The organism is Psychrosphaera aquimarina (assembly GCF_032461525.1).
In the GTDB taxonomy this organism is placed as follows: Bacteria; Pseudomonadota; Gammaproteobacteria; order Enterobacterales; family Alteromonadaceae; genus Psychrosphaera; species Psychrosphaera aquimarina.
Genome location: NZ_JAWCUA010000001.1, coordinates 519043 through 576713 on the forward strand (window position 1 = coordinate 519043; position 57671 = coordinate 576713).

General features: G+C 37.2%; 48 protein-coding genes, 2 other RNA genes and 1 pseudogene (2 of these 51 only partly in view). 15 read left to right on the top strand and 36 right to left on the bottom strand.

What is annotated here, in order from left to right; translation table 11 throughout:
• From RT723_RS02375 to RT723_RS02400, 6 genes are all read right to left on the bottom strand, one after another.
• A protein-coding gene (locus tag RT723_RS02375; protein ID WP_487379614.1) for a cryptochrome/photolyase family protein crosses the window boundary here: on the bottom strand, positions 1-559 show its 5' portion. 653 nt of this gene lie to the left of the window's left edge; only the first 559 of its 1212 coding nucleotides appear in the window; it begins with the start codon at positions 557-559; its stop codon lies off the left edge, out of view.
• 32 nt (positions 560-591) lie between these two features.
• Positions 592-783 carry a deoxyribodipyrimidine photo-lyase gene (locus RT723_RS02380; protein ID WP_315945749.1) on the bottom strand — a complete coding sequence of 64 codons (192 nt, stop codon included), beginning with the start codon at positions 781-783 and terminating at the stop codon, positions 592-594.
• Positions 784-870: 87 nt separating this feature from the next.
• A complete protein-coding gene (locus RT723_RS02385; RefSeq protein WP_216055887.1) occupies positions 871-1833 on the bottom strand; it encodes a YbgA family protein in 963 nt (320 codons plus the stop codon).
• Between the two features lie 8 nt (positions 1834-1841).
• Complete coding sequence (locus RT723_RS02390) at positions 1842-2501, bottom strand: ChrR family anti-sigma-E factor (RefSeq protein ID WP_315945750.1); 660 nt, start codon at positions 2499-2501, stop codon at positions 1842-1844.
• Entirely contained in the window at positions 2498-3181 is a 684-nt protein-coding gene (locus RT723_RS02395) for a sigma-70 family RNA polymerase sigma factor (protein WP_315945751.1), read from the bottom strand. The genes RT723_RS02390 and RT723_RS02395 overlap by 4 nt, the downstream gene beginning before the upstream one ends.
• Before the next feature lie 146 nt (positions 3182-3327).
• Entirely contained in the window at positions 3328-3600 is a 273-nt protein-coding gene (locus RT723_RS02400) for an HU family DNA-binding protein (RefSeq protein ID WP_216055889.1), read from the bottom strand.
• Between the two features lie 356 nt (positions 3601-3956).
• Here RT723_RS02400 and ssrA point away from each other — a divergent pair.
• Positions 3957-4324, top strand: a transfer-messenger RNA (tmRNA) gene (ssrA, locus tag RT723_RS02405).
• 108 nt (positions 4325-4432) lie between these two features.
• Here ssrA and RT723_RS02410 read toward each other — a convergent pair.
• The 4 genes from RT723_RS02410 to RT723_RS02425 are packed head-to-tail and all read right to left on the bottom strand — an operon-like array spanning position 4433 to position 7516.
• Positions 4433-5677 carry a sensor histidine kinase gene (locus tag RT723_RS02410; RefSeq protein ID WP_315945752.1) on the bottom strand — a complete coding sequence of 415 codons (1245 nt, stop codon included), beginning with the start codon at positions 5675-5677 and terminating at the stop codon, positions 4433-4435.
• Entirely contained in the window at positions 5674-6372 is a 699-nt protein-coding gene (locus RT723_RS02415; RefSeq protein WP_315945753.1) for a response regulator transcription factor, read from the bottom strand. The genes RT723_RS02410 and RT723_RS02415 overlap by 4 nt, the downstream gene beginning before the upstream one ends.
• The gene (locus tag RT723_RS02420; RefSeq protein WP_315945754.1) at positions 6372-6746 is read right to left on the bottom strand and encodes a DUF3019 domain-containing protein; all 375 of its coding nucleotides are present in this window, start codon (positions 6744-6746) and stop codon (positions 6372-6374) included. Before RT723_RS02420 ends, RT723_RS02415 begins: the two co-directional genes overlap by 1 nt.
• Positions 6740-7516 carry a MipA/OmpV family protein gene (locus RT723_RS02425; protein WP_315945755.1) on the bottom strand — a complete coding sequence of 259 codons (777 nt, stop codon included), beginning with the start codon at positions 7514-7516 and terminating at the stop codon, positions 6740-6742. The genes RT723_RS02420 and RT723_RS02425 overlap by 7 nt, the downstream gene beginning before the upstream one ends.
• A gap of 238 nt (positions 7517-7754) precedes the next feature.
• Between RT723_RS02425 and RT723_RS02430 the strand changes: the two genes are divergently transcribed.
• Complete coding sequence (locus tag RT723_RS02430; protein WP_315945756.1) at positions 7755-12977, top strand: S8 family serine peptidase; 5223 nt, start codon at positions 7755-7757, stop codon at positions 12975-12977.
• A 196-nt stretch (positions 12978-13173) separates the two neighbouring features.
• Here the strand turns inward: RT723_RS02430 and RT723_RS02435 are convergent, their stop codons facing one another.
• From RT723_RS02435 to RT723_RS02450, 4 genes are all read right to left on the bottom strand, one after another.
• Complete coding sequence (locus RT723_RS02435) at positions 13174-16386, bottom strand: chondroitinase-B domain-containing protein (protein ID WP_315945757.1); 3213 nt, start codon at positions 16384-16386, stop codon at positions 13174-13176.
• 372 nt (positions 16387-16758) lie between these two features.
• Complete coding sequence (locus RT723_RS02440) at positions 16759-17838, bottom strand: NADP-dependent oxidoreductase (protein ID WP_315945758.1); 1080 nt, start codon at positions 17836-17838, stop codon at positions 16759-16761.
• A 13-nt stretch (positions 17839-17851) separates the two neighbouring features.
• On the bottom strand, positions 17852-19009 hold the full coding sequence (locus RT723_RS02445) for an iron-containing alcohol dehydrogenase (RefSeq protein ID WP_315945759.1): 1158 nt from the start codon (positions 19007-19009) through the stop codon (positions 17852-17854).
• An 83-nt stretch (positions 19010-19092) separates the two neighbouring features.
• Positions 19093-19779, bottom strand: coding sequence for a type 1 glutamine amidotransferase domain-containing protein (locus RT723_RS02450; protein ID WP_315945836.1), 687 nt, complete (start codon positions 19777-19779; stop codon positions 19093-19095).
• A gap of 173 nt (positions 19780-19952) precedes the next feature.
• On the opposite strand from RT723_RS02450, the gene RT723_RS02455 reads away from it, so the two are divergent.
• Together RT723_RS02455 and RT723_RS02460 are read left to right on the top strand one after the other, a co-directional pair.
• Complete coding sequence (locus tag RT723_RS02455) at positions 19953-20858, top strand: LysR family transcriptional regulator (protein ID WP_315945760.1); 906 nt, start codon at positions 19953-19955, stop codon at positions 20856-20858.
• 141 nt (positions 20859-20999) lie between these two features.
• Positions 21000-21947 carry a tRNA-dihydrouridine synthase gene (locus RT723_RS02460; RefSeq protein WP_315945761.1) on the top strand — a complete coding sequence of 316 codons (948 nt, stop codon included), beginning with the start codon at positions 21000-21002 and terminating at the stop codon, positions 21945-21947.
• A 14-nt stretch (positions 21948-21961) separates the two neighbouring features.
• Here RT723_RS02460 and RT723_RS02465 read toward each other — a convergent pair whose 3' ends face one another.
• A complete protein-coding gene (locus RT723_RS02465) occupies positions 21962-23008 on the bottom strand; it encodes a rhodanese-like domain-containing protein (RefSeq protein WP_315945762.1) in 1047 nt (348 codons plus the stop codon).
• A gap of 294 nt (positions 23009-23302) precedes the next feature.
• On the opposite strand from RT723_RS02465, the gene RT723_RS02470 reads away from it, so the two are divergent.
• From RT723_RS02470 to RT723_RS02480, 3 genes are read left to right on the top strand one after another with little or no spacing between them, the layout of a single operon-like run.
• Positions 23303-24943: an ATP-binding protein gene (locus tag RT723_RS02470; protein ID WP_315945763.1), complete on the top strand. Its 1641-nt coding sequence runs from the start codon at positions 23303-23305 to the stop codon at positions 24941-24943.
• Positions 24927-25331 carry a response regulator gene (locus tag RT723_RS02475; RefSeq protein WP_315945764.1) on the top strand — a complete coding sequence of 135 codons (405 nt, stop codon included), beginning with the start codon at positions 24927-24929 and terminating at the stop codon, positions 25329-25331. Before RT723_RS02470 ends, RT723_RS02475 begins: the two co-directional genes overlap by 17 nt.
• Positions 25328-25870, top strand: a complete 543-nt coding sequence (locus RT723_RS02480; protein ID WP_315945765.1) for a heme NO-binding domain-containing protein — start codon at positions 25328-25330, stop codon at positions 25868-25870. The genes RT723_RS02475 and RT723_RS02480 overlap by 4 nt, the downstream gene beginning before the upstream one ends.
• A 129-nt stretch (positions 25871-25999) precedes the next feature.
• Here RT723_RS02480 and RT723_RS02485 read toward each other — a convergent pair whose 3' ends face one another.
• Both RT723_RS02485 and RT723_RS02490 read right to left on the bottom strand, forming a co-directional pair.
• Entirely contained in the window at positions 26000-29086 is a 3087-nt protein-coding gene (locus tag RT723_RS02485; RefSeq protein WP_315945837.1) for an efflux RND transporter permease subunit, read from the bottom strand.
• Between the two features lie 13 nt (positions 29087-29099).
• Positions 29100-30218 carry an efflux RND transporter periplasmic adaptor subunit gene (locus RT723_RS02490; protein WP_216055900.1) on the bottom strand — a complete coding sequence of 373 codons (1119 nt, stop codon included), beginning with the start codon at positions 30216-30218 and terminating at the stop codon, positions 29100-29102.
• Positions 30219-30344: 126 nt separating this feature from the next.
• Between RT723_RS02490 and RT723_RS02495 the strand changes: the two genes are divergently transcribed.
• Entirely contained in the window at positions 30345-31226 is an 882-nt protein-coding gene (locus RT723_RS02495; RefSeq protein ID WP_216055901.1) for a LysR family transcriptional regulator, read from the top strand.
• Between the two features lie 71 nt (positions 31227-31297).
• Here the strand turns inward: RT723_RS02495 and prpF are convergent, their stop codons facing one another.
• From prpF to RT723_RS02530, 7 genes and pseudogenes are all read right to left on the bottom strand, one after another.
• Entirely contained in the window at positions 31298-32491 is a 1194-nt protein-coding gene (gene prpF / locus RT723_RS02500) for a 2-methylaconitate cis-trans isomerase PrpF (protein ID WP_315945766.1), read from the bottom strand.
• A 105-nt stretch (positions 32492-32596) separates the two neighbouring features.
• A complete protein-coding gene (gene acnD / locus RT723_RS02505) occupies positions 32597-35218 on the bottom strand; it encodes a Fe/S-dependent 2-methylisocitrate dehydratase AcnD (protein ID WP_315945767.1) in 2622 nt (873 codons plus the stop codon).
• A 101-nt stretch (positions 35219-35319) separates the two neighbouring features.
• Positions 35320-36444 (bottom strand): bifunctional 2-methylcitrate synthase/citrate synthase, encoded by a 1125-nt coding sequence (gene prpC, locus RT723_RS02510; RefSeq protein ID WP_315945768.1) that lies wholly within the window; start codon positions 36442-36444, stop codon positions 35320-35322.
• A gap of 114 nt (positions 36445-36558) precedes the next feature.
• Positions 36559-37435, bottom strand: a pseudogene (gene prpB / locus RT723_RS02515) (methylisocitrate lyase).
• Between the two features lie 30 nt (positions 37436-37465).
• Positions 37466-38125 (bottom strand): GntR family transcriptional regulator, encoded by a 660-nt coding sequence (locus RT723_RS02520; protein ID WP_216055906.1) that lies wholly within the window; start codon positions 38123-38125, stop codon positions 37466-37468.
• A 524-nt stretch (positions 38126-38649) separates the two neighbouring features.
• Entirely contained in the window at positions 38650-40902 is a 2253-nt protein-coding gene (locus RT723_RS02525) for a TonB-dependent receptor (protein WP_315945769.1), read from the bottom strand.
• Between the two features lie 233 nt (positions 40903-41135).
• Entirely contained in the window at positions 41136-41882 is a 747-nt protein-coding gene (locus RT723_RS02530) for a hypothetical protein (RefSeq protein ID WP_315945770.1), read from the bottom strand.
• A gap of 178 nt (positions 41883-42060) precedes the next feature.
• Here RT723_RS02530 and trxB point away from each other — a divergent pair, with 178 nt between their 5' ends.
• From trxB to infA, 4 genes are all read left to right on the top strand, one after another.
• Complete coding sequence (gene trxB, locus RT723_RS02535; protein ID WP_315945771.1) at positions 42061-43011, top strand: thioredoxin-disulfide reductase; 951 nt, start codon at positions 42061-42063, stop codon at positions 43009-43011.
• A gap of 47 nt (positions 43012-43058) precedes the next feature.
• Complete coding sequence (aat, locus tag RT723_RS02540) at positions 43059-43808, top strand: leucyl/phenylalanyl-tRNA--protein transferase (protein ID WP_315945772.1); 750 nt, start codon at positions 43059-43061, stop codon at positions 43806-43808.
• Positions 43795-44493 carry an arginyltransferase gene (locus RT723_RS02545; protein WP_315945773.1) on the top strand — a complete coding sequence of 233 codons (699 nt, stop codon included), beginning with the start codon at positions 43795-43797 and terminating at the stop codon, positions 44491-44493. Before aat ends, RT723_RS02545 begins: the two co-directional genes overlap by 14 nt.
• 198 nt (positions 44494-44691) lie before the next feature.
• A complete protein-coding gene (gene infA / locus RT723_RS02550; protein WP_105053115.1) occupies positions 44692-44910 on the top strand; it encodes a translation initiation factor IF-1 in 219 nt (72 codons plus the stop codon).
• A gap of 125 nt (positions 44911-45035) precedes the next feature.
• Here the strand turns inward: infA and clpA are convergent, their stop codons facing one another.
• Entirely contained in the window at positions 45036-47291 is a 2256-nt protein-coding gene (gene clpA / locus RT723_RS02555) for an ATP-dependent Clp protease ATP-binding subunit ClpA (RefSeq protein ID WP_315945774.1), read from the bottom strand.
• Positions 47292-47336: 45 nt separating this feature from the next.
• Positions 47337-47657 carry an ATP-dependent Clp protease adapter ClpS gene (clpS, locus tag RT723_RS02560; protein WP_216055913.1) on the bottom strand — a complete coding sequence of 107 codons (321 nt, stop codon included), beginning with the start codon at positions 47655-47657 and terminating at the stop codon, positions 47337-47339.
• Positions 47658-47850: 193 nt separating this feature from the next.
• On the opposite strand from clpS, the gene cspD reads away from it, so the two are divergent.
• Positions 47851-48060: a cold shock domain-containing protein CspD gene (gene cspD / locus RT723_RS02565; RefSeq protein WP_216055914.1), complete on the top strand. Its 210-nt coding sequence runs from the start codon at positions 47851-47853 to the stop codon at positions 48058-48060.
• A gap of 59 nt (positions 48061-48119) precedes the next feature.
• Here cspD and RT723_RS02570 read toward each other — a convergent pair whose 3' ends face one another.
• On the bottom strand, positions 48120-48422 hold the full coding sequence (locus RT723_RS02570; RefSeq protein ID WP_216055915.1) for a PilZ domain-containing protein: 303 nt from the start codon (positions 48420-48422) through the stop codon (positions 48120-48122).
• Positions 48423-48438: 16 nt separating this feature from the next.
• Positions 48439-48813 (bottom strand): response regulator, encoded by a 375-nt coding sequence (locus RT723_RS02575; protein WP_315945838.1) that lies wholly within the window; start codon positions 48811-48813, stop codon positions 48439-48441.
• Positions 48814-49042: 229 nt separating this feature from the next.
• On the opposite strand from RT723_RS02575, the gene RT723_RS02580 reads away from it, so the two are divergent.
• On the top strand, positions 49043-49813 hold the full coding sequence (locus RT723_RS02580; protein ID WP_216055916.1) for a TIGR04219 family outer membrane beta-barrel protein: 771 nt from the start codon (positions 49043-49045) through the stop codon (positions 49811-49813).
• 110 nt (positions 49814-49923) lie between these two features.
• Here the strand turns inward: RT723_RS02580 and pepP are convergent, their stop codons facing one another.
• Together pepP and RT723_RS02590 are read right to left on the bottom strand one after the other, a co-directional pair.
• Positions 49924-51252, bottom strand: coding sequence for a Xaa-Pro aminopeptidase (gene pepP / locus RT723_RS02585; protein ID WP_315945775.1), 1329 nt, complete (start codon positions 51250-51252; stop codon positions 49924-49926).
• A 17-nt stretch (positions 51253-51269) separates the two neighbouring features.
• The gene (locus RT723_RS02590) at positions 51270-51824 is read right to left on the bottom strand and encodes a UPF0149 family protein (protein ID WP_216055918.1); all 555 of its coding nucleotides are present in this window, start codon (positions 51822-51824) and stop codon (positions 51270-51272) included.
• A gap of 323 nt (positions 51825-52147) precedes the next feature.
• Between RT723_RS02590 and ssrS the strand changes: the two genes are divergently transcribed.
• Positions 52148-52342: non-coding RNA, 6S RNA (ssrS, locus tag RT723_RS02595), on the top strand.
• A 141-nt stretch (positions 52343-52483) separates the two neighbouring features.
• Here the strand turns inward: ssrS and RT723_RS02600 are convergent.
• The 6 genes from RT723_RS02600 to RT723_RS02625 all read right to left on the bottom strand — a co-directional run.
• Entirely contained in the window at positions 52484-54364 is a 1881-nt protein-coding gene (locus RT723_RS02600) for a methyl-accepting chemotaxis protein (protein WP_315945776.1), read from the bottom strand.
• A 105-nt stretch (positions 54365-54469) separates the two neighbouring features.
• The gene (locus RT723_RS02605) at positions 54470-54763 is read right to left on the bottom strand and encodes a DUF3301 domain-containing protein (RefSeq protein ID WP_315945777.1); all 294 of its coding nucleotides are present in this window, start codon (positions 54761-54763) and stop codon (positions 54470-54472) included.
• Positions 54756-55016 (bottom strand): hypothetical protein, encoded by a 261-nt coding sequence (locus RT723_RS02610; protein WP_315945778.1) that lies wholly within the window; start codon positions 55014-55016, stop codon positions 54756-54758. Before RT723_RS02610 ends, RT723_RS02605 begins: the two co-directional genes overlap by 8 nt.
• A gap of 13 nt (positions 55017-55029) precedes the next feature.
• The gene (gene serS / locus RT723_RS02615) at positions 55030-56343 is read right to left on the bottom strand and encodes a serine--tRNA ligase (protein ID WP_315945779.1); all 1314 of its coding nucleotides are present in this window, start codon (positions 56341-56343) and stop codon (positions 55030-55032) included.
• 56 nt (positions 56344-56399) lie between these two features.
• Positions 56400-56780: a fluoride efflux transporter CrcB gene (crcB, locus tag RT723_RS02620; RefSeq protein WP_315945780.1), complete on the bottom strand. Its 381-nt coding sequence runs from the start codon at positions 56778-56780 to the stop codon at positions 56400-56402.
• A 26-nt stretch (positions 56781-56806) separates the two neighbouring features.
• Positions 56807-57671 carry the 3' portion of a replication-associated recombination protein A gene (locus RT723_RS02625; protein ID WP_315945839.1) on the bottom strand. Its footprint extends 395 nt past the window's final position, so only the last 865 of its 1260 coding nucleotides appear in the window; the start codon falls outside the window, past its right edge; its stop codon occupies positions 56807-56809.

Sequence of the window (57671 nt, forward strand, 5' to 3'; positions counted from 1 at the left end):
ACCTTGGGCTGATAGCACCAATCGCTAAATATGGAGATAAACCGGATGTTGCTTTGATAGCAGGAAAATCACGTTCTTCGCCATAACAAGATAATTTGTCATGAATAAAATCAGGCACAACTTGCTGTTCCACTATATTTACCAAGGGCCAAGCCGCTGATTCGGACTTAATATTAGACTCTAAGTTAGCTTCTATAGCGGGGGATTGTTTTTCCACATCTGAGGTGATTAATTTATGAAAATAATCAAAACCATAATCTCGGATATATTTTAGCCAAGCCCGTTTAAAAGGCGTGAATACCTTAAACATCTCTCCATTTTGAGTAAAAATTTTACCTTTAGGAACTATAACGTCAGACTCGAACAAGGTTAAATTGATCCCCAACTCAACACATTGTTGATCTCTAGCCTGCTCATTAACCTCTAGCTCTTGGTTAGCAACAACTTCATTAATACCATTTTCTGTGACTAAATTAGTTAAATAAGCTATTTGCTGCTCAAAATCATCAACTTCAACCACCTGTAAATCGATATTGAGCTGTCTAAGTTGGTGAGACAACAAATTAACATGTCGTTTTATTAAATCTATTTTTATGGCGGACCAATCATGTTTTTGCCATTGTTTCTCGGAGATAAAAAAATAGCTTTTGCCATTTCGCCATCGACTTTTGCGTAATTCGGCACTATTGGCGCTGGAGTCGCTTGATTAGCTGGACTATTAATAAAATACTGTAACGCTGGATTGTCATGCGTTCTTAAATCATTTCTAAACCACAAAATCACAAAAACACCTCTTGCAGCTAGATTAATAGCTGCTTAGTTAAATATTAGAAGGTTAAATATAAAATATCAGACAGGTAGTCGATAAAACTAATAGCCGTATCTCAGCTTTAAATCAGCAGGATAAGGGTCTAAATAGGTTTGTTCAGCGAGGTACTCATTAGGATGTTCTAATAAGTAATGTTTGATTAACGCCAATGGAACCATTAATGGCATCACTCCTTGACGATATTCGTCAATCACATTAGTAAGTTCTTTACGTTGATCGTCATTTATATGTTTAGAAAAATACCCTTGTATGTGTTGCAGGGTATTTGTGTGAGACTTACGAGTGGCTTTAATTTTTAACGCGTCCATTAAACCACTAATATATTCAGCTGCGATGACTTCAACATCTAGCTCAGACTCAGCCAACAAGCGCCCTAATTTTTTATATTCCACTATGTTATGACTCATCAAAGCGTATTTGTGTTGGCTATGAAATGTCATTAATTTGTGTTTGGTTACACCACTGGCTACTAAGTTTTGCCAGCGTTTGTAGGTATAAATACGCGCCACAAAGTTTTCACGAATAATTGGATCGTTTAATCGACCATTTTCTTCACAAGGTAATAATGGATTGGCTTTCATTATCTCGTTAGAGAAGATGCCTATTCCATCCGATTTTAACGAATTACCTTCTGGTGAGTATATTTTTACTCTTTCCATGCCACAGGTTGGGCTGTTTGCACAAAATACATATCCCACCATGTCGTCGGTTAATTTAGCTACTTTTTTACCGTACTCTTTAAGTGGTTCAGTCACATCACCAGTGCCATCAGGACGGGAAACGATGATCATATCATCTTGTTTAATTTGCCTAATAGTTGGACGTGGGATTGGCATACCAATCGCTACTTCAGGACAAAACATCTTATATGTAACGTACTTGCCAAGTTCGTGATTACAAAAGTTAGATGGTTTATTGCTGGCGTCATATCTCACTTTCTCACCGGTTAAACATGCACTGATGCCTACATTTAACTCATCTTTACTAAATACTGATTTATTCATACCAACTCCTAATAAATGAATGAGCCAATTGGGTTTAATAATTTATTAATGCCTTGAGTGAAATGTAACGAGTCACTCACCACGGTGTAACATAAACAGCCTAGTTCAGACAGAGGTTGATGTTGATGATTGCCATCTAAAACGATAAAGTCACCAGGAACATATTCGCCCATATCATCTTTAAAGTTACCTTCTAATAATAAGGTAATTTCATATCCGTTGTGGGTGTGTTCAGGAATACCACCGCCCGCTTCAATACGTAATAAGCTTGAATGTATATGACCTTCATCAAGTAAAATCCGAGAGCGACTCAACTTACCTATTTGTGCAGGTTTACCAAGCTCCATGTGTTTCATCACATTGGGTAATGTATAGGTAACGCCCCTGAACGTAACCGCTACTGGTTTATTATCTGGGATCACCTCAGGCTCAGGTTGTGTTTGAGTAATATCATTAATCAAAACGTCAACATCAAAACCAAACTCCGCATCATCAACGTTGGTTTGAGAAAAACTTAACTTAGCTTCATGTTTGGTTAATTCAGCTATTTGTTCACTGCATTGTTTGCACATATCAGAATGTATTTTTATACCTGCAGAAATAGAAGCCGGTAACTCACCATTTACGTGTTGTATTAATAAATTTAGTTTAGGGTGGTGGTTAATCATTCTTTTTCTCCCAAATGTTCTTTCAGCTTACTTAACGCCAACCTCAACCTGGACTTTACCGTTCCTAGAGGTAAATCAAGGTGTTGTGCCAACTGCTCTTGAGACATTTCCATAAAATAATAAGCTTGAATTACTTCTTGCTGGTTTTTAGGTAATTTATCAATTACCGCTAGAATATTTTTCTGTTCTATATGGTCTGAGAAAGGTTCGTCTTCTATGGCTTGATCTTCTATCATAGGCCATATGTCTTCACTCAAATTATCTTCTTTATTGGATTGCAACTTACGCAGAATATCAAAGGTGACATTACGCATAATGGTAAACACCCAAGTAGTAGGTGCACCTTTTGTTGAATTAAATAAATGTGCTTTTTTCCACACATTGGTCATGGTTTCTTGCACAACTTCATTTGCCAAAGACTTGTCAAAAAGCTTCGACTGAGAGATATGCAATATTTTAGGCGCAAAGAAGTGAAATAACTGGGTAAATGCTGCTTTATCCCGAGAGGTTGCTACTGCGTCTAACCACAAGCAAATGTCCGTATGCTGAGTATCACTAGCCATAGAATTTATAACACTACCTGTAAATTTATTGGTTACATTTGATTGTACAACTTGCATATGACCTGTCCATTCTTTAACACATACAAATACATACGTTAATGAAAAAAATAAGATCACATTTATTTTAAAATAGTTTAAACAATGCTGAAATGTTGATGAGGGGTATATTTAAGCTTAGTTGAAGAAAGTTAAGAAGTAATTATTAAGCCCAAATAAAAAACGCACCTAAAAAGGTGCGTTTATAATTCTTAAAGATAATCGGCTTAGTTACAAGCTTCTTTTAATCCTTTGCCTGCTTTAAATGCAGGAACTTTTGCCGCGGCGATTTGAATTGCAGCACCAGTCTGAGGGTTACGACCAGTACGAGCAGCTCGGTCATTCACTTTGAATGTACCAAAACCTACTAAAGAAACGTCACTACCGTCAGCTAATTCAGCTGTGATTGCTGCTGTTGTTGCGTTTAACGCTTTTTCAGCATCAGCTTTTGAAATGTCGGCACCTAACGAGATAGCTGCAATTAATTCACTTTTATTCATTTTTATTATTCCATTTATTTGAATTTGGAAAACGAAATGTAAACGCTTACCAAACAATAAGCAATACCCAAACGCCCATATATCCTAACTATTATCGATTTTTAGCCGAATTTATTGAATTTGGGTAAAATTCACCTGAAATTAAGATATCCAAACAAAACCTTAATCTCAAACAACCAAACAGATTCTAAACATATTTTGACAACAATCTAAACTTAAATTTTATTATACGCATGTTTTTTCAGCAGTCAGCCCGCTATATACTTCCCATCAGCGTTAAATGAGTTTATTATCTAACTGTTACATCTACGGACAATGTTCCGTTGAATAAAGGATTCTGCTAGAAAATATTTTCTGGGGCTGATCTAGGATTCGACAGGATTGATGATACCGGATGGAGCACGTCGAGGGACGGTTTGCCTCGTAAAAAGCCGTAAAAAAATAGTCGCAAACGACGAAAACTACGCACTAGCAGCTTAATACCCTGCCAAGAGCTCTCTTGCCCTAGCTTCTGCTCGTAAGACGGGGAACAACAAGAGATCAAAACCCAAACGAACTAGTGGCGCGGCTCCCGCCTGAGAGGCAACCCACGAAATTTAATTCAGGATAGTCGATAAGTGGCGTGTCTGTTCGCAGCTTATTGGTGAATGTAAAAACTGACTAAACGTGTAGCGCCAAAGGATAAGCTTTTCTGGACGGGGGTTCGACTCCCCCAGCTCCACCACATTAGGCTTTTATTGCTAGATAAAACAAGTCAGCACCCTTATCTATGAGTAGATAAATTAAGGGTTTTGGCTTTTTTTATGCCTGTGATAATTAATTTTTGTTTATATTATTGAAGGTTTTTGACACAGTTAAGCACGGTTAAGGGGAATTTAAGTTTAATTAACGCGCCACCAAGTTCAGATGGTAATAATATAACTTGTCCTTGGTGTTGATCTACAACTCGCTGAACAATTGTTAAGCCTATACTGTGATGTACTATATTCTTCTGTATTGTATTTTCAATTTGAGCATTGAGATTTTCACTTTCTATCCAGCCTGCACCATCATCTTCAATGCATAAATAACCTGCGTCTTTATTGACGGTTACACTAATTAATATTGTCGATTTCGCAAAGCGATATGCATTGGCGATTAAATTGTTTATCGCTTTGGCTAATAAACTCTTGTCACCATTAAATATGACACCGCTTAAATTTAGGATTTTGACTCTAATATTGGTGTCTATTAGATAAGGGATTAAAATACACCTTATTAACTCATCTAAATTATTAGACGTCACCCTTGGTTGCTCTATCGCATAATCATTTTGAGCTAATCTCAAATAGTCATATACGTTTTCTTCAATTTCAGCAATATTCGTTTCCATTTGCTGTTGTGTTTCAGTCGTACTTTGTTGGTCTAGTAATTGACTTATAAATTTTAATCTTGAGAGTGGCGTTTTTATATCGTGACAAACTGTTTCTGCCATTTCAGCTTGAAAGTGATTTAATTGTTTTATTTTAGTAGTGAGTTTTTCCAAACTTGATGCTAAAGGTTGTAAATATGAACGTTTACTTAATGTAAATTCAGGAAAGTGGTCAAATTTAATATCCGCCAGTGCGGTATTGCGTAATACCTCAACATCATTAAATAGACGTTTCGTTAAGAAAAATAGAGATAAAAATACTAAACTATAAAATATGTAAACTAAGTTTAATGATAATTCAGACTTATTCGTTTTTTGTTGATTTATACAAAGTAGTTCGTGGTCAACATTAAGTTTACAAATTAAGACCTTACCTGATTCATTTGTAAAACTGAATAACTCTGAGGTCTGATTGTTTAAAAAGCCGGACCAATAATGATCTGGATATTTAATAAATACAGCATTTTCACAATTTTCACCCATCGCTATTTGGCAAATTACCGATTGTGTCTCACTCAAGGACTGCAATGAATTAATTAAAGATAACGCATCTATTTCAGGGTTATGTCGTTCATTTAATAATTGGGGTAAACGACTCACAGAAAACATAAGAACAAATATAGTTAGTACAACAATGAAGTAGAACCGTATAAGAGGAGAGATCAAGGACAACTATCCTCTTCAAAAGATAGGAAATACCCCTCCCCCCATGATGTTACGACATTCCAACGAGGATCAACGGCTTGTAACTTTTTTCTTAATCGAGATGCTCTGCCATCCATAGTTCTATCAATACCATCGTATTCACGGCCTAAATGTTGCTGAAATAACCACTCACGACTCACAACTTGACCAAATTGTTGCAACAACGCAACTAATAATAAATATTCCGCTTTTGTTAAATTGACGACAGTAGAAGCTAAAGTGACTACTTTAGATTTAACTTCTATTGATAAATTATGTTCCGAAATGATTGACGATGTTTTTGAAGCTTGACTAACATAACCATCAAAAACTTTTATTTTTGCTAACAATAAACTGGGATCAATCGGTTTTAACAAATAGTCTTGCGCACCTAATTCAAATCCGTGTAATTGATATTTCATTTCTGTTTTAGCGGTTAAAAATAAAATGGGGCCTACAAATTTGTTACGTATTTCAGCAACTAAATCAAACCCACTTTTCCCTGGTAAATTAATATCGCATAACAACAAGTCAACACTTTGTTGTAATAAGGTTTGATTCGCTCTTTGAACGTGATTACATACAGTCACTGTTATTTCATGTTGAGCTAAATACGATTTGATAAGACGGGCTAATTCAACATCATCTTCCACTAACAGAACATGCTTAATATTCATTAAAACAAACTCCAACTTAACCGACGACGACTTAATTCTTCGTTGGCGTTAAATAATATATTAATAGTCTGCTCAGCTAATACTTGTTTGCTACTTTGGTCGATAAGTTGGAATGTAACTGCGTGTGAGAAATGGAGTGGAAATTGATAATTAATGACATCTTGTTGGCAAATTATCGGCTGTTCAGTTTCTGCTTTACGGATTAAACACAAAACTTTATTTGAAACCCAGTTTACTGAAACCTTTGTTTCGCAAGATTTGTTTTGTTCAACCAAACAAATCCGTGGCGACAAATCAAATTTACTTATATCTGTTGTAGCCTCTACAGGTGCTGATAGAAGGCACATAAAAGTTAACGGCCAGATCTTTACCATGAATATAAAATTCCTGTAAACGTTATATCCTGCTGTGTTTGGCCAATTTGCAACGACTGAATAAAATCACTTGGAAACCATTCTCTTTTGAATGAACTCACTAAGCGCAATGATTCGTTTATCCTATAACTCAACTCAATTTTTAAACTTGTTAATAAACTTTGTCCGGGCAAATATTCATACGTATTCGATGTTTCTAGATTATTAACACCGTAATAATAATTTGCGTAGGACTCACTTAACCAACGTGTACTGCCGTTTATTGAGTAGCTAAAGTCTTGTAATTGTGAGGCATACCTAACTTGATTTGTAATTTGAAAACCATCATGCACATTGGTGACATCTTGATGAATTTCCTGTACTAACTGCCAATTACCAAGTCTTACAAAGACGCTGAACCCAGCTAAATAACTCAACCGTCTTTCTTTTGGTTTAAAGTAATCATTTATTTCAGCTCCCCATGGGATATTGACAGGTAAACCGGCTGAGAGCCCCAACATAAATGAATCATTTAGTGAATGTTGTTTAAATAACAAGGCATCAAAACTTTGTTTTGTGCTTAAATCTATAGAAACAGCCTCATATTCCACCAAATTAAAGCCTAAATCTAGATTTTCAATGTAAAACTGTTTGTTGTAATAAGACCATCTAGGCAATAAATAGAAATTTGTTTCGTCATTTTGTCTTAAAATTGAACTGTAGCTGCCTTTACCTAAGGCAAGGCTATATTTAGCCTCACCCGCCGATAAGTCCATAGTGTTCAAAAACATGAACATGCATATTGTAAGTGGCAACCCAAACTTATTTATTACTCGTACAAAAAACATTCACTACTCACTATGTGTATCTTATGCCACTGAGTCTACTGTAAATACTGACGGTTTGTCATTCCGCCACACTTAAAAAACACCATTTTTGTACATTTTTGTACTCTTTTTAAATTGAATATGGTTATAAATCCGCTAGACGCTACAAAAATCAAAAATGCGTCACTACCGGAGGAACAAAGTGAATTTCAAACCAATATCAATAGCGACATTTGCAGCTATATATAGTATCGGCATGACCGCATCTGTAGAGGCCGCAAGCCATTCGTCAATTGTCAAGTCTGGGCTAAAGCAAATAAGCCCGACCAATACAGTTAAAACAAACCAAACCAAGAAAAATGCAGCTTCAAAAGTAATGCGAGCAGGTCCGGGTGGATTAAACCAAATGATCCAACCTGTCACCGAAGGAGCTAAGTTTAGAGGTAACGACGTAAACAAAGAGCAAGTTTACATCGTTAGATTAAACCAAAAACCAATCGCTACTTATGATGGCTCTATTTCAGGGTATCCAGCGACGTCAAAAAGCAAAATTAGTGCTGAGTTTAATAAGCGTAACCCATTAAGTAAATCATCTACCCTTTCACAAAAAGTAAATGACACACAAAAACAAAGGGCAAGTAGTTATAAACAGTTACTGATTGCAGAACAAAACAAAGTATTAAGCCAAGCTCAAAAATACGGCATTAATACAAAAACTAGAACCAATTATACTAACGTCATTAATGGTTTTAGTATCACAATGTCAAAAGCTGAAGCTGAAAAAATGTCAACATTACCAGGGGTCGCTTTTGTTGAAGCATCTACTATGTTGCAATTACACACTGATAGAGGCCCTACTTTTATTGGTGCAGACAAAATTTGGCAAGGTACGGCTATCACAGGCGAACAAGCTAATGTACCTTACAAAGGTGAAGGTCAAATAGTAGGTATTATCGATACAGGTATCAATTCTGACCATATTGCTTTCGCAGAAAAAGGCGTTGATGGATATCAACATATTAACCCTAACGGCGACGGTGTTTTTCTAGGTGATTGTGCCGATGGGACGGTTACGTGTAATGCCAAATTAATTGGTGTTTATAGTTGGCCTGTCATTACCGACACTTATGAAGGTAATGCACCTGCTACTGGTGAGGATATTCAAGGACATGGGAGTCACACAGCCGGTACAGCCGCTGGTAACTATGTTGAAAACGTACCTTTGTTAGCACCTTCAATCGGAGATGGTGACGGTGTGGAGTTAGGGTTTAATTTTGCCTCTACTTCAGGTGTCGCCCCACACGCTAATATTATTTCCTATCAAGTTTGTATTCCTGATGCAGGTTGTCCTACAGAAGCTGTACTTAAAGCTTATGAACAAGCGGTTGTTGATAATGTTGATGTAATCAACTTTTCAATTGGTGGTTGGGAGCAGTTCCCGTGGGAAGATGCTACTGAATTAGCCATTTTATCAGCCCGTGAAGCTGGAATTTCAGTTGCAGTATCTGCAGGTAATGCCGGTGGCGATGAAAATAATACGTATTTTTCTAGTTTAAGCCACAGTGCACCTTGGTCTATGGTTGTAGCAGCCTCAACCACTGACCGTGTAGTTGATATTACCAATAATATGCTTACCTTATCTGGTGGTGTTTCACAACCATATTTATATATTGATCCAGGCCAAAGCTGGCCTGACGATATAGCTGGATATTCACAACAAAGTATCGTAGATGGAAAACCGGTATTAGCTGTTAATTATGGTGATGAACTTTGTGCCAATGAGTTTGCTGCTGATACCTTTACCTCTGATCAAATCGTTATTTGTAAACGAGGTGAAAATGCACGAGTTGCTAAAGCTCACAATGTTAAAAATGGTGGGGCTGGTGGATTCATTTTATATAATGAGCCTTGGTCATCCGAACAAACCGAAGCTGAGTCAATGGTTTTTGATGATGCCTACCCTTTACCTGGATTACACGTATCAAACAATGCAGGTAATAATATTATAAATTGGTTAAATGACGGTAATAGCGATCATAAAATTACCATTACTGGTGGCTCAATAGCCTATGAAATTGATGCAGATAAAGGCGATATTCTTGCCGACTTCTCATCATTAGGTCCTTCAAGTACTTATAGTCACCACTTAGCCCCTCATGTATCGGCTCCAGGTGTTAATATTCTTGCACCTTATGCAGATCAACACCCATTAACTCCTGAAGCTGCGTTATCTCAGGATTGGAGCATGATCAGCGGTACATCAATGGCGAGTCCTCATGTAGCAGGTGCAATGGCATTAGTACGCCAAGCTCATCCAGATTGGACTGCAACTGAGGTTCAATCGGCCTTAGAAATGACAGCATCCCAAACAGTAAAACGTGATGTTGATGAAAATTATCAACCAGATGGGCACCCAGCGACTCAACATAGGGCTGGTGCTGGACGCATTGATGTCGCTAAAGCGGTGAATACTGGTTTAGTAATGAATGAAACGGTTGAAAATTTCACGCTTGCAAACCCAGAGCTTGGTGGTGATGTACGTCAATTAAACGTTCCTCAATTAGTTGATAGTAACTGTCGTGCCGGTGTTTGTACTTGGTTACGTACCGTGACAGCAACCAAAGATGGTAGTTGGAAACTTGAAAGCGATGACTGGGCTTACGATCGCTGGATTAGTACCATTGATGGTGAAATTGATGTTCATACTGCATCATTAGAGTTTTTCCCAGCGAGTTTCGCTTTAACTGCTGGTGAAAGCCAAAGTATTGTCATTAAAGCGAATGTGCAAGATGTTCAATATCAATACAACTCTCGTCTTGGAGGCTCGGTTGATATCCAAAGTATGGAATTATGGAGCAATGTAAAATTAGTACCTCAAGAACAAGATGTTCCTGCACTACATTGGCCAATTTCAGTCAACTTTGACCGTAAAGGTTTACCTGACTTAGTTGCCATTAACGCACACCGTAATGATGGAAATTATCAATTAAACGATATTCCTTTATCGGCTAACAGCGATCTTGCTTATCAAGGTTTAGCGTTAACCAAAGCTCAAATCGAAAGTGTTACTTTGCCTCAAGATAATAACCATCAGCCAGTTTACACGCCGGATCAAGGACCTGCTACTGAGCATAACAAAGTTACTCTGGTAGACATACCACAAGATACAGCCCGTTTTGTCGTTGAAGTGTTAGCGCATACTGATGGCCCTGGCTTTCTTGAGAATTATGGTTCATTGGATGGCACTTTAGCCGTTCATATAGGACGTGACTATGATGATAATGGTGAACCCGATTTTGATAAAGAATGGGTGTGTTCATCAACGACTCAATTAGAAATGAATTACTGTAGTTTAACTAATCCTGAACCAGGCAAGTACTGGGTCGTATTATCAAATACAAGCTTAAATATGTACGATTGGATGTACGATCCTAGCCTTGAAAATGATGGTGCTCCTGTAGAAGGATTAGTAGATACCTATGATGTAGCTACGGCAGTTGTTCCTAAATCTGGCAACACCTTAGAAGTCACTGGGCCACAAACTCACGATGGTGGTCTTACTTCCATTTCGTTAGATTGGAACATAGGCGAACTTGTAGAAGGTGATATTGTTTATACAGGATTTACACTAGGTACTTCTATTGCACCAGATGCATTAGGTATGATCCCGGTTAAAATCATACGAAACGTTGACGAGTTATCAACCAACATCAATGAACGTGCTAAAGGTGGCGATATCTTAGATGTTAACCTGCATTTAGTACAAAATAACTCAGGTGTTGATCGTGAAATAAACCTTCAAGCTATGTTACCTGAAGGGTTATCACTAGTTGAAGATTCAGTAAAAATATCCGATCCTGTTTTACAATCTGGCTTAACGGTTGAAGGCAATGTTATTTCTATCGTTGGCACTCAACTTAATACTGGAAAACTAAAACCTAGTTATAATATTACTACCAACCTAGACGATCTTCTTTGTAAAGTACCTAATTATGGTAGCAATTCAGAAGGTTTTGTTGGTTTATATAAAAACTATGGTTTTGCACCAGAAATCGGTGGCAGTGCGGTTGATTGGGTAGGCTCTTGGAATAGTGATTGGACTGAGTTTACTAATCCTTTTGAGCTTGATTTAAGCACGTATTGGGGTGAAGACGCTCATATCAATTTATTCCACAATGAATCTTATATGAAATACCCTAGTCTTTATTTATCCCCTCAAGGTTTTGTTAGCTTTGACTTTGCATGGTATGCCGGTCAGCACATAACGCATCAAAAATTCCCATATATAATGTCACCATTTGCACCATTTTTAGGGGTATTTTGGAAAGGTGAAATTGCACCTGAACAACTTGGTTGGAATACCGTAGTTAATGCGCTAGGTACACCATTAAATATAGATTATGGAAATATTGATAATACATCTGGCATGTCAATTGGTTACGCTAATGACCCGGCCACTGATACTAATGATATTATTATCGAATGGATTAACAGCCGTACACAACAAGTTGAAATTAGTTATTTTGGTGATGGATTCGCTAATGGAATAGAGTTTGATGATCGTTACTCGTTCGAACTAATTTTGAGTCAAGGTTATCGTTATGCGCCTGGACAGTTTGAAATCATAATGGCGTATGATGATATTGACTTTGCCGATCAAAATACCAATGGTTCAATCGGTATTCATGGTAATACAGGCCCACTTGATATCTATGGTTACCCATATGGCGATGAAATTGGCTTACAATTCGCGCTTAATGAGCTTGATGAAAAAGTTAAAGATAACATGGTAGTGTGTTATGACTATGTTGGTCCTGAATCTTCACAATTCGACGTAACCTTCCAAGTTAAAGTAGCTGAAACTGCAGCTGGTCAAACGTTGGATGTTGAATTTACACATGATAGCTCGGGATTATCTCAAACTCATATTACTAAATCTGTAGAGATAGCTGGTAACATCAACTTAGGTGACTTTAAAGACCAAACTATTGACGAGAATGAATCATTTGATATTAGCGTTATCTATAATGATAAAAATGTTAATGGCAATATCATTTCCGTTACCGGTGACAACATTACCGCTGATGTTAAAGGTCATACTCTTGGTTCAATAGTAACTATTTCTCCAGTTGCCAACTGGTATGGTGAAACTGAAGTAACGGTTACCGTTACTGACAGCCAAGTTGCCACTGATTCAGCGAGTAAAACGTTCATGCTAACTGTGTTATCTGATGGTGAAGAGCCAGTCATTAGTGGTTGTACTGATTCTAGTGCAACTAATTACAACGCAAATGCAACATCTAATGATGGAAGTTGTAAATTCCCAGAAGCGGAAGAAGATAAATCTTCTGGTGGTTCTATGGCTTGGTTAACTTTATTATTAGTTCCATTTGTTATTCGACGTAGACAGTCTAAAGTTAAATAATAGTTATATGTTATTAACAACAAAGGCCAAACTTATGTTTGGCCTTTTTTTGTCTAATAACTATCTAATCTTATCGAATTGTCAATTTTACAAAATCATCTTCAAACTTCTCACTTAACGAAATTTAGTTCCGAATTAACAAAGAATACCGCTCAATCCTTGGCGGTATTTATATTTTATTATGGGTTATTAACCTTTAATCATCTTCTGCAGCTAAAGACTCGACCTCAGATAATGGGTGAGAAACTAATCGTATGCTGTCAAAGAAAGCTTTAGTTCCTTCGTTAGGTGCACTTTCATGACTCAAATCAAATTCATCAACTCGAATTTCTGAACCATCCGTTGATTTAAATTGAGCAAATACCGTCAAACTTGTATTTGCACCAGAATTAAAGGTTAACGTATCTTGATAGAAACTATCGTCTCCTTTAGTGTTTCCTGTTGATTTAAGCGTTGAATAAACTGAATTTTTACTAGCAAGTACGTTTGTTTCCACGGTTACATCGGTATCGGTTGCAACTCCGAATAGAACTGAGGAAGCATTACCATCACTCTTGTATAAATTATATATTGATAACTTGTATTCCGAATTAGGCTGTACGGAAACCGTCTGTGCGATATAAGGGTTATGAGGTGTTCCAGAGTCGTCACTATTATATTTAAACTTAATAGAGCCATCATTTCCGCCTGAGGAATTACTTGAATCTTGAACTTGTCCGATACCAGTGCCTTCAACCACTATCCAGTTTTCTTGCCCATCATCAAAGTCTGGGTTTAAGATAGTTGCGTTATTCGTCACTAAATCATCGACCGTTGCACGGAGCACAGCCGATGTGCCCTCTCCTGAATTAAAACTAACCGTGCTTAAGCCATAATTATTGGACGTTCTTTCTGCTGCATAATGTTCACCATTAACCGTAATGGTCAGTTTAGCGGCGCCTTTCATAAATGCGGATAAGGTATAGTTGGTGTGTGCATTGAGCGTGATCACTTGCGTTACCATAGCCTCGTTACTATCTAACATTAAACTATGCCCCCGTGAAAATACATCATCACCAGTTATGATGCTCGCTCCGGTGCTCCCTTCATTAGTCCATTCGGCTAAATCACCACTATCAAAGTCATGATTAGCGATAGATACTTTTTCAACATAAATCTTGCCAGGTGTTGGACGATAGTTTATGGGACCTACATCATCAGATGTTAGTGGAGCAAGCGTTACAGTATCACTTGAGACTTCATCTGCACCAGAGGTGGTTGCTGCTGAACGTATTTGTCCATCCATATCTATGGTTGGCAAAGTAAAAGCGCCTACATCGGTTGTCGAGTTTGCCGTTAAGTCTGGGCTGTTGGTACTAGGACGATTTAAACCATCCGTGCCTATCCCTAACATTACATCAACAAATGTGAATCCAGTTGTGTTTCCTTCCGTTACATCATCGTTGTCTGAAAACGCCTGACCAAATATGTAATTACCAGCAAAGGTGGAGTTGGAGGGCATATCTTCACCATTAGTGCGGATAACGGGGCCAATGGCATCTGCAATAATGTTATTTAAAAAGTAAATATTCTTTGGCGCTTCATCATTTTTACCGCCATATACATTTAAACTATTTACACTGTCGACTATGGTGTTATTAGCGACAAATACATTACTTACATTTTGATAACCATTTTCAGTATCGCCTGCATTATTACCTGAAGTTAAAACGATTCCTCCGTTCCAATTAGAGCTTGAATAACGTGCCCCTTGAACATAATTGTTTGTCACTATGTGTCCATCATCAACTAGACGAATACCACCAGAAAAAGGATTATCGTCGCCAAAAACAAAGTTATTGCTGATGATAGCGTTAGCACCATGACGTGTAACTATCGAACCATTACTATTACGTACTGTGTTATGACGAATAATATTATTAGCCGACTTATTAGAAATTACTTCTGCCTCACCTTGGATACGCTCAAAGTAGTTATTTTCCAAGGTAGAATAGGATGGCGCGGAATGAGTTGTACTTAATCCCAAACGAACCCCTTCATATTCATTATCACTACTCCCTGCGTAAGCACGACCAAAAGCCGGTGGGCGATTCCCAAAATAATTATGATCTATTTGTGCCCTATCTTCGGCAAAACCTGAAGATTTGAATGTATCTTCATCTATCCAACGCGGTAATACCAACAGTGCCCCGGATGATTCTTTTCCTGAGAACCAATTATGATCAATACGGTTGTATTGACCATAATATTCAATCCATTTTGAACTGTCATATTCTCCGCCGTCCATATCAATAATTGATACTTCCGTTACGCGACAATAACGACACTCAGTTTCTTTTTCCAACTTGATAATAGAACTACCCGATTCACCGTCTCTAAATACAAAACCTTGCAAGACAATGTGTTCTCCGCCCATACGAACGGATATTTCACCACCTTTAATAATCGCTTCACCTGAATGAGCTGCAGCAACTGTAACGGGTTTATCCGCCGTGCCTATAGCTTCTATACGTAACTCTAAATCACCGGTGTAAGTCCCATCTGACAAACATAAAGTATCCCCTGCGACTAATTCTTCAGCGGCATCTTCCAAGCTTGAAATAGAACTTACTGTGCTAGTGCAATTAATGACTGGTACCGCATTGGTATAACCATCTATATGATTCCCACCTTCTACTGCACTAAAGCCATTTGAGCTACTGGTTGTTGTACCGGTAATGATGATCACCAACTCTGTAGTTGTTCCATCTTGTGAAATGATTGTGATGGTATCTGTTAAATTAGAACCTATGTCTAAACTCAAGACAGCGTCATTACTACTGTCTACTGTGTATGTCCACTCTCCGCGATTGGTGATATCGAACTTACCGTAGCTCGTTGACACATTTTCTTGTGACTGAATTGTGCTTTCACCTTCGTCAAGATCCGTAACCGTAATCTTGCCCATTAATTTATTTGTTGAGTCGTTGTATACATTGGCTTTGAGGTCGCCAGAGAATGTTGCGGGTTGATTAACTTGGGGATCAGAACCTGTGATAGTAATGACAATGTTACTTTGAGTGCCATCGATTGAGGTTATCGTTATTGTGTCGGTTAATTGTTCCCCTGAATTTAAAGCAACTACGGCACTATTAGATGCATCTAATTCATAGGTCCATGCACCATCTTCCGTGATTGAGAATGTACCATAAGTCGTGATTGTATTTGTTTGACTGACAATTCCATTTTCTCCTTCATCGGCATCACTAACCACTAAATGGTGATTGTTGGTCACCGTTTCAAGATTGTTTACAGCGGTATTCACTCCTGAAAAAACGGCAGGTGAATTTTCCTTTGCTGTTTTTATATCGTCACTACTGCAAGCACTAATTGCCAGAGTTAAGGCTAGTGTCATTAAATTTTTGTTCATTCTGCTGTGTCCTGTCGAATTGAGTTTTACTTTAAGTACCACCTAAGTCTCTGAGCGTTATATTTATTATTTACAGAATAGGGTTTCAGGCACTCAAGTTACCTGCATAACTTATATACAAAACTACGCAATTGGTAATCTACTTGTTATTACCAATATTTTCAATGAAGATGAAATTTAATACCAATAAGCCGGTTGTGGTATTACAAAGTGGGCAACCGATGTTAAAAGTGTGATTTAGAAAGAATAAATTGGGCTTTATAAAAACCGACAATAATTGCCGACAGTCAACCTTCTTTTTTAATAAAAAAGGCACTCAAGGTGCCTTTTGTGATGATTTATCATCTAGTTGAAACTTATATATATATTAACCTAGTCAGCTAAATTGGCTTCACCAACCTGAACCACTAATTTACCAAAGTTTTCACCTTTTAATAAACCAATGAAAGCTTCAGGTGAATTACCAAGTCCTTGAACTAAATGTTCTTTGTATTTAATTTGACCTGTTTGTAACCAGTTTGACATCGCGTCACTGAATTCACTGTAACGATGGCCATAATCATCAAAAACAATAAAGCCCTGCATTTTAATTCGTTTTACTAACAAACGTCCCATTAACGCGCCCATTCTATCTGGACCATCAGGCAATGATGTTGCATTATATTGTGAGATCAACCCACACAATGGCACTCTTGCTTTAGTGTTTAATAGTGGTAAAACCGCATCAAATACCGCACCACCAACGTTTTCGAAGTACACGTCAATGCCATTTGGGCAAGCTTGTTTTAATGCTTCGTTTAAGTCGGCTGATTTATGGTCAATACATGAATCAAACCCCAGCTCTTTAACAGCGTAATCACATTTCTCAGCACCACCAGCAATGCCAACGACATGACAACCGTTTAATTTAGCAATCTGCCCAACTAAACTTCCCACCGCACCAGTTGCAGCCGCAACGACCACCGTTTCGCCTTTTTGGGGCTGGCCAATGTCCATTAGACCCATGTAAGCCGTTAAACCTGGCATACCTAAAATGCCTAACGCGTAAGATTTTTGTGCGAGCTGCGCCGGAAGTTTTAATAAATCAACTCCGTCAGACACACAATAATCTTGCCAACCGCCAAATGCGACAACCCAATCACCTTGTTTGAAGTTATCGTTTAAAGTTTGCTCTACTCGACAAACCGATCCACCCACCATTACTCCATTAATTGCTACTGGGTCTGCATAAGACTCAGCATCGCTCATACGACCACGCATATATGGGTCTAATGACAAATAAACGGTTCTTAATAAAACTTGTCCTTCACTAATAGTAGGAATAACACTTTCTACTAATTTAAAATCAGATGGTTTTGGCTCACCATTAGGACGTGCTGCCAAAGTGATCTGTCTATTGATTAAACGGCTTTGTGTGTTTGTTTCTGATTTATTCATAACTAAAGTACTCATAAACTATCAAGTCCTACAACGCTAGGTGATAAATTTCACGGCTAACATCTAATGTCACTTTTTGGTGTTCACCAAGCTGTGTCATTCCATGTGCTTCTAAACGATTAACTAAAGTATCAACTTTTGAAGCATCTACATCAACGTCAGATAAACGAGTTGGCACTTTCATCGCAACAAAAAATGCTTCTGTTTTAGCAATCGCTTGTTCAATTTTTTGTTCGTCTGATCCTGTCGTAATATTCCATACACGTTCAGCGTATTGAACTAACTTAGCGTGTTTGTCAGCTTTACATACTTTCATCACAGCTGGTAGTACGATAGATAAGGTACGAGCGTGATCGATATTAAACTCTGCTGTCAATTCATGACCTAACATATGTGTCGTCCAATCTTGTGGTACACCCGTGCCAATAAGACCATTTAACGCCATAGTTGCGGCCCACATTATGTTAGCTCGAACTTCCAAATCTTTATTGAACTCAGGTTGTAATACTTTCTCACCTTCTTCAATCAAAGTAAGTAATAAACCTTCTGCAAAACGGTCTTGTACTTTGCCATTTACTGGATACGTTAAGTATTGTTCAATCGTATGTACAAACGCATCTACCACACCGTTACTTACTTGGCGTTCAGATAAGGATAAAGTCACTTTAGGGTCAAGTACCGCAAACTTAGGTCGAACAAATGGGTGCATAAACGCTAGTTTATTTCCGTCTTTAGTCACAACCGAACCAATATTAGATTCCGACCCCGTTGCTGGTAATGTTAGAACAACACCGATTGGTAGCGCTTTGTTAATTGGTGCTTGTTTCGACAGTATGTCCCAAGGTTCATCACCTTCAAAGAACGCTGCTGCGGCGATAAACTTCACACCGTCTACGACAGAACCACCACCTACCGCTAAAATGTAATCAATGTCATTTCCTTTAATGACAGGTAATGCTTTTATTAACGTATTGTAATTGGGGTTAGGTTCTATGCCTGAAAATTCAACAAAGGTATGATCTTTTAACGCTTCAACCACTTGATCATAAACACCATTACTTTTAATTGAACCACCACCATAAACTAATAAGACTTTAGCGTTCGCTGGTATTTCTTTACTGATGGCTGCAATTTTGTCTTCGCCAAAATGAATCTTGGTTGTATTTTCAAAACTAAAATTAAACATGTCTTTCCTTCCATTAAGGTGTGAATACACACCTTAGTTTTATTAAACTTGATTATTTAAAACGTTGGAGCTTTATAACTTACTTATTCTGCTAACAATGCAAGTAGCTTTTGCGCTACAAGTTCAGAGCTGGCAGGGTTTTGACCCGTAATTGCTAACCCATCTTGGATAACAAATGGGTGCCAGTCTGCTCCGCTTTGGTATAGAGCGTTACGTTTGACAATTTCATCTTCTAACATAAATGGTACAACTTCACGTAATTGCACTGCGTCTTCTTCACTATTACTGAAACCGGTAATCTCTTTGTTTTTAATGAACAATTCGCCGTTAGTATCTTTTACATTTAGTAATGCAGCCGTTGCATGACACACCGCCGAAACGGGTTTAAGTTGCGCGATAAAGTTTTGCAATAAGTTAATTGAATCTGCATTGTCGGTTAAGTCCCATAAAGGGCCGTGACCACCTGGGTAAAATACAGCATCAAAATCGTCTGCGTTTACTGCCGATAAAGTTTCTGTATTAGCAATTAACTGCTGCACTTCATGGTCAGCATCAAAACGTTTTGTTGCTGCCGTCTGAAAATCTTCTAATTCACTTTTAGGATCAACTGGAGGCTGTCCACCTAAAGGAGAAGCTAATGTAATTTGAGCGCCAGCATCCTTAAAGATATAATATGGGGCAGCAAACTCTTCTACCCAAAAGCCAGTCTTTTCGCCTGTATCGCCTAAATCTGCATGTGATGTAAGAACCATTAATATTTTAAACGTCATCATTTTCTCTCTTTTAACTTAATTAATAAATGTTATTAATCTTAATTTGATGAGATAAGTATATAGACCAAACAAAAACCAACAATGCACAGTAATTTGATATCATTGTCAAAATTTTTGATACAATAAAATAGCAGATAATTGTTTTAATAAAACTAACGGAGTGATCAATTATGGATGTCTCTTTTGAACAGTTAAAAAGTATGGTGGTATTTGCTCAAGTGGTTGAGCAAGGCAGCTTGTCTGGTGCAGCAAAACACATAAACTTAAGTCGTGCCGTCGTCAGTTATCATATTAAAAAATTAGAAACACAGCTTGGTGTGACTTTGTTAAACCGCTCTACGCGCACCATTGGGTTAACCGAGGCGGGTAGTGAATATTATGAACGATGTCGCATTATTGCGGAACAAGCGTTTGCTGCTAATCAACAAATAGAAAACATCAAAAATGAACCTGAGGGGTTAATTAAAATAACCTGCCCAGTTAATGTGGGTTTACAAACGATTATACCCGCGTTAAATCAATTTAGAGGTTTATACCCCAAGATAGATTTAGACGTAATGTTAACCGACGAAGTTATAAACATTATGCAGCAAGGGATTGATATTGCTATCCGTGGCGCACCTCTAGCCGACAGTGGGTTACAAGCGGTTAAATTGTCGGTGTTACCTATGTGTTTATGTGGTTCGCCGGAATATTTTAACCAGCGAGGGCGGCCAAAAAAACCATCTGATTTAACCCAACATGACTGGATCATTTACAAACTCACCTCAGGTAATATTGAATTAAAAAAAGGTGCTCGTTCTTACAGTGTGGCAACAAAAGGCAGTATAAGTACCAATAATGCCGCAGCCAGAACCGCATTTATTGAAGGCGGGCATGGTATAGGGAGAGTGCCAATTTACGATGCATGGCCAAAAATTAAAGCCGGTACGTTAGAACAAGTGATGAGTGATTACGAACTCAGTGATATCAATATCTTTGGTGTGTTTTTACCAGGTGCAGCCAATACCAAAAAAGTACGCTTATTATTAGACTTTTTAAAAGACTATTTTGCTAAGCAACAGGTGAAAGTATAACCCTTAAAAATAGGTTGATCCGGATCTGAATTAACCTTGATTTTAAATTATGAATAGAATGTTAAACCTGTATAATCCGCGCCTAATTTTAAAGCTCCTCTAGCATCATGGCACGAGGCAAAAACGAATGAGTACGTTTACATGAAAATTGTCCTTGCGCCAATGGAAGGAGTTATCGATCATTTAATGCGACATATGCTGACCACTATGGGTGGCATCGATTTATGCATGACAGAGTTTGTACGAATTGTTGATCAAAAGTTGCCTGACCGTGTTTATTATCGCCTCTGCCCAGAACTATTAAACTCAGATGGCTGTAAAACCCCTTCTGGTGTGCCTGTACGTATCCAATTACTTGGCCAAGATCCAAACTGGCTGGCAGAAAATGCCGTGGTAGCTACATCACTTGGTAGTCCTGGGATAGATTTAAACTTTGGTTGCCCAGCAAAGCTGGTTAATAAAAACAAAGGCGGCGCTATTTTATTAAAAGAGCCAGAGACTTTATTTAAAATACTTAAAGCAGTACGAGCTGCAGTACCTAGTCACCTCCCTGTTACGGCAAAAATGCGTTTGGGTTATGAGGATAAATCTCTAGCTATTGAAAATGCACAAGCATTATCTGAAGGCGGTGCCAGTGAAATTGCTATTCATGCTCGTACTAAGTCAGACGGTTACAAACCACCTGCTTATTGGGATTGGATCAAACAAATTAAGCAGCACGTTGATACCCCGCTTATTGCCAATGGTGAAATTTGGAATCCAGATGATGCGGCCAATTGCCAAGCTCAATCTCAATGTGAAAATATTATGTTAGGTCGTGGGGCTTTGGCGGTTCCAAACTTAGCGGCATGGATCAAAGGTTTGTCTAGCAAACTCACGTGGCAAGAGTTACTTACGTTAATATTGCAATACTCAAAATATGAAATTGAGGGTGACAAAGGTTTGTATTATTCAAACCGAGTTAAACAGTGGTTTGTCTATATAAAACAACAATACCCTGAAGCTGAGCCGTTTTTCCGTGAAATAAGAGTGATCAAAAAAGCCGCTGACATGTATGACGCTATTAATCGACAACGGCTAGCTTGTTAAGGTAAATACGAGAGCTAAAAACTATAAGGTAAACTTTGATCCTGCCACGCCAACATACCACCTTTAATATTGGCGACATCTGTAAGCCCTGATTTCTTTAATATATCAACCGCTAGCGCTGAACGTCTACCAGAGCGACAGAAGGTCACTATTGGTTTATCAGTGGGAATGGTAGATAACTTTGCGCTCACCTCACCTAAAGGTATAGTAACCGCACCTTTAATTTTACTTTGTTGAACTTCTTCATTTTCACGAACATCAAGTATGGTAACTTTATCTAAATGAGTGGCCACCCAATATGGTGACACTTGATATATACCACCATAACTTAATTCAACAGGTGCCCAAGTAGGTTCCTGTGGAATTTCTTCTGGCTTGCCACTCACGAGGTTGCCCGGTAAAGCAATATCAATATATTTAGGGTGTGGTAACTTCATGTTATCCATATAACCAATAAAATCTTGTTTACTGGCATTTCCGCCTAACCTAGCATTAAATTGCTTTTCTTCTGCAACTGAGGTTGAACAACGGCCTGAGTAGTCATGGCCGGGATATAAAGAGAAATCGTCCGGTAAAGAAAATATCTGTTGAAGAATTGAATCAAACAACTGGCTGGCACTACCTTGTTGAAAATCACAACGACCACACCCACGAATAAGTAAAGCATCTCCAGTAAAAGCCATTTTTTGAGAATGGAGAACATAAGTTAAGCAGCCATCAGTGTGTCCTGGTGTAGCTCTCACTTCAATCTCATATTGACCAAAAGATATTTTATCGTTGTCTTTAAGTTGAACGTCTACATTTTCTGCGCCAATCGCTTTTGCACTGGCAATCAAGCTATTGGTTTTATGTTTTAATAACCAACTTCCCGTTACATGATCGGCATGACAGTGTGTATCAAAAACATAAGCTAATTTAAGACCAAGTTCGTTAATTAAGGCAAGATCTCTATTAACTTGCTCAAATACAGGATCGATGATCACTGAAACTTTACTTTTTTCATCGGCCAAAATGTATGTGAATGTTGAAGATTTGGCATCAAATAACTGTCTAAAGATCATATTTCCACCTATGTTTGGGTTTTAAATAACTCATTTCAAACACAATATATTAGTCGGTGCTAATATTAAACCACTGTGAGTAAATTAAATAAAGTTTTACTAAATATTTTACGGTAACTTAACCGATACTTTTCATTGGGATAACAATTCGATTTCGGTTACCTACTTTTAATAGCCCTATCATTCGGAATCCATAGTTTATATCGAAATATCAGCATTTGTTTTTTTAATTAAGTTATCAAACATAAAAATGTTGTCTATAGTGAAGCTGTATATCAAGAGAAATATATTTAAATGAATGAAGATAGACTTAATAAACGGTATCAAAGAGAACGCGAAGCAAGAAAAGCCGCAGAAAGTATTCTAGAACAAAAATCTATTGAACTTTTTGAGCGTAATCAAGAGTTAGAACGTTTTAAAGAAAACTTGGAACAAAAGGTATTAGAAAGGACTAAAGAAGCTGAAAAAGCCAAACATGAAGCTTATGCCGCCAATCAAGCTAAATCTCAGTTTTTAGCAAATATGAGCCATGAAATAAGAACACCATTAACGGCTATCATCGGTTTTGCCGAAGTATTGCAACAACATAAACCTTCGCAAATAGAGAGTGATAAACATTTAACAACGATTATTAGAAGTGGTCGTCACTTAACTGCTTTACTGGGTGAAATTCTTGATCTCAGCAAAATAGAAAATCAAAAGTTAGAGTTAGAGCTAGTACGTTTCAACCTCCCTCATTTATTGCTTGATATAGAACAAATTTACCAACTCAATTGTCAACAGAAAGATTTGGGGTTTTCATTAACATTGGAGACGGTTATACCAGAATGGATAGTTACAGATCCTACTAGAATAAAACAAATTTTTCATAATCTAGTCAATAATGCGATCAAGTTTACTATAACAGGCAAAGTGCAAATCAAAGTAAGTTTTATAGCCAAAATTAATGCATTACAAATAGATGTAATCGATACTGGAGTAGGGATCGCAAATGAAAAACAAACCTTAATATTCGAATCTTTCCGCCAAGCTGATACTAGTATCACTCGTAACTTTGGTGGAACAGGATTAGGTTTATTTATTACTAAAAGTTTAGTAGAACTTATGAATGGCAGCATCAGTGTAAATTCAACCCTAGGTCAAGGCTCAAAATTTAGCGTAACTATTCCCTGCCAATCTCATGAGGGTAAATATAACGCAGGCAATCAAATAACCAATGTTGAAGTTAAACTTGAAGACATTCCTACGTTAACTGGCAATATATTATTGGTTGAAGACACTGAATTGAATCAACAACTGATCTCTTTTCACTTAAAAAAAACTGGGGCTAATGTAGATTTAGCGACTAATGGTCAAGAAGGATTAGAAAAAGCAATAATCAATTCTTACGACTTAATTCTAATGGATATTCAAATGTCTGTTATGGATGGGAAAGAAGCGTTAAAGGCACTTAAACAACTAGGTATTAGTATCCCAACCTATGCGCTTACAGCTAATATTATGCCATCTGACATTCATGAGTATGCTGAAATTGGCTTTACAGGTACGTTAGGTAAACCGCTAGAGTTAACGAACTTATATCACGTACTAAGAAAACACTTAACAAAGAACAAAAGTGTTAACAAAGAAATACTCCCTAATGTATGTTCTGAAAATAAGGTTCAGGATGCCAAAATTAGACAATTGTTTTATAAAGAATTAAATAAGCAACATTTAGAAATAGGCAAAAGTATCAATAGTTTGAACTATACTAATTTAATCATGTCAACCCATATAATAAAAGGATCAGCAAGAACTTTTGGGTATGATGAATTAACTCTATTAGCTGAAGAATCTTTGTTGTTATTAAGAAACCAGCAGGATGAGACCGCAATTAAATCTTGTATCAAGCTTAACCATAAAGTTTTGGATGTATTGAATGAATATAGAAATTAATATTTTATTAGTGGATGATGTTGAACACACTAGAGAGCTACTACGTAGTATTTTATTGTCCTGTATAAACGACCAAAAAATTAATATCAATGCCAACTTTTTTCACTCAAAAACCGGTTTAAATATCCCTCAACGAATAACCGATGATAAAATCAATCTAGTTTATTTGGATATCGAATTACCCACTACTACGGGCTTAACTATATTAAAAGATGTTCGTCAATCCCACCCCGACTTAATGGTGGTAATGGTTTCAGGTGAAAGCTCTACAGAAAATGTCACTAACTCAATAAAGATGGGCGCTAATGGCTTTATTGTTAAACCATTTAATTCTGATCGCGTGATCGACTCATTAAAAAATTATATTAAAAAGGTATATAAGATATGAAAGGAATGGTATTCACCGAGTTTATGGAAATGGTGGAAGATGTATTCTCAGTTGATATTCTAGAAGATATTATTGAAAAAAGTGAACTTCCAAATAGTGGAGCTTATACTGCAGTAGGCACCTATGATCATCAAGAGATAGTGCGAATGACCGATAATCTAAGCCAAGCGGTAGGAATTCCCGTTCCTACTATATTGGAGGTTTTTGGAAAACATTTATTTGGCCGATTTTCACAACGCTACCCTACCTTTTTCGAAGGTATTACGGACCCATTTGAATTTTTGAAAAACATTGATAATTATATTCATGTTGAAGTTAAAAAGCTTTATCCCGATGCAGAATTACCTCGTTTTCACCACGAACAAAAATCAACAAATCAATTAACAATGTATTACTTATCTTCACGCCACTTTGAAGATTTAGCAGTTGGATTAGTAATCGGCTGTTTAGCGCATTTTAATACCGATGGAAAAGTAGTAAAAACTGAAGGAGTTTATCAAGGTGAAAACGTAATTAAAATAGACATAACATTAAAGTAAAAGGCGTCCTAATTTTTCAGTTAGTCGTTATTTAATGAAACCTTGAAATAGAATTGGATGAAAGTAAGTAAAAAGCCAAATTATTGAATACGAAAAATATTAATTGGCTTTTTTATTTTTACTAAACCCCTAAGACTTACTTTTATCTTTGATTAACAAAGAATACATAACCGGAACGACAATTAACGTTAATACAGTGGCAAAACTTAATCCAAACATAATGACCACAGCCATACTCTTAAAAAAGTCATCGGTTAATAAAGGTAACATACCAAGCACTGTGGTTATTGCTGCCATAGACACAGGCCTTACACGACTCACAGAAGCATGAACGATGGCATCATACAGTTCTCTGCCCTCTTCTTTTTCAAGGGTGATCTGTTCAACCAAAACGATACCATTTTTTATTAACATACCTGACAAACTCAATAACCCTAACAAACTCATAAAACCAAATGGAATTCCGGTTGTTAAAAAACCAATTGTTACACCAATGATGGCCAACGGTACGGTGGTCCATATTACAGTTGCAATTTTAAAGGAATTAAATAATAAAATAGTAATAATAAACATCATGCCATAACCTAAAGGTAACGAGCCAAAGATAGGTTTTTGTGCTTTTGCACTTGCCTCAAACTCGCCGCCCCAACTGATATTGTATCCAGCGGGTAGTTCAATTTTTTCAATTTGAGGTTTAACACGAGCGAATAATTGCGCTGCGGTTTCGTTTGACAAAATATCATGATCTGCCATTACTGTGATGGTGCGTTTTCTGTCACGACGCATGATCACAGGGTTTTCAAATTCCAGTTTAAACTCAGTGACAACTTGAGTGATCGGGATATATTGTTTTAACACCGGACTGTAAATTTGCATGTCTTCTAAAGTATTAATGGTTTGTCTTTCGTTGTCTGGCAATCGAATTAAGATAGGCAAACGTTCTGTACCATCGCGATATACGCCTACCGCTTTACCTCGGTAATTGGTTAATAGAAGATTATCCACATCTGACTTAGATATACCCACTTCTCGCCCTACTTTAGCATTAAATATAGGACGAATAACTTTTGTCATATTTTTCCAATCATCGGTGATATTCATCGCGCCTTTGTCTGCACTTATAATACGTTTGGTTTTATCCGACAATTGTCTTAATACCACAGGATCAGAACCTGAGATTCTGGCTTCTATTTTGGCACCAGATGCAGGTCCAATATTGACTCGGGTAATTTTACTTTCAACACTAGGATAATTATTTTTTAGATGTTCCCTTAAGTCGGCAATAACAGGGGTTATGTTTTCTTTATCTTCAACTCGAATGATCAGTTGTCCGTAATTACTGTAATTCATTTCCATTTTATAGGTCAGCATAAAACGAGTTGCACCACGGCCAATCGTCGACGAGACAAATTGCACTTTATTTAGTTGGCTTGCGTATCGCTCTAACTCAGCCCCCGTTTCTGACGTTGCTCGTATATCAGAGCCTGACGGCAATCTATATTCCAAATAAAACATAGGTAAATTTGATGATGGGAAAAAGGCTTGTTTTACAAACTTAAACCCATAACCCGCACTGATGAATAACACAAACATAAGTAACATAGTCGTTTTTGGAATTTTTAAGGTGAACTCCAATATTCGTTTATACGCTAGGTAGATCCCTGCTTTATATGGATCTTCGTTACTTTGTTCCTGTTCATCTTTAGCTTGTGCTTTAGCCAATAAATTGCCTTTCGTATCTACAAACAATAAGTTTGCAAAAAATGGCGTAATGGTAATTGCCGTTACCCAGCTTAATAACAAAGATATTAATAAGACATAAAATAAAGATGATGCAAATTCACCCGTTGCATCTGGTGATAACCCAATCGGTGCAAATGCGATAATGGCGATAAACGTAGCCGCTAAAAGTGGCCACTTAGTTTGTTTTACAATTAACGAGGCCGCTTCAACTTTTGATAAACGTTTTTGCATGCCGATTAAAATACCTTCAACCACCACGATGGCATTATCAACCAGCATCCCCAGTGCAATTATCAAAGCGCCTAGAGAAACACGATGTAACTGCCAACCATACATATTCATAAAGATGAAGGTACCCATAACCGTAATTAATAAGATACCACCGATTAATAAACCGGTTTTAAAGCCCATAAACAATAATAAAATGATGATAACGATGACCACTGCCAACACTAAACTGTCGATAAAGCCTTTAACCGAAACGGCAACTTCTTGTGGTTGGTTATAAACCGTACTTAACTCCATACCATATGGACGGTATTGTTCTAATTCGGCAAGTTTTGTTTCTATGGTTTTTCCTACGTCGACAACGTTGGCACCTGAGGCGAATGATAAACCAACATATATAGCTTGTTGACCGTTATGCCTAACAATATGTGATGGTACCTCAACAAAGTCCCGGTAGACTTTGGCTATATCAGATAACTTAATGCGTTTGTTTTGACCTGATGGACTGACAATTAAGTCACCTAACTCTTGCACCGAGGTGAATTCACCGGTTGGGTGGAAACGTATATTTTCGTTACCAACTCTGACAGAACCAGCGTTAGACACTACATTTTGTTGGGCTAAAACTTGATAAAGATAATCAGTAGATAACCCTAACGAGATCATTTTGTTATTTGAGATCTCAATAATGACTTGCTCTTGTTGTTTCCCTTCAACCGTTACTTTACCAATGCCATCTAACAGCACTAACTCACGGCGAATAAAATCAACATAATCGTTGATCTCATCATAGGCAAAACCTTTACCTGTAACAGCAAACAACACACCAAACACATCCCCAAAGTCATCTTTGATGATAGGGGTAGAAGTACCTGCAGGTAAATTAGGGCTAAAGTCATTAACTTTACGTCTAAGTTCATCCCAAATTTGGCGTAACTCTTGTTTACGATAGGTCGATTTCATTTCAACAATGATCTGGGAGATACCGTTGGACGTGATGGACTTAATATTGTCGACGTAAGCCAACTTTTGGATTTCATTTTCTAATGGATAAGTAACTTCTTCTTCTACTTGTTCTGGTGATGCGCCAGGGTATTGGGTAATAATTATGGCTTGTTTTAACACAAACTCTGGGTCTTCTAACTGACCTAAATTGGTATATGAAATTGCCCCACCAACTAAAAGTAAAACGGATAACAACCAAGATGTGGTTTTCTGGCGAATAAAGTATTTTGCGATGTCCATACCTTTAGCCATATTACAGCCCTCTCTCTCTTGACCACGGTTTCACTTGTTGGCCATTTGAGATTAAGTGACTGCCTGTGGCAACGACTAAATCACCAATATTTAACTCATCCACAACGGTAGGTTTAATCGTCGCGCTATCGTTGTTAATTTTTATTACTTCTACTTCGGTTAATACGGTTTTGTTAGCTGCATTTAACTTATAAATAAACGTTTTGTTTTGGCCTGCAAATTCGTTTGGTAAAAAAATCGACTCCACTGGTACTGAAAAGTACGCATTTTTAACTTCTAATACTTGATCCATTTCAACTATAAGATCACCCGTCATTCCAGCTAAAACATTAATGTCTTCTGGGCTGTCCATAGCAAATACAACTTTATATGACTTTGTTGCAGGGTTTGGTGTGATGTCATGTTCTTTTAATTTCACTTTAAATTTACGATCCGGGTTCACATCTAAAATGAAAGTGGGTTGGTATTCATTGCTTTCAGCACTTTTTGGTAATTTAGCCATTACGTTTTCAGACACTTGAATTGCAATGTCTACTTGTTTACGGCCTTGAAGTTCCATAATTGGCTGTTTTGCTTGTACAAATTCATATTGCTCTATGTTTAATTGAGCGACAATACCGTCAAATGGTGCAACCACAGATGTATATTTAAGGTTGGTTTGAGCAACATTTAGTTGGGCTTCTGCAATATCGAGTTGGGCTTTGGCTTCATCAAAGGCAGAACTTGATATCAACTGCTCTTTAAATAGTTTTTTAGAGCGAGAGAATTGGCTCTTAGATAATTCATATTTAGCTTGCGCTTGTTTTAGTTGTAACGAAAAATCTCTATCATCGAGCGTTGCAAGCAACTGCCCTTTTATAACGTGCTCGCCAGCAACGACTAATAATTTCTCAATTTCGCCATTTACTCTAAAAGTAAGATGCGCAATTTGCGTTGGCTCAACGGTTGCCGGAAAGGTTTTTATATTATTGCCATTTGTTGATACCACTTCCGCAACTTTAACGGGACGGATCAACTCTTTAACGGGTTCTAGGTTTGTTGATGACTCAGAACAGGCAAACAACAAACTCACACTTGCCAGTGTTAAGGTGTTAACAATAATATTTTTAAATACAGACATAATATTTTTCCATCGCAATTTAGTGTGCACATACTAGTTAAGTTATGCTTTAATTAATACTTATATTAAATTAACATCTACATAAAATTAACTTATATAGATTATATTCACTAATTAAGATTAAACATGAATTTTGAACAACTTAGAACCCTACAAGCTGTTGTTACCTCAGGATCGATCAATGAAGCAGCAACCTTATTATATAAAACCCAACCTGCGGTAAGCATGGCCATAAAAAGATTGGAATCTGATGTGGGTTTTAATATTTTTGACCGCAGCGGTTATCGACTCGAATTAACAGCAAAAGGCAAAATTTATTATCAAAAGAGTAAACAGATATTAGCTCAAGTCAGCCAACTTAACAGTTTAAGTGAAAGCTATACTCGCGGTGAAGAACACGAAGTAAAAATAGCGTTTGAAAGTACCGCTAATATAAATGAAATTATAAAAAAAATAGTTCCTATTCAACGCAAGTTTCCAAACACCGAATTGCATCTACAAGGTGCACAGATGTTAAATGCTTTAAAATTACTTGCCGAACAACAAGTTGAATTAGCCATCACGCCTTGGAATATCACTTTTGAGAGTGCTGGTGATTTTGAATCTAAAAGCTTAGGCCCATTAAATTTTCAATTATGTATTCATAAAAATTTATTAAAGCCTTTTAATATTTCAAAACCAGAACAGATCACAGCAAAAATTTTAAGACAAATACCGCAACTAACCCCTATCAAACTAGCTTTTGATATGGATAAAACTAGCCTAGCTAAACAATTAAGCAATAGCATTGTGAAAATTGACGATGTGTCATGTTTCATTGCCTCGTTAAATGGACAACTAGGCTGGGGACCAATTACGGATTTTTCGTGGACAAGTGAAATGGAAGAAAATTTAATACGTTTTAAATTACCTGAAATGAACTCAGAAATTAATGCTGAAATACGAATTGTTAAAAATAGAACTAAAATCTTAGGACCTACAGCCCAAGCAATTTGGGATGTAATGTAATTTATAACTTGGGTATTTAAACAAAGAGTGAAAACATTTTTATCACTCTTTGTTGATATTTGGGTTAATGATTAAAAAGAGTCGCTTGGGATCCTTACCCAACCTTCCATCAATACTCGAGCACTGCGGCTCATTGATACTTTATTTACAGTCCATTCCCCATTAACTTGTTCTGTCTGAGCACCAACCTTTAATGTGCCTGACGGGTGTCCAAAAGTAACTGAGCTATTTGCCCCTGAGGCGATAACTTGAGATACCAAAGTACCAGGGATAGCGGCAGCAGTACCTATTGCTACGGCTGCAGTCCCCATCATGGCGTGATGTAATTTCCCCATAGATAAGGCTCTTACATTTAACTCAATATCTATACTTTCTATACTTTTGCCGCTTGAAGAAACATAAGCTTTGTTGCCAGTAACAAAAGCCACTTTTGGCGTGTGCTGTCTTGCAACCGCTTGTTCAGCATTGTCGATTAAGCCCATTTTTATTGCACCATAAGCTCGTATGGCTTCAAAACGTTCTAATGCTTTTTCATCGCTATTAATCGCATCTTGTAATTCAGTGCCGGTATAACCTAAATCTTGAGCATTTAAAAATATCGTTGGTATGCCTGCATTAATCATTGTCACTGAAAAACTTGCTGCAGCAAACTCACCAACAGCAGGTACGTTCAAAACATCAGTGATATTCCCTGTCGGAAACATTGCTTCTGATGCATCAACAGGCGAGACAAAATCAACTTGCACTTCAGCAGCAGGAAAAGTCACACCATCTAATTCAAATTCACCGGTTTCTTGTACTTCACCGTTAGTAATTGGAACATGTGCAATAATGGTTTTTTTTATATTTTGTTGCCAAATTCTTACTACGGCATGACCGTTATGGGGAATTCTGTCGGCAGCAACTAAACCGTTTGATATCGCAAACGATCCAACGGCCGCCGTTAAATTTCCACAATTACCGCTCCAATCGACAAACGCTTTATCAATGGCGACTTGTCCAAATAAATAGTCAACATCGTGATCAGCTTGGCTACTTTTAGATAAAATGACGGTTTTGCTGGTACTCGACGTTGCGCCTCCCATTCCATCGGTTTGTTTACCATATGGATCTGGACTGCCAATTACACGAAGTAACATGTTATCTCTAGCTTCACCTGCAACCTGACACCTTTCTGGTAAGTCGGTTAAACTAAAAAACACCCCTTTACTGGTGCCGCCACGCATATAAGTGGCAGGGATTTTTATTTGAGGTAACTGACTCATAATTAAGCTCTACTTTGACTAATAGTTAAATACGAAAAGCAGCAAGTTAACATTTAACTTGCTGCTGTTAACAGCTATGTATTTATAGCTGCCTTCACTGCACTTTTAATGACTGTTAGATTGTAAAAAATCTTGTGCAAATTTTTGTAATACACCGCCAGCATTGTAAACCGATACTTCCTCAGCAGTATCTAAACGACACTTAACCGGAATTGTGACTATCTCACCAGAGCGGCGTGTCATAACAACAGACATGATAGCGCCTGAATCGATTTCACCTTCAACATCGTAAGTTTCCGTCCCGTCAATGTTGTAGGTTTTACGCGTTTCGCCATTTATAAATTCGAGCGGTAAAACGCCCATTCCAACTAAGTTAGTACGGTGGATACGTTCAAAACCTTCAGCAACAATGACTTCAACGCCGGCTAAACGAACACCTTTTGCCGCCCAATCTCGTGAAGAACCTTGCCCATAATCAGCGCCAGCAACGATGATTAATGGCTGTTTACGCTGCATGTAAGTCTCTATGGCTTCCCACATACGACTTTCTTTACCTTCAGGCTCAATACGTGCCAACGAACCTTGTTTAACTTCACCTTGTTGATCTAATACCATTTCATTAAATAGTTTAGGATTGGCAAACGTAGCTCGCTGTGCAGTTAAATGATCACCTCGGTGAGTGGCATAAGAGTTAAAGTCTTCTTCCGGTAAGCCCATTTTATCTAAATAAGCACCGGCGGCGCTGTTTAACTGAATGGCATTAGATGGAGACAAATGATCTGTTGTGATGTTGTCCCCTAATACCGCAAGTGGCACCATACCTTTCATTGTGCGTTCACCCGCTAACGCTCCTTCCCAATAAGGAGGACGACGAATATAGGTACTTTGTGGACGCCAGTCATACAAAGGACTTTCCGCAGGCTCAAATGCCCCTAAGTCAAACATTGGAGTGTAAATTTGTTTAAATTGTTCCGGTTTAACACACGAATTTACAATACGATCAATTTCTTCATCACTTGGCCAAATGTCTTTTAAACGTATGTCATTACCTTGTTGATCTTGACCTAAAACATCTTGTTCAATATCAAAACGGATAGTCCCTGCAATTGCATATGCAACAACTAGAGGAGGTGACGCTAAAAAGGCTTGTTTTGCATGAGGGTGAATACGACCATCAAAGTTACGGTTACCGGATAAAACCGCAGTTGTATATAAATCACGTTCTGTGATCTCTTGTTGAATTTTTGGATCTAACGCACCGCTCATGCCATTGCATGTTGTACAGGCATAACCAACAATACCAAAACCTAACTTTTCCATTTCAGGCAATAGTCCAGATTCTTCCAAGTATAATTTGGCCACTTTGGAGCCAGGAGCAAACGATGATTTAACCCATGGTTTACGTAACAAACCTAGCTCGTTAGCTCGTTTTGCAATTAAACCTGCCGCGACAACATTACGAGGGTTAGACGTATTAGTACAACTGGTGATTGCCGCAATAATCACTGCGCCATCTGGCATCACACCGTCTTTTTCTTGTTGTTGGCAGTTGCCTAACTCTTTAGCAATGCCTGATGTTGTGAGAGTTGAAGTCGCTAATCTACGATGTGGATTCGAAGGTCCCGCCATATTTCTGCATACGGAAGACAAATCAAACTCAAGTACTCTTTCATATTCAACATCAACTAAGTCATCTGCCCACAAACCTGTGTGTTTGGCATAGGTTTCTACTAATTCGACTTGTTCTGGTTCACGACCTGTGAGCTTAAGATAATCAATGGTTTGTTGATCAATATAAAACATACCTGCTGAAGCACCGTATTCCGGTGTCATATTTGAGATAGTTGCACGATCGCCTATGGTTAATTCTTTTGTGCCTTCACCAAAAAACTCTAGATAACTGGAAACGACTTTTGCGTTTCTCAAAAATTCTGTTATCGCTAATACAATATCAGTGGCGGTAATACCAGGTTGACGTTTGCCGGTTAGTTTTACCCCAATGATATCCGGCAAGCGCATCATAGATGGTCGACCTAACATTACAGTTTCAGCTTCTAAACCACCTACTCCAATGGCAATAACACCTAATGCATCAACATGTGGAGTATGACTGTCGGTGCCTACACAGGTATCAGGATAAGCAACACCATCACGTGCTTGTATAACCGGAGACATTTTTTCTAAATTTATTTGATGCATGATGCCGTTACCTGCAGGGATAACGTCTACATTTTTAAACGCGGTTTTTGTCCATTCAATAAAATGAAATCTGTCTTCATTACGTCTATCTTCAATTGCTCTATTTTTATCAAACGCATTAGAATCAGAACCGCCATGTTCTACAGCCAAGGAATGATCAACAATTAATTGAGTGGGTACAACCGGATTCACTTTAGCAGGATCTCCACCTTGCTCTGCAATCGCGTCACGCAATCCCGCTAAATCCACTAATGCTGTCTGGCCTAAAATATCGTGACAAACCACACGAGCTGGATACCAAGGAAAATCTAAATCTTGTTTGCGGTCGATTAACTGTCTTAGCGCATCCGTTAAATCATTTGGATTACAACGACGGACTAATTGTTCAGCTAAAACGCGTGAGGTATAAGGTAATTTTGCATAAGCCCCAGGAGTAATATCTTCAACGGCTTCTTTAGTATCAAAAAAATCTATCGTTGAGTTACCTATTTTATAACCAGGTAAAGGTTTTCGGTATTGATAATTCATAACGTAATCCACTTGTATTTTTTGGCGAGAATATAAACAGTTAAATAGTGACCTACAGTCAAGTTTACTTTTGACTGCAGGTCATATACTACAATTAACCTTTAGCGTTGAGAGATTGGCGTTACTTTTCTTGGCTCAGACCCTATATAATCTGCACTTGGGCGAATAATTCTATTATTTGCACGTTGTTCCATTATGTGTGCTGCCCAACCGGTGAGTCGTGAGCAAACAAATATCGGTGTAAATAGTTTTGTTGGAATTCCCATGTAGTTATAAGTAGATGCATGGAAGAAATCGGCATTACAAAATAGCTTTTTGGTATCCCACATAAACTCTTCACAAGCCACTGATATATCATAAAGTGAAGTGTCACCATTTTCATATGCTAACTTTTCTGACCACTTTTTAATGATCACATTACGTGGATCAGATTCACTATAAATAGCGTGACCAAATCCCATGATTTTTTCTTTACGTTCTAACATACCAGCCATTTGTACTTTAGCATCTGCTGGTGATTTGAACTTAAGTATCATATCCATTGCAGCTTCGTTAGCTCCACCATGAAGTGGACCACGTAAAGATCCAATAGCTCCAGTTACACAAGAATACATATCAGATAGTGTTGATGCACACACTCGTGCTGTAAATGTCGATGCATTAAACTCATGTTCTGCATATAAAATAAGTGAAACATCCATAACCTTGCGATGTTGATCTGACGGTGTTGTGCCATTTAATAATTTGAGGAAATGACCCGCTAATAAATCTTCGTCAGTGGTGCAGTCAATTTCAACACCATCATGGCTGTATCTGTACCAGTAACACATGATTGCAGGAAAAGCGGCAAGAAGTCGGTTTGCTGCTTTATTTTGTTGTTCAAAACTAGTTTCAGGTTCTAAATTACCTAAAAAAGAACAACCTGTACGCATCACATCCATAGGATGAGCCGAGGCTGGAATCAGTTTTAGCACACTTTTAAGTGCCTCAGGTAAATCACGCATGCCGTTAAGCTCTGTTTTATACGCACTCAGTTGTGCTTGATTTGGCAACTCACCGTTAAATAATAGATAAGCCACCTCTTCAAAAGTCGCGTTGTCTGCTAGATCTGATACATCATATCCACAATAAGTTAAACCTGAACCCGACTTTCCTACTGTACACAATTTAGTTTCGCCTGCACTTTGACCGCGTAAACCTGCACCTGTTAATTTTTTCTCAGCCATTGTCATCCCCTCAATACGTTTGATTTGATGTTCATTAACCATAACCTTTAGTTAAGAACACCTTTTATTTTATATTTATTTTTCTTTCGTCATATTTTTGATTTGGTGGATAATTTATTTGTTTTTGCCTTGAGCAAATAAACTATCTAATTTTTGTTCATAGTCGTGGTAACCAAGGTAATCATACAAATCCATACGCGTTTGCATTGTATCCACTACCTCTTTTTGGTCGCCTTTTTCTAAGATAGACGTATATACCATCTCTGCCGCTTTATTCATTGCTCTAAAGGCACTTAATGGATACAAGACCATCGCAGCACCCCATTCACCCAATTGTTTTTTATTCCATAATTCGGTTTGCCCAAACTCTGTAATATTGGCAAGGATAGGTACGTCTAATACTTCTGAAAATGCACGATAATGCTCTTCAGTTTGCACTGCTTCAGCAAAAATACCGTCAGCACCAGCAGCGATATAGGCTTTTGATCTTTCAATAGCGGCTTCTAATCCTTCTTGAGCAAACGAATCGGTGCGCGCCATAATAAAAAAGTCTGGGTCTGTTCGCGCATCTACTGCTGCTTTAATGCGGTCGACCATCTCTTCTACTGATACAATTTCTTTATTTGGACGATGTCCACAACGTTTTTGTGCAACCTGATCTTCCATGTGAACCGCCGCGGCACCGGCTTTTTCCATATCTCTTATCGTTTTAGCGATATTGAATGCACCGCCCCAACCAGTGTCTATGTCTACCAGTAAGGGTAAATCACAAGCTGACGTAATGCGCTGAACGTCAACAATAACGTCATTTAATGATGTCATGCCTAAATCGGGTAAACCGTAGGATGCATTGGCAACCCCCTCCAGATAAATAAATTGCTTGGTGACCAATTTGTTTTGCCATCATTGCTGAGTAAGCGTTAATAGTTCCAACGATTTGAAGTGGATGATTGTCAGCTAATGCTTGACGGAATTTTTTTCCTGCGCTCATAATTTCACTCTCTTAAATAGTAACTGGGGTTTACACCAATTTATTTGCAATATTGTTTTTTGAATACATGATATGACGACGCATTAACATCTCAGCTAACTCCTCGTCTCTATTTTGAATGGCACTGACGATATGTTTGTGTTCATCAAATGCGGTTGTGATCCTCGGACCTGACATACCTAATTGAACTCGATACATCCGAACTAAATGATAAATACCATCAACTAATAAGGAGATAAGTTGTTTGTTTTTACAACCGAGAATGATTCGATAATGAAAATCTACGTCACCGGCCTCTTGGTAATAAGAACCTTCTTGCTCAACTTTGTTGGCATGACTTTCTAACAGTTGATTTAATTCTTCAATCTCGTTAGATGTCATGTTCTTGGCCGCTAATCTTGCAGCCATGCCTTCTAATGATTCACGAATTTGATAAAGTTCTACTAAACCATTTGGAGACAAAGAGACAACTCTTGCCCCAACATTGGCTTTACGTTCAACTAAATGACAAGACTCTAATCGATTGATGGCTTCTCTGATCACCGCACGGCTTACGGTATACTTTGTCGACAATTCAGCTTCACTAAGTTTACTACCAGCGGCTATTTCACCTTCAACAATTGCATACCTTAACTTAATGAAGGTTTTATCTGACGATGTAATTGCTTGTTCTAGTTGAGAGTTAAACATAAACGTTATTATTAGCTACTTTTTACCAAGTTGTCGACAATCTAGTCTTAAATAACTATTTCGTCAAGTAATCCAGCCAACTTTGTCGACACATTTGCAAAATATACCTATAATAGGTATTTTGAAGCGTAAATCGGCCTTCTGTTTATAACCTGTGAATAACCCTGTTAATGGTGTGCATCGCTCTGTGGGTTAAAATGTATAATTACATAAACCTTTGATTTAAAAGAGATTAATATTCAATTAAAGTACTTTTTTTTATCTTTTTTGTTCTAAACTAATTCCATCGTCAACATTAAGTAAGTAGATGTTGCCCTAGTGAGAAATATCATTTCATCACTAGCACAGTTAGCGCACGGCTCATGAAACGAGCCATTCTCTGGCCCAGGCTAAATTGTTCTGGGCTTTTTTTTGCTTAAAATTCAAGCATGTTAATTTTATATAAATGTAAATAAGTGTTGTTAATAAAATCAAGACAAAAAAAACCCGTTATATTTAACGGGTTTTTTGCTTAATATTCGTATCTAAAAAAATGACTTTTTAAATTCAATACCCCAGACAGCTGGTTCATTAACCACGCCGGTATTATTGTTAAAATCTATACCTGCTTTTAAATTGTCTTCATCGGTAATATTACGTCCGAATAACGCCACTTCTAAGTCAAGATCATAATTAAAGTAACCTACTCTTAAGCCAAGTTCAAACTGTCCGTCTGTAACATACTCTTCTGTTTGATATATGTATAAACTTGTTTCACCTTGGTAAGCATAATCAGAATAAATAAAGACTTCACCGCTATCTCCCATAGGGAAAGCGTAGCGACCTGTTAAGGTTAGAATCGTTTCAGGTGCATTTGGGAATGGATTTCCGTCTACGTAAGCTGCACTGCCATCAGAACTTAATGGATCTGTTGGAGTACACTGACCTGAACCGCAAACACCAATTAATAAACTTTCGTCTTGTAATTCTGTTTTGTTATATGAAAAACCTGCCGTAATTAGTAAGTTTTCATTTACTCGGAATTCAGAATCTAGCTCAAAACCGGTTCCAACACCTTTACCTGCATTAGTTAAACCTATGCTATTACCATTACCACCTACAGCAGTTAATTGAATATCGTCAACTGTATAATGGAATACTGCCCCGTTTAAACGAATTGTATTGTTAAATAAGTCAGATTTAAAACCAGCTTCGTAAGACATTATTGTTTCGGCTTCTGCAACAGAAGGCATTCCTTCAAAAGCAATATCACGTCCTTGAATTGATTGCGCTCTAAAACCATTAGAAATACGAGTATATACACTCATATCATTATCAATTTTGTAGTTGGCCATTGCTTCCCAACTAACTTTAGCTTCACCAACGTTTACAGGGGCATACTCTTGAATTGTTGCCGCACCAATAACTAACGCAAAGCCATCTTTGTTTTGATCACCCACTGACAATGATTTGTCATCATCTGTGTAACGTAAACCACCAATAACGGATAATTGATCATTAACTTGGTATGTTGTTTGGCCAAATAAAGCCCAAGTTGTGTTTTCATGGAATACTTCAGTCGCACCAAAAAATCCATCGATACTGACAACACTAAATGAAGAGTCATAATAAAAACCACCGGCTTGCCAGCTTAATTGGCTATTGCCATTACTTGAGAAGCGAACTTCTTGGGTAAATTGTTCTAAATCATTTAATTGATCTTCTGTCACGGCTGAGAATGGTATAAAACCAGGTTCCGATGAACCATCTGCGTTATTCACACCACCATCTATATCGCCTTTACCACGTCCTTCCGCAGTTTCCATCGCGGTAATAGAAGTAACAGTTATGTTACCTAGGTCATAATTTACATTTACGCTCCAACCATCTGCATCATAAACTTGTGGATTATTATCACCGTCATCATACTTAACAGAATCACGGTCATAATTTTCATTGAGTTTGTTACTGCCGGTCGTTAAAACATTGGCGCGGAAAACCGATGAAGTCCCATCTAGAGAGCGAGAGTGGAAGTTAAATAAAACATCTAATTGCTCAGTTGGGTTATAAGCTAATTGTATACGGTAAGCTGAGTCTTTATGACCACCAAACGCATTCTCTTCATTTGTATGAGCGTTATCAATCCAATCATCTTTTGATTGCTCTAACACTGAAATTCTTGCAGACAATGTATCCGTTAAACCACCACCAACAGCACCAACAAAGTTAGTTAACCCATAGGTTCCAACTCCACCTTTAACATAGGCTTCAAAATCATCTGTTGGTTTACGGCTCGTAAATTTAACGATGCCTGCAGTTGTATTACGCCCAAACAAGGTACCTTGCGGGCCACGGATCACTTCAACTTGATCAACGTCAAAAAGTGGGAAACTTTTTAACACAACATTTTCCATTACTACGTCATCCATAATAATAGAAACCGGTTGCGAGGCTGCTAAATCGAAGTCTGAATTACCTAAACCACGCATATAAAATCGAGGGGCAACACGTCCATTCGACGATTCTGCATAAAGACCTGGTACTCGTGTAGCTAAAGATAAAATGTCATCACCAGATGAAAACATGTTTTCAAATTTTTCACCGGATAATGTGGCAATGGAAACAGGTACATCTTGAATAGATTGTGAACGTTTTAATGCAGTTACTGTGATCTTCTCTAATTTAGAATCATCTTTTTTGTCTGCTTGTTCGGCAGCAAATGAGGACATTGAAGTTAATAGAGCTGCTTGAATACTAAGAGCAATTGCCGCTTTTTTCATGGTTTTCGTGGTTTTCATGTATTTTCCAGTGGTAAATTGTTGTCTTTAATTGGTGTTGTAACTTTGTTTTGTTGCTTGGTTTTGATTGTTAAATTAATTGGTCATTTAACTTTGTTAATATTAACTCATACGACCAGATATATGTAATTTATTTATAAAAGATAAGATAAAAACATATAATATCAAATATAGAGCTTAAGGCAGATTGTACCTCACCTGAATATATAAATACTGGACTTTAATAGTGAATTTCAACCCAAATAAGGCTTATGATCAATAATGTTGAATTTAGTTTTTAGTTGTAAAATATACGTTTTGTTCTTCGCTATAAACTCATTGAACTGTAAAATTACATCTTTATGTTTAATAGTAGATAGGTGGTAATCATACACTTCATACTTAAAGTCTTTGTTGATAATCAATTCGCCTTCCCGACCTAATTTCGCTAAATAATGATTAACCACGCTCATTTCTAAATCGATACCATCGAGTTGCCCTTCTAATACTTGTCTGACTAATACCATGGTGGATGGATGTTCAAATAAGTTAATTTGTTTATCTATGATCTTCTCAATCCAAATTGATGGATAAAACCCCAAAATAGTCCCTAAGACTTTAAAGTTATCTTCAGTCAAGTCGGAATCAGACTTAGTTAACGTCCCAGCAACTAATTCAAGTGTTGAATCACTAAATATTAAATTCTTGTGTGCATTTTTATCAGCGAACCAACGTGGGTTATCCGGATATTTAAAATCGATTTCATTTTCTTCAAGCCATTTTTCGAAACGTTTGATGGGTAATGGTACATATCTAAATGTATGCCCATATTGTTTCCCGAATTCATTAAATAATTCTGTTGTGTAGGTTGGAGTTGTTTGGTTGAAATCAAACAGAGGGTAATAAGGGATGTCTTCAACCCCAATAACAAATTCTTTACTAATGGCATGGCCGTTAATAATTAACAAAAATAAACAAAGCAATCTGGTCACTTTCGCCATTTACCTACTTCTTTAAAGTTAGAATTAGATGTTACGCATATTGAGTAATATCTTAAATTATATCCTATTTCGTATTTATACTACTTTTTTTAAAATTTAACTTGTTTGGAACTTGCAACTCGTTATGATCCCCCCAATAAATAACAGTAATTGTTTTAAAGGCGTATTGGAGTCGTTAATGAGTGAAGTTCAGCATCATAGTTTGATTATTTTAGGTTCAGGTCCTGCAGGTTATACTGCTGCGGTTTATGCAGCACGAGCAAATTTAAATCCTGTTTTGATTACAGGTATGCAGCAAGGTGGTCAATTAACTACGACAACTGAAGTTGAAAACTGGCCAGGTGATGCAAACGATCTAACCGGTCCTATATTGATGGAGCGCATGAAAGAACATGCAGAAAAATTTGAAACTCAAATTATCTTTGATCACATCAATTCTGTTGATTTCAGCAAAAAGCCATACTCATTAAAAGGTGACTCTGTAAGTTACACTTGTGATGCATTAATTATTTGTACTGGTGCTTCAGCACAATATCTTGGTCTAGAGTCTGAACAAGCGTTCATGGGTAAAGGCGTATCAGCTTGTGCTACTTGTGACGGTTTCTTCTATCGTAATCAAAAGGTAGCCGTAGTAGGCGGTGGTAATACTGCAGTTGAAGAAGCACTTTATTTATCCAACATCGCTTCTGAAGTTCATCTTGTGCATAGACGTGACACATTTAAAGCTGAAAAAATCTTAATTAAGCGTCTTATGGATAAAGTGGCTAAAGGCAACATTGTTTTACATTTAAACAAAACCTTAGATGAAGTCCTAGGTGATGATATGGGTGTAACAGGCGTACGCCTTAACGACACACAATCTGACGTTCAGGAAGAGTTTGATGTTATGGGATTGTTTATCGCTATTGGACATAAACCTAATACCGCAATGTTCGATGGTCAATTAGACATGAACAATGGTTATATAAAAATTCATAGCGGCCTTGATGGCAATGCGACAGCGACGAATGTAGAAGGTATTTTTGCGGCGGGTGACGTTTGTGACCATATTTACCGTCAAGCTATTACGTCTGCAGGTACTGGCTGCATGGCAGCGTTAGACGCTGAACGTTACTTAGACGCTCTATAAGTGTTAATTGAGGAGGGTTTTCCCTCCTCTATTAATCTTTAATTAAATTGAATAACACTCTTCATTATTTATCAGACGACCTTAATTGGTTTCCTTCACCGTCTCATGCTCTAGATGAACCAGCCGGTTTATTAGCTATAGGTGGCGATTTAAATCCACAACGTGTTTTTAATGGTTATCAGCAAGGAATATTTCCTTGGTACTCTTCGGATGAGCCTATTATGTGGTGGAGTCCAGATCCGAGAGCTGTAATAAATATTTCTGATATTAGAGTAAACAAATCTCTGAGGAAATTTTTAAACAAGTGTAATTATAGCGTCAGTATAAACACACAGTTTGATCAAGTAATATCACATTGCGCTAAACCCAGACCAAACTCTGAAGGTACGTGGATCATTTCAGAAATGAAGAGGTGTTACCAACAATTACATAAATCAGGCCATGCTCATTCCATTGAAGTATGGGAAATAGACAATAATGGCAAAAAGCTTGTTGGTGGACTTTACGGTGTTTTAGTTGGTAATTGTTTTTGTGGCGAGTCGATGTTTTCATTAAAACCAAACGCATCAAAATTAGCATTAATATGTTTAGCTAATTTATTAAAAGATTTTGAAGGTGCATTTATCGATTGCCAATTACCTAACCCTTATCTTATGAGCATGGGCGCGAGTCTAATATCAAGAGACCTCTATTTAGAACGATTGACGGATAGTCGAAAACAAAGGTTACCAATATCTGTTTTTTCTTCTAAGTTTATACAATGGCAAACATTTATTAGTTTATATGACTACCGTTAAATTTGGATTATCGACAACGTTTGATTGCGGTTACTTACCAGATCAAAAAGAGCAACTACTCGTTTATATTGATGAACAACCTTTGACGCCTATTATATATTCAGCCCTACAAAATCAGGGATTTAGACGTTCAGAAGATCATGTATATAAACCTCATTGTTCTAATTGTAATGCCTGCCAATCTATTCGTTTGCCCGTGTATACATTCAACCTTAAAAACAGTCAAAAGCGCATACTCAAGAAAGCCGATAAATTCAAAGTAAATTTAGCCAATAAAGTATCGGAGCAATATTACCCATTATTCGAAAAATACATTAATACTAAACACGTAGATGGGGTCATGTACCCGGCTAATGAAACCCAATTAGAAAGTTTTACCAAATGTGAATGGATGGATAAGGTATATATTGAGCTATATGATAACGAGCTCCTCATTGCTGTCGCGATTTGTGATGTGACACCAGATAGTTTATCTGCCGTTTACACGTTTTATGACCCTGAATATCTAAAATACTCTTTAGGGACTTTAATGATCTTGCAGCAAATTAATATCACCAAGCAATTAGATAAAAATTGGTTATATTTAGGTTATTACATTAAAGAGTGTGAAAAAATGAATTATAAAACTCGATTTACGCCTTATCAAATACGCACCCAAGATGGTTGGTTCGAATTTATCGAATAACACTAGGTTTATGTACATCGAGCACGTTTTAACGCAAAAAAATATAAGTTTTTATTCCTTTATAACTCCCTGATCTTTCAACTTACCAAGTTAAATACTATTTATTTCCAGTATTGCCTTTACTTTTAGAGCAAATTTGGGCAAAATCTGCGCTTATTTTTTTACGCTTACAAAACAGTCCCAGAGGTTATACGCTTAATGGCGAAAGAAGACGTTATTGAAATGCAAGGTACAATTTTAGACACTTTGCCAAATACTATGTTCCGTGTTGAATTAGAAAATGGTCACGTTGTGACTGCTCATATCTCCGGTAAAATGCGTAAACATTACATCCGTATTTTAACTGGTGACAAAGTAACAGTGGAAATGACTCCTTACGATCTTTCGAAAGGTCGCATTACGTTCCGTGCTAGATAGTTCGATTCGTAAATAAGTATAAAAAAAACCGAGATAATTCTCGGTTTTTTTATATCTACATTTTAATGGTTAAATTAAGCGAGCTCCATCTCGATTAATTTAACGTATTATTTTTTATCTAATAATTACGCTGTTTCGGCTACTTTAGTTTCGTAAGTAAAACTCAGTTCGTCTTTTTTAACACCGACTTTCACTAAACCACCAGAAACTAATTTCCCAAATAGAACTTCATTAGCTAAAGGTTTACGTAATTTATCTTGGATTAATCGAGCCATCGGTCTCGCTCCCATCGTTTTATCGTATCCCTTCTCACCTAACCATTTCATTGCTGGTTCTGAAATTTCCAATTCAACTTGTTTTTTATCAAGCTGTGCTTGTAACTCAACGATAAACTTATCGACTACTTGTAAAATAGTTTCTTCATTTAAGTGGTTAAACCATACGATATTATCTAAACGGTTTCTAAACTCTGGACTAAAGGTACGTTTGATTTCTTCCATAGCATCAGAACTGTGATCTTGATGGGAAAAGCCGATTGATTTTTTCGACACTTCCATCACACCAGCATTGGTTGTCATAACAAAAATAACATTTCTAAAATCAGCTTTACGGCCATTGTTATCCGTTAATGTCCCATGATCCATCACTTGCAATAAAATATTAAACACATCTGGATGCGCTTTTTCAATTTCATCTAACAACACCACACTATGTGGATGTTTCATTACCGCATCTGTTAATTGACCACCCTGTTCAAAGCCAACATAACCTGGAGGTGAACCAATTAAACGACTTACGGCATGACGTTCCATATACTCCGACATATCAAATCTTAATAATTCAATACCTAAGACTTTCGACAACTGTTTTGTTACTTCCGTTTTACCAACACCAGTAGGACCGGCAAACAAGAAACTACCAATAGGTTTATCTTCACTACCAAGGCCTGAACGTGATAAACGAATGGCTGCCGTTAAGGCATCAATAGCTTCTTCTTGACCAAATACGGCTAATTTCAGGTTACGATCAACATTTCGTAACACATCTTTGTCTGATTGCGATATTGATGTTTCAGGTATACGAGCAATTTTAGCGACTATCTGCTCGATAATGCTCACGTTAATTTGTTTTTTACGTTTGGATTTCGGTAACACTTTTTGATGCGCACCGGCTTCATCAATGATATCAATCGCCTTATCAGGTAAATGACGTTCATTAATATAACGGTCAGATAATTCAGCTGCCGCTCTTAACGCCGAGTTGGTATATTTAACACCATGATGTTGCTCGTAACGTTCCTTTAACCCAATTAATATCTTAGTGGTATCTTCCACACTTGGTTCTTCAACATCAATCTTCTGAAAACGTCTAACTAACGCTTTGTCTTTTTCGAAGATATTCCTGAACTCACCGTATGTAGTTGATCCCATGCAACGTAATTTGCCCGTTGCTAATAAAGGTTTAAGTAAATTAGAAGCATCCATTACGCCTCCAGAAGCAGCTCCAGCACCTATAATTGTGTGAATTTCATCAATAAATAAAATCGCGTGTTCTTGTGCTTGTAATTGTTTTAACAAGGCTTTTAACCGCTTTTCAAAATCACCACGATATTTAGTACCGGCTAATAAGCTACCCATATCTAAAGAATAAACAGTAGCATTTTCTATGACTTCCGGAACGGTTTTATTAACGATTTTAAACGCTAAACCTTCAGCAATTGCTGTTTTACCTACCCCAGCTTCGCCAATTAATAAAGGGTTATTCTTTTTACGACGGCAAAGTACTTGAATACAACGCTCTATCTCATGCTCTCGTCCGATAATAGGATCAATGCCTCCTTGTGTAGCCAATTCGTTTAAATTGATACACAAGCTATCTAGCGTGTTCTCCGCGTCTGCTGAACCATCTTCAGATTCAACATTTTCGCCATCATTACCATTTTCGTTTTGATCAACACCATGCGAAATATAATTAACTAAATCTAAACGTGTAATATCGAAACTTTTTAATACATAAACTGCGTGTGACTCTTGTTCTGAATAAATTGCAACTAATACATTCGCTCCAGTTACTTCTTGTTTACCTGAAGATTGAACATGAAATACAGCGCGTTGTAATACACGTTGAAACCCAAGTGTTGGCTGAGTGTCTTTTTCTTCTTCAGGGTCTTCTGGCAAATAAGGTGTGGTTTGAGCTATAAATTCAGCTAGTTCAGCCCTAATTTTATCTAAATTAGCTGAGCATGCTAACAATGCATCTTTAGCGTCGGAATTGTCTAATAGAGCCATTAATAAATGTTCAAGAGTCATGAACTCGTGACGGTGTAACTTTGCATAACGAAATGCTTCATTCAAAGTAACTTCTAATTCTTTGTTTAACATAGACACCCTCTTATATGGTCAAACGAATACTAAATATAAATTTAGTTATTCTTGTTCCATTGTGCATAACAATGGATGTTGATTGGCGCGAGAAAATTGATTTACTTGTGCTACTTTTGTCTCTGCAATCTCTGCAGTATATGTGCCGACTACGGCTTTTCCATCTTTGTGTACTTTAAACATTATATGATTTGCACTTTCCAACGTTTTAGAAAAAAACTTAACTAACACCGTTACTACAAAGTCCATGGGGGTGTAGTCATCATTATTCAAGATAACTTTATACATTGGCGGCTTTTTCAACTTACTTTTCGCAGCTTCTTTTAATAAGCCTGTACCGTGTTCACTATCTGTTATTTTTGGCATATATTCACAAATATTTCTGCATTAATGTTAATAAGTTACTTCCTTTATATAAATATATTAGTCAATTCACAAAACATAGTTGTTAAAACTTGACTATTTGCTTAAATTATCTACAGTATTTTATTGATCGCTTTAAATTTATACAAAAACTTACAACAACAATCGTTCAAAATTTAACAAAGGAAGTAGAAGTATGGCTCTCGGAAAAGTTAAGTGGTTTAATAACGCTAAAGGTTTTGGTTTTATTAAAGAAGAAGGTAAAGAAGAAGATATTTTCGCTCATTTCTCAACTATCACTATGGATGGTTACAAAACTCTAAAAGCTGGGCAAGACGTAGAATTTGACCTTACTGAAGGGCCAAAAGGCTTACATGCTATAAATATAAAACTTGGCGAAAAGTAAACATATTTTGAACAAACAGCACCCTCGTACATTGGGTGCTTTTTTATGCCTGTATAATGTTACAGATGCTCTATTATTTCTATGCCTAATAAGTAAGAGCCACCCTCTTCTTCTTGTGAACACCTAACCACTGTTGCATTTGCTTTTAATGCTGGCAGTTCAGGACTTGCACCTTCTAATCGGCAAATAACATTTGTCCCAACTTCAATAGGTTCGTCGGACTCTACCGCCATGCCTGTTGCACTTAAGTCTCTACAAACTGCGTCTAATTTTCGTCCGGCATCGGCATCTGAAATATCAATTTCAATATTTGTATTAACCATCATCCTGAAAAAATTGCGGTTGTCACTGTACTTAATCATACCGTCGCCTTTTTAATTATAATTCTGATAAATGTTCTATTTTTGTCATTAATTCAGTCATTTCAAAAGGCTTAGTTATATATGCATCACAACCAGCCATGAACCCTTCATTTACTTCTTCTTCGTTATCCAAACCTGTTAACAAAATTATCGGGATCTCTTTTGTTTCAGGCGTATTCTTTAATAACCTACACGTATCATAGCCGTCTAATCCTGGCATACAAATATCCAGTAGTATAACTTGTGGGGATTGTTCAATTGACAAAGATAATCCCTGCTGACCTGAAGATGCATAACTTAAGTTGTATTTACTCCCTAAAGCTATGTCTAACATTTCAAAATTAAAAATTTCATCATCTACTAATAACACGCGAATATTTTTCAATTTAATTCCCTAACTCCATGTAATTGAATTTATCACTTTCAGTTCAATAAGAATACTTAACAAGTAATATACAAATTTTCAATATCATTGCTATATTTAGTAAAAAATAAATTAAAAATTTTCTGACATTTATAACATAAAAAAGCTAAAAAACTGTTAAAATGTTTGACATTACAGTGATTTAAGATTGAAATTAGAAATAACAACTTTAATAGTTATCAAGGGAATTATAAAAATGAAAAAAACGGCTACTGCAATTGCACTCGTATTAGCATCAACTAATGTAGCAGCGCTGCCTTTGGTTGATTTTTGGGCTGGCGGTTATTCTTGGAATACTGCTTATAAAGGAGATATCTCTGCAACTGCATCGGGTGAACCATTCGACCTATCTTTGGAGAACACATTACAATTAGAAGATTCTGATAATAATGTTATTTGGGCTGCATTCGAGCATCCAATTCCAGTTGTGCCAAATATCCAAATTAGACAAACTACATTAGAAACCACAGGTATGGGTTCTATTGATAAGTCCTTTGAATTTGGTGGAGAAACATACAGTGGCAACGTAACATTAGATTCTAATGTTAATTTAAATCACACTGATTTAACGCTTTATTGGGGACTACCATTACCAGTTATTACTGTAGATTTTGGTTTAAACATTCGCCAATTTGACGGTGAACTAGCAATTAACACTGGTATAGCAAAATTAGACGCGCCTATTCCAATGGCTTTTGCTCGTGTTGGTGGTTATCTTCCATTTACAGGTTTATCTGTGATGGCAGAAGCAAACTATATTGGTTACGGTGAAACTAACCACATGGATTACCAAGTAGTTGCACGTTACACAATCCCTATGATCCCAGTTTTAGATATTAATGTTGAAGCAGGTTACCGTGCTTTCCAACTAAACATTGACCCTACTGATTTCGGTGGCGACAGTGATGACTTAACTGCAGATATCGATATGTCTGGTATATTCTTAGGTATTTCTTTACACCTATAAATATTTACTAAAATAAAAGAAAGGAGCAGGTTAATACCTACTCCTTTTTTTATGCTTGATGAACTCTGAATCACAACGCATTTTATTAAAAATACTCAATGTGTATTAATTCACGCCATTAAGGACTCTATTTCTTCTACCGTTTTAGGAACGGAATCCGTTAAGTTTATAAAACCATCTTCGGTAATAACGATATTATCTTCTATCCTAACACCAATGCCATGCCATTTAGAATCGCAATTTGAGTCCGCGTCGATATAAATCCCTGGCTCGACGGTAAATACCATTCCAGCTTCAAGTGGTCTTGCATCACCCTCAATATTGTAGTTGCCCACATCGTGTACATCTAAACCCAACCAATGACTTAATCCATGCATATAATAAGCTCTATGCGCATTTTGGGTTAAAACTGTATTAATATCTCCGGTTAAAATACCGAGTTCTAGTAAGCCACTTGTAATGACCTTTACCGATATCGATGTTAACTCGCTTAAAGTAACACCTGGCTTAATTGCACTAAACACGGCTTGCTGAGCATTTAATACTAATTGATAAATGACTTTTTGTTCTGGACTAAACTTACCGTTCACAGGAAACGTTCTTGTGATGTCAGCAGCATAACCTTCAAGCTCACAACCGGCATCAATCAAAACCATATCTGTAGGCTTAATCTGATCTTGGTTTTCCGTGTAATGTAATATACACGCATTATCACCACCGCCAACTATAGTGCCGTAAGCGGGAAAACGAGCATTATTCATCGCAAAATGATGATGTATTTCAGCTTCTAATTGATATTCAAAAACAGGTTTGTTTAATTTAACTTGTGTAGCAGAAAAACGCATTGCACGGCAATGAGCTGCGGCTGAAATTTCACCCGCAGATTTCATAACGTTTATTTCATTAGCCGATTTATATAAACGCATTTCGTGAATAAGAGGACGAACATCAATTTGTTTATTTGGTGCCGTTAACCCCATTCGAGCTGATGATCTTAATTGCGCTAACAAACTAAATACTTGTTTATCCGTTGATTCGTCATCGCCTTGTGACCAATATAAAACGTCTTTATTGTTTAAGCTGGTTTTTAATACACTTTCTAATTCATCTAATGATGCCGTGTAATCAAATTGATATTGTTGTTTTGCTTGATCTTTGCCAATCCGCCTTCCTTGCCATATTTCTGCGGTTTTATCTTTGACCCGACAAATTAAACTCGTTTTTGTAACGCCCCCTACTTTTTCTAAAATTAACCAAGCATCAGGTTCAGGAAAACCAGTTAAATAATGAAAGTCGCTATTTTGACGAAATGCATAATCAGTATCTCTACTTCGAGTCACTTCTTTAGCAGCACTCATTACAACTAAGCTATTGTCTGCTAATTTTGCTAACAATTGCTCTCGTCTTAACTTAAATTCATTAATAGGAATTGAAGGCATATTTTACAACTTATTGATTAATGAAGTGTATTTGTAACAGGTTTGGCCTGATTAACCGCTTTACCAAATTCCTGATGGCATAATACGGTAGAAATACGCACAAATTCGATGACTTCATAAAAGTCAGCTTGGCTTTCATTGTCTTCGTCTAATTGAGTATCCATGCGAGTAATATTGGTAAAGTCCTCAATGATTTCACGTGCTTCATTTGAAGACATGGTTAGATCTCGTTTATTAAAGCCAAAACCAACTAAAAAGTATTGCACCCAATTTAACAACTCTTCGGCTTGATCTGATAACGACTCATCATCATCTGGAAGGTATAATTCAAATGACATATCTTCAGATTCAAGTTGACTAAATACTTGTTCTACAATCGTTTCAGCCGCTTTTTTTAATGAACCTTTTACGGTTAATCCATTGTTAAATAACTCAGACATATGATCTAGATAATCGGTGGATTCTCTAAACATGCCGCCAGCAATTAATCCGGTTAATAAACCGTGAAGTTCACTGGCTGTAGCGGTAAAGTCATGTTCATTTAAAACAGAAACTAACTGGTCATGATTCATTTGGAAACCTTTCAAAAATACTTATTTCTTAACAAACCATAAATCCAGTAAGAAATAGACAAAATTAATATAACGATATGCTGTTAGCTTATCACTGTTTTAAGCGCTGTGGGTAGTGTTACCAATGGATTAACCATAGAGTTAACGTAACTCTGATTGATAACTAAGCAGTTTGATAAATATTTATTCATTCATCCAAAAAGTTTACTTTTGCACTTGAGCTAAATTCTAATCCTGTTATATTCCGCGACGAAATAGAATAACGATTATGTGTGCATTAATATTATTAGTGTATTACATTTTGTTGGACTACTTTTTAATATGGTTACCTGGGGTGTTTGACAGAAAATTGTATCCCTGAGCCGATAATACTTTTACAGGAAAGTATTTTATTTGCTATTGCGCAAGCTCGACTCACTTCGGTGGGCAATCGAGAAGCCTACGGCAAAAATATATTTTCCGCCCTGAACACGTCGGTTGTTCATGGGTTAGGTTTTCATCGGCACCTTGGGTTCCACCATATTACTATTTATTTTTAAGCTCGCCTAAGTGTTATTTATACACATCTAAATTCAATATTTTGATAACGACTTCATTTTAGTATTAATCGTAATTAATCAGTTTATTTACACCACGATGAACCTGTAGAAACCGATTACTTAAAGAATAAACTTAGACACTAATTGTTCTAGTTCTTTTGAGTTTGCTTCTAATTCCAAACACAGTTCAGCGGCTTCTTCCATATTTTGTTTATTTTCACTGGCCGTGTCTGAAATAAGCACCACATTTTCATTAATCTCACCGGTTGCTAAGGTTTGCTCTTTTGTTGATGAGGCGACTTGATTATTCATTTCTGTTAACTGCACAATCTCTTCAGCAACCAATCTAAATGTTTCACCTGTAGTGACTAACCTAACTGCCGCATTTTGGGTTCCTTCACTGCCAATTTTAATTGCAGCAACCGCATCAGACGCTTTATTTTGCAATTTAGCTATCATGGTATTAATTTCTTCCGTTGACTCCGCTGTGCGTTTCGCTAGCGTTCTTACTTCATCTGCCACTACAGCAAAGCCTCGCCCTTGCTCTCCGGCTCTTGCCGCTTCGATAGCTGCATTCAGTGCTAATAAGTTGGTTTGCTCCGATATGCCTTTAATAACATCTAACACATGAGTAATTGATTGTATTTCATCTGATAACTCATTCACTGAGTCAACCGAATGGTTCATGGATATTTCTAATTTATTCATTTGTTCAATGGTTAATTGCACAAACTCACTACCCGAGTTAGTTTTTTCTTCTGTTTCATGGGCAACGCCAGACGCCAACTCTGCATTTTCAGATATTTGTCTGACGGTAGATTCCATTTCATTAACCGCTGCGGCAACCGTTTGTGTACTATGAGATTGGTCATCGGCTAATTGCCTTGAATCACTGACCTTATGAGCAACATTATCTGCTATTAACTTTACTTGCTCACTCGCTGAAGAGACACGTTTGAACATACTGTGTAACTGGTCTAAGAAAATATTAATTTGAGCCGCGAGTTCACCAACTTCATTTTGATCTGTCACTTGTATTCTGGCAGTAAGATCACCGTCTTTTTCAGTTAAATTGACAACTGAACTGTGTATAGAACGGATTGGTCTAAATATTTGTTTTGCTAATAAGTTTACCAGCACAAAACCGATGCCAGCTATGATCACTCCAAAGATAATATTTTGGAAAATAGCAGATTCAATCGCTCCAAATAATTCTTGTTTTGGTATTTCAGCCACTAAATTCCAATCGAGTGAATTTAATTTAATGCTAGATCGGATATAGTTTTCATTCTCAATCTCTACCGTATTAAGCACTTTCGATTTTGTTGCTGCTAAATCAATTTTATTGCCGATTAAGGTTTGATCTGGATGCAAAACGATCGTGCCTTGCTCATCAACTAAATAAACAATACCTGTTTTGGCTATACGATAACTTTTGATTAATTGGGTCATAGCATCAAGCGAACGACCTACTCCACCAATGGCGACAACACGGTTATTCACCGAGATAGCATAATTGATAAATACAGCCGCTCTACCTAAGTTTTTATCTATATCTACACTTAAATCGAACTGCTTATTTGAGTTTAAAAAATCATAGAACCAAGGATCTTCGCTGCGGCTAACTTTTCGAACAATCCCCTCATTGGTGTAGTAATTAGAAGATTCACTCGACACGATAAAGGCAGTGATAGCTTCATTATTCGATTTATTATTTAAAAGGTATTGGGTAAATTCTTGAAGTTTACTTTCAGGTTCACCAGCGGCTATCCAATTAATCACCATCGAATTGGTTGCAATTGCTTTAGCGGCTTCAATAGGGCTAGAGAGTTCTAACTCAATTGCATTTCTGACTTCAGATAATGCGGTGGGTAATTCCGAGTTTTCTAATTTTGAGGTTAAAAATGATGTAATTGAGGTTGAGAATAAATATGTTGAAATGATTAGTGGTAACAATATCGCAGTCACTAAACTTAAATACACTTTCTGCTGCAACTTCATTTTAAATACCTATCAAATTTCTTTCTTTATATATCGGCACTGTATAAAAAAAGTTCACCTTTAATTGAAATATGATAGTTAAAAAATGAAATTATACTAAATAAGTTAACTCCAATGGTGTATATGCTCAACTTTGCCATTATGCAGTATAATTTCGCCCTTTTTAGCACTAATACCATCCGCACTGTAATTTAAAATAAAACTAACTTTTAAAATTAGCTTTTTTTCGTATCCTAATTTCCAGCTTTGCATTGGTACCGATAACAATTGCAGGTGATAACGTTCGCAGTAATTTTTTGCTGATGACTCTGCAATTTCAGCTAATTTTCTAAACTGCAAAAACATAACAATAATGCCTATAAAAAACATCATCAGCCATACGGTGGTTAAATCAAACATGGATCAGTTCTACTTCTTTATCATTATTGTCATGTTGATGACTCGGAGATATTACCTGCTGATAGCTAGTAACTTTATCTAACGTATTTGCATCATAACCTTGGCTAAGTCTCAGAAAAGCCTGATAACCTAGCCAAATGACAACCAAGAAACACGACGCGATAGAAAAAGCATAAAGGTATTTTAACAACCTTATCCTAGGTTTAACCTTTTTCGTCTTTGCCTGTCCATCAGCAATCGCTTTTGTAACCACGTTATCGCTCCAATTAACCTATCTGAGTTATTCCATTCATATAAGGAACTAAAGCATCAGGTACCGTAATAGTGCCATCTTCATTTTGGTAATTCTCTAAAATAGCAACCAATGTTCTGCCTACTGCTAAACCAGAGCCATTTAATGTATGTAATAACTCTGGCTTTTTAGCGCCCTTAGCTCTAAAACGGCCTTGCATACGGCGAGCTTGGAAATCCCCCATGTTGCTACATGAAGATATTTCACGATAGGTATTTTGTGCTGGTAACCATACTTCAAGATCGTACGTTTTGGTTGCTGAAAAGCCCATATCACCCGTACATAAGATTACTTTTCTATATGGCAGGTCGAGTTTTTGTAAGATTGTTTCCGCGTGATTTGTTAACTGTTCCAACGCTTCATTTGAATCTTCAGGTTTAACCATTTGCACTAATTCAACTTTATCAAACTGATGCTGACGAATTAACCCTTTGGTATCACGACCATAAGATCCCGCTTCTGAACGGAAACATGGTGTATGTGCAGTTAATTTAACGGGTAACTCAGCTTCATCATAAATGACATCACGAGCAAAGTTGGTTAATGGTACTTCTGCTGTTGGTATCAACGACAACTTACGGCTGTCTTGTTCACCTTCTTTATCCGTTTGACCAGAGATAGGTTTAGTGTGAAATAAGTCTTCTTCAAACTTAGGTAATTGCCCCGTACCTTGTAAGCTTTCTGGATTCACTAAATATGGCACGTAGGTTTCTGTATATCCGTGTTGCTCTGTGTGTAAATCAAGCATAAATTGTGACAATGCACGGTTTAATCTCGCCATTTGACCACGCATAACAACAAAACGAGCGCCACTTAATTTAGCCCCCATTTCAAAATCTAAACCTTTGCTCAGTGCTTCACCTAATTCAACATGATCTTTAACAGCAAAGCTAAATTGTTTAGGTGTGCCCCACTTTAAAACTTCAACATTATCATCTTCATTTTTCCCTACTGGCACTTCAGCTTGAGGTAAATTAGGCACTTGTAAAATGATGGTATCAATTTCAGATAAAAGCTCAGATAACTCTGCTTTAGCGGCATCTAATTTGTCACCCAAATCAGCAACACTGGCTAATAAAGGTTGAATATCTTCACCTTTGGCTTTGGCTTGACCAATAGATTTTGATTTTGTATTACGTTCGTTTTGTAATTCTTGTGTTGCACTTTGTAAGTCTTTACGGCGAGTCTCTAACTCGTTAAGTTTTGCAACATCCAATTCAAAGCCTCGGGTAGCCAAACGACTTGCAGCTTCATTTATGTCGTTACGAAAGAACTTTGGATCTAACATTTTTAATAACCCTTTAACTAAATTTTTATAATAAACTCGACAAACTCAAGTTCAGATTAACTGTGTTTTAACATATACAGTTGCATTCCCAACCAGGCGGCAAAAATACAAACCACTACATTCAAAAATATATTCAATACGGCCTTAAACCATTCACCATGTTGCAATAACAACAAAGTGTCTAAAGAAAACGTAGAAAAGGTGGTAAACGCACCTAACAAACCAATTCCAAATAGTGAGCGCCAAGGCAAGTCGGACATCATACCATGTTCAATTACGCTAAATAAGATCCCCATGAAAAATGAACCTATTACGTTAACCAGTAAAGTTGCATAGGGGAAACCTTTGCCTAACAGACTGATCATTAACAAAGTAACGCCATAACGCATACTTGCGCCTAACGCCCCGCCCAAAGCAACAAATAGGAGATTAATCATGTTTTGTATCCAATACTTTGAATAATTTAAGCATTGGCATCCAAGTCTTTTAAATAACGTAATTTTTCTGCGATTTTTTTCTCTAAGCCTCTATCCACAGGTTGATAGTACTCAGTACCTGCCATTTCTTCTGGCAAGTAATTTTCGCCAGCAGCATAGCCATTAGGTTCATTGTGGGCATAACGGTATTCAGCACCTCGCCCCATTGATTTCATTAATTCAGTTGGCGCATTGGTTAAATGCATAGGCACATCATAACTCGGTAAACTAGCTGCATCACGCTTTGCTTGGTTGAATGCCATATAGACGGCATTACTCTTAGGCGCAGCCGCTAAATACAGAGTTGCTTGCGCTATTGCCCGCTCGCCTTCTGATGGGCCAACTCGATGAAATATATCCCATGCATTTAATGCAACTTCCATCGCTCTTGGATCGGCATTGCCGATGTCCTCTGTTGCTATGGCTAATAAACGACGAGCAACATATAAAGGGTCGCCTCCGCCTGCTAAAATACGACAATACCAATATAAAGCGGCGTCGGGTGCGGAACCTCGAACAGACTTATGAAAAGCAGAAATAAGATCATAAAAATGATCGCCACCTTTATCAAAGGTCGCCATCTGATTGCCTGTGGCTTGTTCAATGATATCATTGGTAATTACATTATCTTCTGCGACTAAATCACCACACAGCTCTAAATAATTTAATAATTTACGTCCATCACCACCGGCTAAACCGATAAGTAAGCTCCGATTTTTATCCGATAATTTAAGCTTTAAACTTCCAAGACCTAACTCAGTATCGGATAAGGCTCTTTGAACTAATGCGATCAGATCATCTTCATCTATGGCTTTTAATATATAAACTCGAGCACGTGACAATATAGCGTTA

Bases quoted from the DNA above. Each gene is read 5' to 3' on its own strand.
- RT723_RS02385 (WP_216055887.1), bottom strand. From the start codon at position 1,833: ATGAATAAATCAGTATTTAGTAAAGATGAGTTAAATGTAGGCATCAGT.
- RT723_RS02390 (WP_315945750.1), bottom strand. From the start codon at position 2,501: ATGATTAACCACCACCCTAAACTAAATTTATTAATACAACACGTAAAT.
- RT723_RS02400 (WP_216055889.1), bottom strand. From the start codon at position 3,600: ATGAATAAAAGTGAATTAATTGCAGCTATCTCGTTAGGTGCCGACATT.
- RT723_RS02415 (WP_315945753.1), bottom strand. From the start codon at position 6,372: ATGAATATTAAGCATGTTCTGTTAGTGGAAGATGATGTTGAATTAGCC.
- RT723_RS02420 (WP_315945754.1), bottom strand. From the start codon at position 6,746: ATGGTAAAGATCTGGCCGTTAACTTTTATGTGCCTTCTATCAGCACCT.
- RT723_RS02425 (WP_315945755.1), bottom strand. From the start codon at position 7,516: ATGTTTTTGAACACTATGGACTTATCGGCGGGTGAGGCTAAATATAGC.
- RT723_RS02435 (WP_315945757.1), bottom strand. From the start codon at position 16,386: ATGAACAAAAATTTAATGACACTAGCCTTAACTCTGGCAATTAGTGCT.
- RT723_RS02440 (WP_315945758.1), bottom strand. From the start codon at position 17,838: ATGAGTACTTTAGTTATGAATAAATCAGAAACAAACACACAAAGCCGT.
- RT723_RS02445 (WP_315945759.1), bottom strand. From the start codon at position 19,009: ATGTTTAATTTTAGTTTTGAAAATACAACCAAGATTCATTTTGGCGAA.
- RT723_RS02450 (WP_315945836.1), bottom strand. From the start codon at position 19,779: ATGACGTTTAAAATATTAATGGTTCTTACATCACATGCAGATTTAGGC.
- RT723_RS02455 (WP_315945760.1), top strand. From the start codon at position 19,953: ATGGATGTCTCTTTTGAACAGTTAAAAAGTATGGTGGTATTTGCTCAA.
- RT723_RS02460 (WP_315945761.1), top strand. From the start codon at position 21,000: ATGAAAATTGTCCTTGCGCCAATGGAAGGAGTTATCGATCATTTAATG.
- RT723_RS02465 (WP_315945762.1), bottom strand. From the start codon at position 23,008: ATGATCTTTAGACAGTTATTTGATGCCAAATCTTCAACATTCACATAC.
- RT723_RS02470 (WP_315945763.1), top strand. From the start codon at position 23,303: ATGAATGAAGATAGACTTAATAAACGGTATCAAAGAGAACGCGAAGCA.
- RT723_RS02475 (WP_315945764.1), top strand. From the start codon at position 24,927: ATGAATATAGAAATTAATATTTTATTAGTGGATGATGTTGAACACACT.
- RT723_RS02480 (WP_315945765.1), top strand. From the start codon at position 25,328: ATGAAAGGAATGGTATTCACCGAGTTTATGGAAATGGTGGAAGATGTA.
- RT723_RS02485 (WP_315945837.1), bottom strand. From the start codon at position 29,086: ATGGACATCGCAAAATACTTTATTCGCCAGAAAACCACATCTTGGTTG.
- RT723_RS02490 (WP_216055900.1), bottom strand. From the start codon at position 30,218: ATGTCTGTATTTAAAAATATTATTGTTAACACCTTAACACTGGCAAGT.
- RT723_RS02495 (WP_216055901.1), top strand. From the start codon at position 30,345: ATGAATTTTGAACAACTTAGAACCCTACAAGCTGTTGTTACCTCAGGA.
- prpF (WP_315945766.1), bottom strand. From the start codon at position 32,491: ATGAGTCAGTTACCTCAAATAAAAATCCCTGCCACTTATATGCGTGGC.
- acnD (WP_315945767.1), bottom strand. From the start codon at position 35,218: ATGAATTATCAATACCGAAAACCTTTACCTGGTTATAAAATAGGTAAC.
- prpC (WP_315945768.1), bottom strand. From the start codon at position 36,444: ATGGCTGAGAAAAAATTAACAGGTGCAGGTTTACGCGGTCAAAGTGCA.
- RT723_RS02520 (WP_216055906.1), bottom strand. From the start codon at position 38,125: ATGTTTAACTCTCAACTAGAACAAGCAATTACATCGTCAGATAAAACC.
- RT723_RS02525 (WP_315945769.1), bottom strand. From the start codon at position 40,902: ATGAAAACCACGAAAACCATGAAAAAAGCGGCAATTGCTCTTAGTATT.
- RT723_RS02530 (WP_315945770.1), bottom strand. From the start codon at position 41,882: ATGGCGAAAGTGACCAGATTGCTTTGTTTATTTTTGTTAATTATTAAC.
- trxB (WP_315945771.1), top strand. From the start codon at position 42,061: ATGAGTGAAGTTCAGCATCATAGTTTGATTATTTTAGGTTCAGGTCCT.
- RT723_RS02545 (WP_315945773.1), top strand. From the start codon at position 43,795: ATGACTACCGTTAAATTTGGATTATCGACAACGTTTGATTGCGGTTAC.
- infA (WP_105053115.1), top strand. From the start codon at position 44,692: ATGGCGAAAGAAGACGTTATTGAAATGCAAGGTACAATTTTAGACACT.
- clpA (WP_315945774.1), bottom strand. From the start codon at position 47,291: ATGTTAAACAAAGAATTAGAAGTTACTTTGAATGAAGCATTTCGTTAT.
- clpS (WP_216055913.1), bottom strand. From the start codon at position 47,657: ATGCCAAAAATAACAGATAGTGAACACGGTACAGGCTTATTAAAAGAA.
- cspD (WP_216055914.1), top strand. From the start codon at position 47,851: ATGGCTCTCGGAAAAGTTAAGTGGTTTAATAACGCTAAAGGTTTTGGT.
- RT723_RS02570 (WP_216055915.1), bottom strand. From the start codon at position 48,422: ATGATTAAGTACAGTGACAACCGCAATTTTTTCAGGATGATGGTTAAT.
- RT723_RS02580 (WP_216055916.1), top strand. From the start codon at position 49,043: ATGAAAAAAACGGCTACTGCAATTGCACTCGTATTAGCATCAACTAAT.
- pepP (WP_315945775.1), bottom strand. From the start codon at position 51,252: ATGCCTTCAATTCCTATTAATGAATTTAAGTTAAGACGAGAGCAATTG.
- RT723_RS02590 (WP_216055918.1), bottom strand. From the start codon at position 51,824: ATGAATCATGACCAGTTAGTTTCTGTTTTAAATGAACATGACTTTACC.
- RT723_RS02600 (WP_315945776.1), bottom strand. From the start codon at position 54,364: ATGAAGTTGCAGCAGAAAGTGTATTTAAGTTTAGTGACTGCGATATTG.
- RT723_RS02605 (WP_315945777.1), bottom strand. From the start codon at position 54,763: ATGTTTGATTTAACCACCGTATGGCTGATGATGTTTTTTATAGGCATT.
- serS (WP_315945779.1), bottom strand. From the start codon at position 56,343: ATGTTAGATCCAAAGTTCTTTCGTAACGACATAAATGAAGCTGCAAGT.
- crcB (WP_315945780.1), bottom strand. From the start codon at position 56,780: ATGATTAATCTCCTATTTGTTGCTTTGGGCGGGGCGTTAGGCGCAAGT.